General features: G+C 65.1%; 52 protein-coding genes, 1 tRNA gene and 1 pseudogene. 27 read left to right on the plus strand and 27 right to left on the minus strand.

Going from position 1 to position 56,764, the window contains the following annotated elements:
• Window positions 1–55 precede the first annotated feature (55 nt).
• Both AC5Y7E_RS14335 and AC5Y7E_RS14340 read right to left on the minus strand, forming a co-directional pair.
• Complete coding sequence (locus AC5Y7E_RS14335; protein ID WP_499949522.1) at window positions 56–1,423, minus strand: cell division protein PerM; 1,368 nt, start codon at window positions 1,421–1,423, stop codon at window positions 56–58.
• Window positions 1,424–1,470: 47 nt separating this feature from the next.
• The gene (locus tag AC5Y7E_RS14340) at window positions 1,471–2,382 is read right to left on the minus strand and encodes a DUF5336 domain-containing protein (protein ID WP_499949523.1); all 912 of its coding nucleotides are present in this window, start codon (window positions 2,380–2,382) and stop codon (window positions 1,471–1,473) included.
• Window positions 2,383–2,637: 255 nt separating this feature from the next.
• Here AC5Y7E_RS14340 and AC5Y7E_RS14345 point away from each other — a divergent pair, with 255 nt between their 5' ends.
• Window positions 2,638–3,486, plus strand: coding sequence for an LLM class F420-dependent oxidoreductase (locus tag AC5Y7E_RS14345; RefSeq protein ID WP_499949525.1), 849 nt, complete (start codon window positions 2,638–2,640; stop codon window positions 3,484–3,486).
• Between the two features lie 96 nt (window positions 3,487–3,582).
• Here the strand turns inward: AC5Y7E_RS14345 and AC5Y7E_RS14350 are convergent, their stop codons facing one another.
• The 3 genes from AC5Y7E_RS14350 to sucC form a co-directional block, all read right to left on the minus strand.
• A complete protein-coding gene (locus AC5Y7E_RS14350; protein ID WP_499949526.1) occupies window positions 3,583–5,118 on the minus strand; it encodes an acetyl-CoA acetyltransferase in 1,536 nt (511 codons plus the stop codon).
• A 151-nt stretch (window positions 5,119–5,269) separates the two neighbouring features.
• Window positions 5,270–6,172 (minus strand): succinate--CoA ligase subunit alpha, encoded by a 903-nt coding sequence (gene sucD / locus AC5Y7E_RS14355; protein WP_499918483.1) that lies wholly within the window; start codon window positions 6,170–6,172, stop codon window positions 5,270–5,272.
• 12 nt (window positions 6,173–6,184) lie between these two features.
• Complete coding sequence (gene sucC / locus AC5Y7E_RS14360) at window positions 6,185–7,348, minus strand: ADP-forming succinate--CoA ligase subunit beta (protein WP_499918484.1); 1,164 nt, start codon at window positions 7,346–7,348, stop codon at window positions 6,185–6,187.
• Window positions 7,349–7,677: 329 nt separating this feature from the next.
• Here sucC and AC5Y7E_RS14365 point away from each other — a divergent pair, with 329 nt between their 5' ends.
• Together AC5Y7E_RS14365 and AC5Y7E_RS14370 are read left to right on the plus strand one after the other, a co-directional pair.
• Window positions 7,678–8,721 carry a M23 family metallopeptidase gene (locus tag AC5Y7E_RS14365; RefSeq protein ID WP_499949527.1) on the plus strand — a complete coding sequence of 348 codons (1,044 nt, stop codon included), beginning with the start codon at window positions 7,678–7,680 and terminating at the stop codon, window positions 8,719–8,721.
• Between the two features lies 1 nt (window position 8,722).
• Window positions 8,723–9,325, plus strand: coding sequence for a hypothetical protein (locus AC5Y7E_RS14370; RefSeq protein WP_499949529.1), 603 nt, complete (start codon window positions 8,723–8,725; stop codon window positions 9,323–9,325).
• A gap of 85 nt (window positions 9,326–9,410) precedes the next feature.
• On the opposite strand, the gene pcrA is transcribed toward AC5Y7E_RS14370, so the two are convergent.
• Complete coding sequence (gene pcrA / locus AC5Y7E_RS14375; RefSeq protein WP_499918488.1) at window positions 9,411–11,735, minus strand: DNA helicase PcrA; 2,325 nt, start codon at window positions 11,733–11,735, stop codon at window positions 9,411–9,413.
• Window positions 11,736–12,126: 391 nt separating this feature from the next.
• Between pcrA and AC5Y7E_RS14380 the strand changes: the two genes are divergently transcribed.
• Window positions 12,127–12,447: a chorismate mutase gene (locus AC5Y7E_RS14380; RefSeq protein WP_499949530.1), complete on the plus strand. Its 321-nt coding sequence runs from the start codon at window positions 12,127–12,129 to the stop codon at window positions 12,445–12,447.
• Between the two features lie 65 nt (window positions 12,448–12,512).
• Window positions 12,513–14,177 carry a glucose-6-phosphate isomerase gene (gene pgi / locus AC5Y7E_RS14385; protein WP_499949531.1) on the plus strand — a complete coding sequence of 555 codons (1,665 nt, stop codon included), beginning with the start codon at window positions 12,513–12,515 and terminating at the stop codon, window positions 14,175–14,177.
• A 3-nt stretch (window positions 14,178–14,180) separates the two neighbouring features.
• Here the strand turns inward: pgi and AC5Y7E_RS14390 are convergent, their stop codons facing one another.
• The 4 genes and pseudogenes from AC5Y7E_RS14390 to cobF all read right to left on the minus strand — a co-directional run bounded on the left by AC5Y7E_RS14390 (window position 14,181) and on the right by cobF (window position 16,586).
• On the minus strand, window positions 14,181–14,930 hold the full coding sequence (locus AC5Y7E_RS14390) for an SDR family oxidoreductase (RefSeq protein WP_499918491.1): 750 nt from the start codon (window positions 14,928–14,930) through the stop codon (window positions 14,181–14,183).
• 41 nt (window positions 14,931–14,971) lie between these two features.
• Entirely contained in the window at window positions 14,972–15,439 is a 468-nt protein-coding gene (locus tag AC5Y7E_RS14395; RefSeq protein ID WP_499949754.1) for a zinc finger domain-containing protein, read from the minus strand.
• Window positions 15,440–15,592: 153 nt separating this feature from the next.
• Window positions 15,593–15,835, minus strand: a pseudogene (locus AC5Y7E_RS14400) (DNA-formamidopyrimidine glycosylase family protein); the annotation flags it as partial.
• Window positions 15,836–15,839: 4 nt separating this feature from the next.
• Window positions 15,840–16,586, minus strand: a complete 747-nt coding sequence (gene cobF, locus AC5Y7E_RS14405) for a precorrin-6A synthase (deacetylating) (protein WP_499949532.1) — start codon at window positions 16,584–16,586, stop codon at window positions 15,840–15,842.
• Between the two features lie 124 nt (window positions 16,587–16,710).
• On the opposite strand from cobF, the gene AC5Y7E_RS14410 reads away from it, so the two are divergent.
• The 4 genes from AC5Y7E_RS14410 to AC5Y7E_RS14425 all read left to right on the plus strand — a co-directional run bounded on the left by AC5Y7E_RS14410 (window position 16,711) and on the right by AC5Y7E_RS14425 (window position 20,938).
• Window positions 16,711–17,616: an AurF N-oxygenase family protein gene (locus AC5Y7E_RS14410; protein WP_499949534.1), complete on the plus strand. Its 906-nt coding sequence runs from the start codon at window positions 16,711–16,713 to the stop codon at window positions 17,614–17,616.
• A gap of 245 nt (window positions 17,617–17,861) precedes the next feature.
• Window positions 17,862–18,845 (plus strand): DUF4873 domain-containing protein, encoded by a 984-nt coding sequence (locus AC5Y7E_RS14415; RefSeq protein ID WP_499949755.1) that lies wholly within the window; start codon window positions 17,862–17,864, stop codon window positions 18,843–18,845.
• Between the two features lie 370 nt (window positions 18,846–19,215).
• A complete protein-coding gene (locus AC5Y7E_RS14420) occupies window positions 19,216–19,959 on the plus strand; it encodes an STAS domain-containing protein (protein WP_499949535.1) in 744 nt (247 codons plus the stop codon).
• A gap of 112 nt (window positions 19,960–20,071) precedes the next feature.
• Window positions 20,072–20,938 carry an LLM class flavin-dependent oxidoreductase gene (locus tag AC5Y7E_RS14425; RefSeq protein ID WP_499949536.1) on the plus strand — a complete coding sequence of 289 codons (867 nt, stop codon included), beginning with the start codon at window positions 20,072–20,074 and terminating at the stop codon, window positions 20,936–20,938.
• Between the two features lie 3 nt (window positions 20,939–20,941).
• On the opposite strand, the gene AC5Y7E_RS14430 is transcribed toward AC5Y7E_RS14425, so the two are convergent.
• Window positions 20,942–21,748 carry an enoyl-CoA hydratase/isomerase family protein gene (locus AC5Y7E_RS14430; protein WP_499949537.1) on the minus strand — a complete coding sequence of 269 codons (807 nt, stop codon included), beginning with the start codon at window positions 21,746–21,748 and terminating at the stop codon, window positions 20,942–20,944.
• A gap of 73 nt (window positions 21,749–21,821) precedes the next feature.
• Between AC5Y7E_RS14430 and AC5Y7E_RS14435 the strand changes: the two genes are divergently transcribed.
• Entirely contained in the window at window positions 21,822–22,739 is a 918-nt protein-coding gene (locus AC5Y7E_RS14435; protein ID WP_499949539.1) for an SAM-dependent methyltransferase, read from the plus strand.
• A gap of 11 nt (window positions 22,740–22,750) precedes the next feature.
• Here AC5Y7E_RS14435 and AC5Y7E_RS14440 read toward each other — a convergent pair whose 3' ends face one another.
• Together AC5Y7E_RS14440 and AC5Y7E_RS14445 are read right to left on the minus strand one after the other, a co-directional pair.
• Window positions 22,751–24,691, minus strand: a complete 1,941-nt coding sequence (locus tag AC5Y7E_RS14440) for a fumarylacetoacetate hydrolase family protein (RefSeq protein ID WP_499949540.1) — start codon at window positions 24,689–24,691, stop codon at window positions 22,751–22,753.
• On the minus strand, window positions 24,688–26,943 hold the full coding sequence (locus AC5Y7E_RS14445; RefSeq protein ID WP_499949541.1) for an ATP-dependent DNA ligase: 2,256 nt from the start codon (window positions 26,941–26,943) through the stop codon (window positions 24,688–24,690). The genes AC5Y7E_RS14440 and AC5Y7E_RS14445 overlap by 4 nt, the downstream gene beginning before the upstream one ends.
• Before the next feature lie 128 nt (window positions 26,944–27,071).
• On the opposite strand from AC5Y7E_RS14445, the gene AC5Y7E_RS14450 reads away from it, so the two are divergent.
• From AC5Y7E_RS14450 to ku, 5 genes are all read left to right on the plus strand, one after another.
• The gene (locus AC5Y7E_RS14450; RefSeq protein ID WP_499949543.1) at window positions 27,072–28,598 is read left to right on the plus strand and encodes a mannitol dehydrogenase family protein; all 1,527 of its coding nucleotides are present in this window, start codon (window positions 27,072–27,074) and stop codon (window positions 28,596–28,598) included.
• Window positions 28,595–29,443, plus strand: a complete 849-nt coding sequence (locus AC5Y7E_RS14455; RefSeq protein ID WP_499949544.1) for an HAD family hydrolase — start codon at window positions 28,595–28,597, stop codon at window positions 29,441–29,443. The genes AC5Y7E_RS14450 and AC5Y7E_RS14455 overlap by 4 nt, the downstream gene beginning before the upstream one ends.
• 34 nt (window positions 29,444–29,477) lie before the next feature.
• Window positions 29,478–30,890: a mannitol dehydrogenase family protein gene (locus AC5Y7E_RS14460; protein ID WP_499949545.1), complete on the plus strand. Its 1,413-nt coding sequence runs from the start codon at window positions 29,478–29,480 to the stop codon at window positions 30,888–30,890.
• On the plus strand, window positions 30,887–31,795 hold the full coding sequence (locus AC5Y7E_RS14465) for a carbohydrate kinase family protein (protein WP_499949546.1): 909 nt from the start codon (window positions 30,887–30,889) through the stop codon (window positions 31,793–31,795). The genes AC5Y7E_RS14460 and AC5Y7E_RS14465 overlap by 4 nt, the downstream gene beginning before the upstream one ends.
• Before the next feature lie 96 nt (window positions 31,796–31,891).
• Window positions 31,892–32,797: a non-homologous end joining protein Ku gene (gene ku, locus AC5Y7E_RS14470; protein ID WP_499949548.1), complete on the plus strand. Its 906-nt coding sequence runs from the start codon at window positions 31,892–31,894 to the stop codon at window positions 32,795–32,797.
• Window positions 32,798–32,802: 5 nt separating this feature from the next.
• On the opposite strand, the gene pstA is transcribed toward ku, so the two are convergent.
• The 3 genes from pstA to pstS are packed head-to-tail and all read right to left on the minus strand — an operon-like array spanning window position 32,803 to window position 35,845.
• Complete coding sequence (gene pstA, locus AC5Y7E_RS14475; protein WP_499918508.1) at window positions 32,803–33,705, minus strand: phosphate ABC transporter permease PstA; 903 nt, start codon at window positions 33,703–33,705, stop codon at window positions 32,803–32,805.
• Window positions 33,706–33,727: 22 nt separating this feature from the next.
• A complete protein-coding gene (pstC, locus tag AC5Y7E_RS14480) occupies window positions 33,728–34,702 on the minus strand; it encodes a phosphate ABC transporter permease subunit PstC (protein ID WP_499919013.1) in 975 nt (324 codons plus the stop codon).
• A 30-nt stretch (window positions 34,703–34,732) separates the two neighbouring features.
• Complete coding sequence (pstS, locus tag AC5Y7E_RS14485; RefSeq protein WP_499949549.1) at window positions 34,733–35,845, minus strand: phosphate ABC transporter substrate-binding protein PstS; 1,113 nt, start codon at window positions 35,843–35,845, stop codon at window positions 34,733–34,735.
• Window positions 35,846–36,238: 393 nt separating this feature from the next.
• Between pstS and AC5Y7E_RS14490 the strand changes: the two genes are divergently transcribed.
• The 6 genes from AC5Y7E_RS14490 to AC5Y7E_RS14515 all read left to right on the plus strand — a co-directional run bounded on the left by AC5Y7E_RS14490 (window position 36,239) and on the right by AC5Y7E_RS14515 (window position 41,479).
• A complete protein-coding gene (locus AC5Y7E_RS14490) occupies window positions 36,239–37,030 on the plus strand; it encodes an SDR family oxidoreductase (protein WP_499918510.1) in 792 nt (263 codons plus the stop codon).
• Between the two features lie 15 nt (window positions 37,031–37,045).
• The gene (locus tag AC5Y7E_RS14495; RefSeq protein WP_499949550.1) at window positions 37,046–38,122 is read left to right on the plus strand and encodes an NAD(P)H-dependent amine dehydrogenase family protein; all 1,077 of its coding nucleotides are present in this window, start codon (window positions 37,046–37,048) and stop codon (window positions 38,120–38,122) included.
• A 74-nt stretch (window positions 38,123–38,196) separates the two neighbouring features.
• Window positions 38,197–39,447 carry an Nramp family divalent metal transporter gene (locus tag AC5Y7E_RS14500; protein WP_499918512.1) on the plus strand — a complete coding sequence of 417 codons (1,251 nt, stop codon included), beginning with the start codon at window positions 38,197–38,199 and terminating at the stop codon, window positions 39,445–39,447.
• A complete protein-coding gene (locus AC5Y7E_RS14505) occupies window positions 39,448–40,524 on the plus strand; it encodes a poly-gamma-glutamate hydrolase family protein (protein WP_499949551.1) in 1,077 nt (358 codons plus the stop codon).
• Between the two features lie 7 nt (window positions 40,525–40,531).
• Complete coding sequence (locus tag AC5Y7E_RS14510; protein ID WP_499949552.1) at window positions 40,532–41,356, plus strand: LLM class F420-dependent oxidoreductase; 825 nt, start codon at window positions 40,532–40,534, stop codon at window positions 41,354–41,356.
• 47 nt (window positions 41,357–41,403) lie between these two features.
• Window positions 41,404–41,479, plus strand: a tRNA-Arg gene (locus AC5Y7E_RS14515).
• A gap of 259 nt (window positions 41,480–41,738) precedes the next feature.
• Here AC5Y7E_RS14515 and AC5Y7E_RS14520 read toward each other — a convergent pair.
• Window positions 41,739–43,571: a hypothetical protein gene (locus tag AC5Y7E_RS14520; protein ID WP_499949553.1), complete on the minus strand. Its 1,833-nt coding sequence runs from the start codon at window positions 43,569–43,571 to the stop codon at window positions 41,739–41,741.
• A 256-nt stretch (window positions 43,572–43,827) separates the two neighbouring features.
• On the opposite strand from AC5Y7E_RS14520, the gene AC5Y7E_RS14525 reads away from it, so the two are divergent.
• The 5 genes from AC5Y7E_RS14525 (at window position 43,828) to AC5Y7E_RS14545 (ending at window position 47,247) form a co-directional block, all read left to right on the plus strand.
• Window positions 43,828–44,733: a restriction endonuclease gene (locus AC5Y7E_RS14525; protein ID WP_499949555.1), complete on the plus strand. Its 906-nt coding sequence runs from the start codon at window positions 43,828–43,830 to the stop codon at window positions 44,731–44,733.
• Window positions 44,734–45,059: 326 nt separating this feature from the next.
• Window positions 45,060–45,572, plus strand: coding sequence for a hypothetical protein (locus AC5Y7E_RS14530; protein ID WP_499949557.1), 513 nt, complete (start codon window positions 45,060–45,062; stop codon window positions 45,570–45,572).
• A gap of 17 nt (window positions 45,573–45,589) precedes the next feature.
• Window positions 45,590–46,621: an HNH endonuclease family protein gene (locus AC5Y7E_RS14535; RefSeq protein WP_499949558.1), complete on the plus strand. Its 1,032-nt coding sequence runs from the start codon at window positions 45,590–45,592 to the stop codon at window positions 46,619–46,621.
• Window positions 46,622–46,795: 174 nt separating this feature from the next.
• Window positions 46,796–47,071: a hypothetical protein gene (locus AC5Y7E_RS14540; protein ID WP_499949559.1), complete on the plus strand. Its 276-nt coding sequence runs from the start codon at window positions 46,796–46,798 to the stop codon at window positions 47,069–47,071.
• Window positions 47,068–47,247 (plus strand): hypothetical protein, encoded by a 180-nt coding sequence (locus tag AC5Y7E_RS14545; protein ID WP_499949561.1) that lies wholly within the window; start codon window positions 47,068–47,070, stop codon window positions 47,245–47,247. The genes AC5Y7E_RS14540 and AC5Y7E_RS14545 overlap by 4 nt, the downstream gene beginning before the upstream one ends.
• Before the next feature lie 176 nt (window positions 47,248–47,423).
• Here AC5Y7E_RS14545 and AC5Y7E_RS14550 read toward each other — a convergent pair whose 3' ends face one another.
• The 5 genes from AC5Y7E_RS14550 to AC5Y7E_RS14570 form a co-directional block, all read right to left on the minus strand.
• Window positions 47,424–47,981: a hypothetical protein gene (locus AC5Y7E_RS14550; RefSeq protein WP_499949562.1), complete on the minus strand. Its 558-nt coding sequence runs from the start codon at window positions 47,979–47,981 to the stop codon at window positions 47,424–47,426.
• A gap of 3 nt (window positions 47,982–47,984) precedes the next feature.
• Window positions 47,985–48,350: a hypothetical protein gene (locus AC5Y7E_RS14555; RefSeq protein WP_499949563.1), complete on the minus strand. Its 366-nt coding sequence runs from the start codon at window positions 48,348–48,350 to the stop codon at window positions 47,985–47,987.
• Between the two features lie 289 nt (window positions 48,351–48,639).
• Complete coding sequence (locus tag AC5Y7E_RS14560; RefSeq protein ID WP_499949565.1) at window positions 48,640–49,806, minus strand: permease; 1,167 nt, start codon at window positions 49,804–49,806, stop codon at window positions 48,640–48,642.
• A gap of 65 nt (window positions 49,807–49,871) precedes the next feature.
• A complete protein-coding gene (locus AC5Y7E_RS14565) occupies window positions 49,872–50,213 on the minus strand; it encodes a metal-sensitive transcriptional regulator (RefSeq protein ID WP_499949566.1) in 342 nt (113 codons plus the stop codon).
• Between the two features lie 502 nt (window positions 50,214–50,715).
• Entirely contained in the window at window positions 50,716–50,859 is a 144-nt protein-coding gene (locus AC5Y7E_RS14570) for a hypothetical protein (protein WP_499949567.1), read from the minus strand.
• A gap of 226 nt (window positions 50,860–51,085) precedes the next feature.
• Here AC5Y7E_RS14570 and AC5Y7E_RS14575 point away from each other — a divergent pair, with 226 nt between their 5' ends.
• Window positions 51,086–51,661: a hypothetical protein gene (locus AC5Y7E_RS14575; protein WP_499949569.1), complete on the plus strand. Its 576-nt coding sequence runs from the start codon at window positions 51,086–51,088 to the stop codon at window positions 51,659–51,661.
• A gap of 348 nt (window positions 51,662–52,009) precedes the next feature.
• Here AC5Y7E_RS14575 and AC5Y7E_RS14580 read toward each other — a convergent pair whose 3' ends face one another.
• The 5 genes from AC5Y7E_RS14580 to AC5Y7E_RS14600 all read right to left on the minus strand — a co-directional run bounded on the left by AC5Y7E_RS14580 (window position 52,010) and on the right by AC5Y7E_RS14600 (window position 56,341).
• A complete protein-coding gene (locus tag AC5Y7E_RS14580; RefSeq protein ID WP_499949570.1) occupies window positions 52,010–52,690 on the minus strand; it encodes a hypothetical protein in 681 nt (226 codons plus the stop codon).
• Window positions 52,691–53,670: 980 nt separating this feature from the next.
• Window positions 53,671–54,177, minus strand: a complete 507-nt coding sequence (locus AC5Y7E_RS14585; RefSeq protein WP_499949571.1) for a hypothetical protein — start codon at window positions 54,175–54,177, stop codon at window positions 53,671–53,673.
• A complete protein-coding gene (locus tag AC5Y7E_RS14590) occupies window positions 54,174–54,620 on the minus strand; it encodes a DUF2742 domain-containing protein (protein WP_499949573.1) in 447 nt (148 codons plus the stop codon). The genes AC5Y7E_RS14585 and AC5Y7E_RS14590 overlap by 4 nt, the downstream gene beginning before the upstream one ends.
• Before the next feature lie 134 nt (window positions 54,621–54,754).
• Entirely contained in the window at window positions 54,755–54,949 is a 195-nt protein-coding gene (locus AC5Y7E_RS14595; RefSeq protein ID WP_499949574.1) for a helix-turn-helix transcriptional regulator, read from the minus strand.
• A gap of 285 nt (window positions 54,950–55,234) precedes the next feature.
• Window positions 55,235–56,341, minus strand: coding sequence for a tyrosine-type recombinase/integrase (locus tag AC5Y7E_RS14600; RefSeq protein WP_499949576.1), 1,107 nt, complete (start codon window positions 56,339–56,341; stop codon window positions 55,235–55,237).
• Window positions 56,342–56,764 lie beyond the last annotated feature (423 nt).

Consider the following 56,764-nt stretch of genomic DNA (forward strand, 5'->3'; position numbering starts at 1 on the left):
TCGCCGGTGTCGCACCCGCCCGCGCAACGGTGTCGCTACGAGGCGGGCAAAAGACCTAGTCCGTCGAATCTCGCTCGGTCGCCCCCGACTCGGGTTCGGCCAGGGGCGGCTCGTCGACGCCGCCCGGCGCGTCGGCTGCGGCGGAGTCGCCCGGCGCGTCAGGTTGGACCCGGGCGCCGGGATCGCCCGAGTCCACTGCGTCGGTGGGCGCCTCGTCGGCCGGGTCCACCGGCGTCGTGTCCTCGGCCGTCGCTTCCTCGGCCGGCGCCGGTCTGGCCTTGGGTTGCCGGGGACGACGCCGGACCCCACCGCTCATCACCACCGTGACCCCGCCGACGACCGCGAACCAGAAGAAGACTCCGATCAACAACGCGCTCTGGTCCACGCCGACGTGGCCGAAGTTGCCCAGCTGGCCGCTGCCGGCATACGCGAGCACGGACATCACCAGCGCCCCGGCGACCGCGGCGACCAGCAGCTTGGCCGCGGCCGCCAGCGGCGGCAGCGCGCGCCGGGCGCATTGCTGACCGACCGCCACCCCGGACGACGCGCCGATGATCAGCAGCGCCACCCAGACCGGCCCCAACGGAGGCCTGGGGACGGCGGCCAGCACCGGCAGGGCCGGGATATCACCACCGAACACGGTGAACGAACTGAATGTCGCGAACCCGATGTGCGCGCTGGACCCGACGGCCATCGCCGCGGTGCCCACAATCACGTTGGGCGCGTACAACATTGACAACAGGGTGAGACTGAATTCGCCGAAGATCGAATCGGTGATGCCGTAGAGCTCCTGCATGGTCGACCAGTGCACGACCAGCGATCCCGCCGTCACCAGCCCGGAAAGTCCGAGCAGTGCGAGCAGACCGGCGGTGGCCGCACGCAAGGAATCGCCCAGCCAGAACGGCAGCGGCGACGCAGCCAGCGCGCGTGGTCTCACCCGGGACCACACACCGATCCCGGCGCCGGCGGCATGAACCGCGAGCACGCTGAGGAACGCCCGCAGCGCGCTCGGCGTCTGCAGCTCGGTGATCACCGACGACGCGTCGTGGATGACCGCCAGGGCGATCGCGGTCAAGAACAGCGGACCGCCCAGCGCCGACGCGATGACCCAGCGGACGACCAGCCACGACGAGTGGGGCGTGGTGGCCCGCGCGGTGTTGCGCGCGGTCGCCCAGATCATCAGCAGGACCGGCAACAGCGGCATCACGCCGAGTTCGCGGCCGCCGATCGACACCGGTACCTGGTGCGCCCCCAGCCACATGCTGGCAATGGCGCCCAGCGCGCCGGTCATGTCGCTGTTGGCGATCAACAACTGGGTCAGCGTGACCGCGGCGATGATGACCAACGCCACCACCGCCGGGGCGAACGCGACCCTGGCGAGGTCACGCGCCTGGCGAGCGCCCGCTGCCCGGTTGTCCTCCACCCGTGTCACTCTGGGGCACGTCCCCGACTAGGCGCGACAGCGCACCGTTAGGAGGGCGCTGGCCCAGACGGTGAAGACGGGGACTGCTGCTCGTGGCCGAACTGCTGGCCCCCACCCTGCTCGGAGAAGTTGGCGGTCGCCGAACCGGCATCCGATCCACCGGTGTTCGGCGGTGGGCTGAAGCTGGGGAAGCCGGTGGGCGGAGTGGACGAGCCATGCTGCTGCGCGGACGGCTGGGGTCCCGACTGCGGCGCGGGCTGAGCGCCGAAACCGCCGGTCGGGACGCCGCTCTGGGTGGGTGCCGCACTCGGCGAGTAACCGCCGTACTGCGACCCATACCCCTGCGGCGACTGCTGCTGGCCGCCGTGCTGCTGAGCGCCCGGCTGCTGGCCGTAGTAAGGCTGTTGACCGTACTGGCCGTACTGCCCGTACTGGCCGTATTGCGCGTAAGGGTCGTACTTGGGTCGCGGCGCCGGCGCGGTGATGACGCCGGATTCGAGCAGAACAACGACGACCGCGGCGATGGCCTGGAGCACTACGGCCGCCACCAGCGGCCACATCGCCCAGCCGATCGAAAACCCGGCGGGCAGGTTGATCGTCTCGGTGATGGCCAGCAAGGCGCCCAGAACCGCGATCACCGCAACGATTCCCGGATAGTTCTTGGTCTTCGGCAGCAGGCCGAGTCCGGCGAGCAGCGCGGCCAGCACCGCAACCACGACCGCGGTGCCCGCGTCGCCGGCGCGCCCACCGATGCCCGGACCGAGGTCGGCGCCGATGGTGAAGGTGGGACCGAAGTTCAGCAGGTACGCGGCAAGACCGAGGACCACCACCGCGACGTTGAGGTAAAACGGCAGCTTGCTCGTTCCGTCGTCATCCTTCGCGAAAGACGGTGTGCCGCCCGCATAGGCGCCACCGGATTGCGACGGTGGATAGCCCGGGCTTCCGGGAGAGTAGGTCATGGCTCCTCCTGTTGCTTCCAGTGCCTTGAACTGCCTAGCGGTCGCCACGGTTGCAGTTGCAACGCTGTGCTTGCAGGCGCCTCGCTGCGTTAGCGACGCGGTCGATCACCCACGCTAGCGCACGTGCGGTAACCCGTGCCGCTGCCACTGACTTGCGCGGCGGGGCCCGCACCGGCGGCGCCGCGCGCCGCTCGCGAGACGGTCCGTGCCACCGCGGCTTGCCCAGCACAGGTAGAACACGTTCTAATTCTCTGCATGGATTACGGGCTTGTGCTTTTCACCAGCGATCGTGGCATCTCCCCGGCGAAGGCCGCGAAGCTCGCCGACGACCACGGCTTTGCGACCTTCTACGTGCCAGAACACACTCACATTCCGGTGAAACGCGAGGCAGCTCATCCCACGACGGGGGACGAATCGCTGCCCGACGATCGCTACATGCGGACACTAGACCCATGGGTAAGTCTGGGCGCGGCGTGCGCGGTCACCTCGCGGGTGCGGCTGTCCACCGCGGTGGCCCTTCCGGTCGAACACGACCCGATCACGCTGGCCAAAAGTATTGCCACCCTTGATCACTTGTCGGGCGGACGCGTCAGCCTGGGCGTCGGGTTCGGCTGGAACACCGACGAACTCGCCGACCACAACGTGCCGGCCGGCCGGCGCCGCACCATGCTGCGCGAATACCTCGAAGCGATGCGGGCGCTGTGGACCGAAGAAGAGGCTCAGTACGACGGTGAATTCGTGAAGTTCGGCCCGAGCTGGGCCTGGCCAAAGCCGGTGCAATCGCACATCCCGGTGCTGGTGGGTGCCGCGGGCACCGAGAAGAACTTCAAGTGGATCGCGCGCAGCGCCGACGGCTGGATCACCACCCCGCGCGATTTCGACATCGACGAGCCGGTGAAGCTGCTGCAGGACACCTGGGCTGCGGCCGGCCGCGACGGCGCTCCCCAGATCGTGGCGCTGGACTTCAAGCCGGTGCCCGAGAAGCTGGCCAGGTGGGCCGAGCTGGGGGTGACCGAGGTGTTGTTCGGTCTGCCGGATAAGTCGGAGGACGAGGTGGCCGCCTACGTCGAGCGTTTGGCGGGCAAGCTGGCGGCCCTGGTCTGACTGCCTTTCATCTCCGCGAGACTTAAACCACGGCGACCGTTCGCGGCGTGTCGTGTGCGTGGTTTAAGTGTCGCGCGCTCAGACGCGGTGGTACATCTAGCCGAGCGAAGCCCGGTTGCCGTTGCCGGTCGACCACACCGAGATCTCGGCACCGAGCGGATCGCCATCGCACATCAACGCGACGAGTTCGTCGTCGTCGGTGGTGGCCATGAACCGAGTGTTGTCCGCTTCGAGCCTGCCGACGATGACGCCGGTGCGGACCGGCCAATCGTAGTGCACGGAGTATGTCTCGATCGTCGCCGCGCCGTCGGGTGTCTTGGTGACGTCGACCTTCGGCAGCGCGTCGATCTCCTTCTTCAGCTCCGCACAGTTGTCCGTACGCCAGTTCACGGGTGTGGTCGAGTAGATTCCGACCGAGTACTTGCTCATGATGCCGCCGTTGGCGCCGACGAAGCCGAATCGCCCTGGACTGTCCCGCATCTGCGCGACGGTCTCGGCGATACCGTGCAGCGAGTAGCTGTTTCCGGGACCACCGAAGTACGGCAATCCCCCGGTCAGGGTCAGGCCGCGCGGGTCGTCGCCGCCGATGCCCAGGGCCTCGCAGATCACGAACACCGGGAACGGAAAGCAGCTGTACAAGTCGAAGGTATCGATGTCGTCGACGCCGATTCCGGCTACCCGCAAAGCTTCTCGCGCAGCATGGACCGCCGCGGGGCTGGCACCGAGGTCGACGCGATCGAGCATCGCCTGCTCGATCATGTCCGAGTGGCCGTGCACAAAGACCCACTTCTCCTCCGGCACGCCCAAGCGGGTCGCCGCCTCCACTGACGTCAGCACCGCCGCCGCGCCCTGGTTGACTTGATCGCGGGCGACGAGCAGACGGGGGTAGGGGTCACAGATCATTCGGTTGTCGTCGGTGATCGTGCTGATCTCGTCGACCGACCGCTCCACCGGTGATGACGAAAGCGGGTTCTTGGCAGCCACTTTGGACATCGGGGCGAACAGTTCGGCCATCTCGCGCCGATAGTCGGCCACGCTGCGCCCCAGCCGCGCGCGGCGGGCGTTCTCCAGGAGCCCGTACTGCACGGGCGCCCCGGTCAGACCGTGCTGAATCGTGTATTCGTCGATGTAGCTGGAGATCTGGTGGCCGCGATCTTCCAGTTGGCCCTCGACATGTTCGGTGAAGTCGGGTTTGTCCTCGCGATCGGCGAAGTAGCGAGCCGTCGATCCCGGCTCCGAGCCCATGATCATGACGACGTCCGCTGCACCCGCCGCGATCGCGTTGCCCGCCTCGGTGACAAGCTTCTGCGGCCCCTGCCCGCCGACCGGTTCGAGTACTACGCGGGCGGGATCGCCGCCGAGCCGGTTCATCACCGAACGCGGGTAGTTGTTCGACTTGCCCAGCCTCGCGGGCATCGGTCCAGAGATCTCGAACTGCCGTAGCCCGAAGACCGTGTCGATGGCCTGCGCGACGCCTTTGGCGCCGGTGTCGTCAAGTGCTGCCCGCGCGGCCGCCGTCGCGAGGTCGACCGCCGACATTCCCCGATAGGCGGGGTCGTCGATGCGCTCGGTGAACTGGCCGACCCCGACGAGCACCGGGGTTCGCGGATCGATGGCGCCGCTCCTCCTCATCGCATCGCTCTGCATCGTCGCTGGCGCGGATCGACCGCCATCACAAACCTCCTGGCAACTGTTAGTTCGACAGGCTAACCGATGGCTGGAGCCGAAACGAAACCGTGGTCAGTTCGCGGATTCGCGAACTGACCACGGTCTCGGTGAAGAACTACAGGCTCTGCAGGATCTTGCGGGCCAGCTCCGCCGTCTCCGACGGCGTCTTGCCGACCTTCACGCCGGCGGCCTCCAGGGCCTCCTTCTTGGCGGCCGCGGTGCCCGACGAGCCGGACACGATGGCGCCCGCGTGTCCCATCGTCTTGCCCTCCGGCGCGGTGAATCCCGCGACATAGCCGACGACCGGCTTGGAGACGTTGGCCTTGATGTAGTCCGCCGCGCGCTCCTCGGCGTCACCGCCGATCTCCCCGATCATCACGATGACCTTGGTGTCGGGGTCCTTCTCGAAGGCCTCGATGGCGTCGATGTGGGTGGTGCCGATCACCGGGTCACCACCGATGCCGATCGAGGTGGAGAAGCCGAAATCGCGCAGCTCGTACATCATCTGGTAAGTCAGGGTGCCCGACTTGGACACCAGCCCGACCGGACCGGGTCCGCTGATGTTCGCCGGGGTGATGCCGGCCAGCGCCTCACCCGGGGTGATGATGCCCGGGCAGTTCGGCCCGATGATGCGCGTCTTCTGCCCCTTGTCCACGTTGTAGGCCCAAGCAAAGGCGCTGTCCTGCACCGGAATTCCCTCGGTGATGACCACCAGCAACGGGATCTCGGCGTCGATCGCCTCGATGATCGCGTCCTTGGCGAATTTCGGCGGGACGAAGACGACCGACACGTTCGCGCCGGTCTCCTTCATCGCTTCGGCGACGGTGCCGAACACCGGGAGCTCGACGTCCTTACCGACCGGGTCCACGTGCGACACGGTGGTGCCTGCCTTGCGCGCGTTGACGCCGCCCACCACCTGCGTACCGGCTTTGAGCATGAGCGCGGTGTGCTTGGTGCCCTCACCGCCGGTGATGCCCTGGACGATGACCTTGGAGTCCTTGTTCAAGAAGATCGACATGGCTTGACTCCCCTACTTGTTCGCCAGCTCGGCGGCTTTGTCGGCACCGGCGTCCATGGTCTCGGCCTGGATCACCAGCGGGTGGTTGGCTTGGGCAAGGATGCGGCGGCCTTCGTCGACGTTGTTGCCGTCGAGCCGGACCACGAGCGGCTTGTTGGCCTCGTCGCCGAGCATGTTCAGCGCCGTCACGATCCCGTTGGCGACGGCGTCGCACGAGGTGATACCCCCGAACACGTTCACGAACACGCTCTTGACCTGCTTGTCGTTCAAGATGACGTCCAGGCCCGCGGCCATCACCTCGGCCGACGCGCCACCACCGATGTCGAGGAAGTTGGCCGGCTTCACGCCGCCGTGCTTCTCGCCCGCGTAGGCGACGACATCGAGCGTCGACATCACCAGGCCCGCGCCGTTACCGATGATGCCGACCGAGCCGTCCAGCTTGACGTAGTTGAGGTCGTGCTCCTTGGCCTTGAGCTCCAGCGGGTCGGTGGCGTCGCGGTCCTCGAACTCCGCGTGGCCGGGCTGACGGAAGTCGGCGTTGGCGTCCAATGTGACCTTGCCGTCCAGCGCCAGAATCTGGTCTTGCGGGTCGCGCACCAGCGGGTTGACCTCAACCAGGGTGGCGTCCTCGGCGACGAAGACCTCCCACAGCTTGTTGATGGTGATCGCGGCGGCGTCGAGCACCTCGGCGGGCAGGTGGCCCTGCTCGGCGATGGAGCGCGCGGTAGCAAGGTCGACACCCTTGACGGCGTCCACCGGAACCTTGGCCAGCCGCTCGGGCTTGGTCGCCGCGACCTCCTCGATCTCCATGCCGCCCTCGACCGAGCACATGGCCAGGTAGGTGCGGTTGGCGCGGTCGAGCAGGAAGGAGATGTAGTACTCCTCGGCTATGTCGCTGGCCTCGGCCACCAGCAGCTTCTTCACGACGTGTCCCTTGATGTCGAGACCGAGGATGTTCTTGGCGTGCTCGTAGGCGTCTTCGGGCGTGGCCGCGTACTTGACGCCGCCCGCCTTGCCGCGTCCGCCGACCTTCACCTGCGCTTTGACCATCACCGGACGGCCGATTTCGGTCGCGATCTCGCGCGCGCCCTCGGCGGTGTCGGTCACGCGTCCCGGCGTAGTCGGTACGTTGTGCTTGGCGAACAACTCTTTAGCTTGATACTCGAAAAGGTCCATGGACTCTCTGTCTTCGCTCGACTCAACTACTAGGCCTCTTGGTGGGCGTTGCCGCACCCGGCAACTCGCACGGACGAACTGTATCCACCCCTCGAACGGCGACTACCGCCGCGTCCGCCGATGTGGCACAGCTCACGAGGCGTGGGTTGACCATCCGCGTGATCCAAATCACAATTCCGCCCTGATTTTCCGACGAGGTTGCCAGCCCCGCGCGTTAGCGGATACCTTCCTAGGGTCCAGATAACGTTATGGTCACGATACGAGGACATTTCAGGTTGTCCCAGCACCGTTTTGCCCGGTCTTCTGCCGTAACCGAAGGCGTCGTGAGGGTGGGTCGCGCGGCAGGCGCCCGATGGGCCGAAGCACCGCATCGCACCGAGGTCACGGAAATCCTTCCGCTCGACGGCTTTGACTTCGACGACTTCGAGTTCAGAGACGACGCCGGCGATCTTGGCGACCTGGACTTCAACGGCGACTCACCGTTCGACAACGAAGCGCAGGTGCTGCTGGCGCCCGAGCTCGACGACCTGCACGAGGCCGACGACGTACGTCCGGTCTGGCTGGCCGCACCCGTCACCGAGGTGCTGCCGCGGGTGATCGTCGAGCCGCGCACCGAACGACGCCCGGATCGCTCGCACACCGTCGACGTCGTAGGCGTCCGCCGCGCAGGACAGCACCGCAAGCAACCGACCAGCGCGGCCCGGGGCCGCCTGCTGATCTCGGCGATGGCGGCGGGAGCGGCCGCCGCGGCCGCCCACACGGCCACCAGCCACGCCGACACCCCCAAAACCGACGCGGTGCTGACCGCCAACGCGTCGGCGCTGGGCGGCGGGGCGGGCAGCAACACCGTCCGCGGCCCGCAGGTGATCGCCGCGGCGCCGTCGGCCACCGCCGCACTGCACAACCAGGAGCTCGCCAAGGGCGTCGCCTTCGCCAACGACCGCGCCGAACGCGAGGCGCGGTTGTCGCAGCCGCTCTACGTGATGCCGACCAAGGGCATCTTCACCTCCAACTTCGGCTACCGCTGGGGGGTGCTGCACGCCGGTATCGACCTGGCCAACTCGATCGGCACACCGATCTACGCGGTGTCCGACGGCGTGGTCATCGACTCCGGGCCGGCCAGCGGCTACGGGATGCTGGTCAAGTTGCGCCACGCCGACGGGACGGTCACGCTCTACGGCCACGTCAACACCACGCTCGTCAGCGTCGGTGAGCGCGTGATGGCCGGCGACCAGATCGCCACGATGGGCAACCGGGGCAATTCCACCGGCCCCCACCTGCATTTCGAGGTGCTACAGGGCGGCACCGAACGGATCGATCCCGTGCCGTGGCTCGCTAAGCGTGGTCTTACAGTCGGCAACTACGCTGGCTGAGGTGACCGAGCCGAACGAAGAACCTTCCGGTCCGCGTCCGCCCGAGCCCACGCCCGAGCCCACGCCCGAGCACGATCCGCCCTCCGACTCGCGGACACGGATCATCCGCCGCGCGCCTACCGGCCCCATCCCGACCACGCCGGACGCCCCGACAACGCACTTCGCTCCGCAATCGGCGCCCTACCGGGCCGGTCCCCATGCGGGTCGGACCGGCTATGCCGGGGTCCCGGCCCTCGAACCCTCCGATCGGACGGCCGTTGCCGCGTGCGCGGTGAGCATCATCAGCGGCTGGGCCACGTCGGTGGTGGCCACCGATCTGATCGCCGGTTGGTGGCGAACCGATCGTCTGTTCTGCATCGCGGTCGCGTTCCTGGCCCTGGTGTTCGCGGGGACCACGGTGTCCGGCGTGATCATGCTGCTGCAGCGCCGATCGATCAGCCGCTACCTGTTGATGGCCGGCGCCCTCGTCGCCTTCCTCACCTACATCGGGGTGTTCATCGCCGGCGCGCGGGTCGCATGGGTGGTGCACCTGCTGCCGATATTGCCGATCGCCACGGTGGTGCTGGTGCTGCTTCCGCAGACCAAACGGTGGCTGGGCGCCTGACCTTCACCGAACGCGCACTGCGGGCGAATATTTCGCCGAATTTCCGCCGTGAGTGCACGTTCGACGCGGTCGATCGCCGCCGGGGCTAGAGCTTGCTGAGCGGGGCGTGGTTGTGCATCAGCTTCACCCGGCCCGAGCTGCCGAAGTCGATCAGCGACATCGCCGATTCGCCGACGCCGGACACCTCCTCGACCCGGCCCAGCCCGTATTTGTCGTGCGTCACCCGGTCGCCGGGGGCGAGCACCAGTAGCGGGCGTTTGCTCATTCCCGAGCGGGTGGGGGCGGCCCGCGGCGTGCCGAACCGGCCGGCACCGCTCACGGGCGCGCTGAACGAGGGGGCCGGCGCGGTGCGTCGCCAATCGATGAGTTCCTGTGGAATCTCTTGCAGGAAGCGCGATTCCGGGTTGAGCATGGGCTGTCCCCAGGAGGACCGGACGATCGCCCTGCTCAGGTAGAGCCGTTGGCGGGCCCGGGTGATCCCGACGTAGGCCAGCCGCCGCTCCTCGGAGAGTTCGACCGGATCGTCCAATGACCGCATGTGAGGGAACATCCCGTCCTCCCATCCGGTCACGAACACCACCGGAAACTCCAGGCCCTTGGCGGTGTGCAGCGTCATCAGGGTGACCATGCCGGCGCCGTCTTCGGGAATCTCGTCGCTGTCAGAGACCAGCGAAACCCGCTCCAGAAACTCGGCCAGCACGCCGGTATCCGGCACGTCTTCGTCTTCGGGGGCTTGCAAGGACTCGCCCAGTGCCGCGGCGTTGGCCCGATCGGTACTGAATTCGTGTGCCACGCTGACGAGTTCGTTGAGGTTGTCCAGACGCGCGAGTTCCTGGGGATCGGTCGAGGATTCGAGTTCCCGGCGGTATCCGGTGCGTTCGAGCACCGACTCGACCAGATCGCCGAGATCGTCGTCCAGGCGTCCGCGCAGCTCGTCGAGCAGTTCGACGAAACCGGCGATCGACTTCTCGGCACGCGAATTCAGCATCGGCACTTTGCCTTCGGCCGCGGCCACGAGCGCGTCGGCGAAACTGGCGCCGGTGTTCTCGGCATACACCGCCACGCACGCCTCGGCGCGATCGCCGATGCCCCGGCGAGGGGTGTTGAGGATGCGCCGCATGCTGACCGTGTCGCCGGGGTTGTCCAGCACCCGCAGATAGGCGACGATGTCGCGAATCTCCTTACGCTCGTAGAAGCGCACTCCGCCAACGACTTTGTAGGGTATCCCGGCGCGGATGAACACCTCTTCGAACGACCGGGACGAGTTGTTGGTGCGGTAGAAGATGGCGACGTCGTTGTAGGTGATCTCGCCGTTGGCGGCCAGCGCGTCGATCTCCTCGGCGACGAATCGGGCTTCGTCGTGTTCGTTGTCGGCGACGTAGCCGACGATCAACTCACCGGCGCCTTCGGCGGTCCACAGCCGCTTGTCGCGGCGTCCGGAGTTGCGGGCGATCACGGAGTTGGCCGCGGACAGGATGTTCTGCGTCGAGCGGTAATTCTGTTCCAGCAGAATGGTTGTCGCGTCCGGGTAATCGCGTTCGAAGTCCTCGATGTTGCGGATGGTGGCGCCGCGGAACGCATAGATCGACTGGTCGGCGTCGCCGACCACGCACAGCTCGGCGGGCGGCACGCCGTCCGCGGTGTCCGTGCCCACCAACTCGCGCACCAGGACGTACTGCGCGTGGTTGGTGTCCTGGTACTCATCGACGAGAACATGACGGAACCGACGCCGGTAGTGCGCGGCGATCTGCGGGAAGGCCCGCAGCACCGCCACGGTCTCCCCGATCAGGTCGTCGAAGTCCAGCGCGTTGGCCGCCCGCAGCCGCCGCTGGTATTCGCCGTAAACGCCGGCCACGGTGCGGGACAGCTCGTCGGAATCGTCGGTCAGGTTGCCCACCGCCGCGGCCGGGTCGATCAGCTCGTTCTTCAGGTTGGAGATGGCGTTGGCCAGCAGCCGCGGCGAGTAGCGCTTGATGTCGAGCCCCATGTCGCGCCCGATCATCTGCAGCAGGCGCCGCGAGTCGTCGGCGTCATAGATGGAGAAGTTGGAGTTGAGGCCCTCGATCAGGGACGCCTGGTTGCGCAGGATCCGCACGCAGGTCGAGTGGAAGGTCGACACCCACATGGCGCGAGCCCGGTTGCCCACCAGCCGCACCACCCGTTCGCGCATCTCGGCGGCCGCTTTGTTGGTAAAGGTGATGGCCAGCACCTGACCGACCCCGACGCCACGCTCGGCAATCAGGTACGCGATGCGGCGGGTCAGCACCGCGGTCTTTCCCGAACCCGCACCCGCGACGATCAGCAGTGGGGAGCCCTCATGCACCACCGCCTGGCGCTGTTGGGGATTGAGGCCCTCGAGCAGTTGATCTGCCTCGGAGGCCGGCTTGGCATCTGTTGCGTGCACACTCATGTCAGTCCAAACTTACCGCCGCCCACTGACGCTGAAGCGCCCCGGCATCAGACCAGGTTAGTGGCCGGGGCGACCGGGACGCCGTCACGCCGACTCGCGGGAATTCGGCGTGTCGGACCGCGATTTCCGGACCGGGTTCGATCGCCGGCGCAATTGCACCCAAGTTCAAAAACCGCAGCTTAAATCCCATTCTTTGTACGTCTAGCATTTTTGATGGCAAACTCGATTCGTGCTCAACGCGCAGTGTCGGCGACACTCCACGACTCAGGAGTGGCGCCGTTGACTCCCCTACGGGTGCCGGTTCGCGGTGCCCGTGGGTTAACTGCTTCCGCAGAGCCCCGTGGTCCGCTTTCGGCGCCCGGGGCTCGTCTTTTGTGAGGCCCGATACTGCATGAGACCAAAACCCCCCAATCACGACGAAGACGCGGAGTCAGCAGAGATGAACACCGAGATGGCGGAGACCCGAGAGGTCACCGACATAGACGACTTGCGCCAGGAGATCGACCGGCTCGACGCCGCGATTCTCGATGCAGTGAAACGACGCACCCAGGTATCGCAGGCGATCGGTAAGGCCCGGATGGCGTCCGGCGGCACGCGACTGGTCCATAGCCGCGAGATGAAGGTGATCGAGCGCTACAGCGAACTCGGCCCCGAGGGCAAGGACCTGGCGATACTGCTGCTGCGCTTGGGCAGGGGCCGGCTCGGTCACTGACGCGGCGGAGCACGGGCTCGCCCCGACACCTGGCTCCGTCACGTCACAGCCCATAGTGTCGAAGGATGACCTCCGTGCACATCCTCCCCGACATCACCGCCACCCCGGCATGGGACGCCCTGCGCAGGCATCACGACCAGATCGGCGACACCCATCTTCGGCAGTTCTTCGACGACGATCCCGATCGCGGCCGCGAGCTGACCGTCTCCGTCGGCGACCTCTACATCGATTACAGCAAGCACCGCATCACACGAGAAACGCTGCGGCTCTTGATCGATCTCGCGCGCACGGCCAACCTCGAGGAGCGCCGCGACCAGATGTTCGCCGGGGTGCACATCAACACCTCGGAGGACCGCGCGGTCCTGCACACCGCCCTGCGACTGCCCCGGGACGCCGAACTGGTCGTCGACGGCGAAAACGTCGTCCAAGACGTGCACTCGGTGCTCGACGCCATGGGCGACTTCACCGATCGGTTGCGCACCGGCGACTGGACCGGGGCCAGCGGGAAACGGATCAGCACCGTGGTCAACATCGGGATCGGCGGATCGGACCTCGGCCCGGTGATGGTCTACCAGGCACTGCGTCACTATGCGGATGCGGGGATCTCGGCGCGTTTCGTCTCCAACGTCGACCCCGCCGACCTGATCGCCACCCTGGCCGACTTGGACCCCGCCACAACGCTTTTCATCGTCGCGTCCAAGACGTTCTCGACGCTGGAAACCTTGACCAACGCGACGGCCGCGCGTCGCTGGATCACCGACGCCCTCGGCGACGCCGCCGTGGCGCAGCACTTCGTCGCCGTCTCCACCAACAAACGCCTCGTCGACGATTTCGGCATCAACACCGACAACATGTTCGGGTTCTGGGACTGGGTCGGCGGCCGCTACTCGGTGGACTCGGCGATCGGTCTGTCGTTGATGGCCGTCATCGGCCGACAAGCCTTCGCGGACTTCTTATCCGGATTCCACATCGTCGACCGGCACTTCAAGACGACGCCACTGGAATCGAACGCGCCTGTGCTGCTTGGCCTTATCGGCCTGTGGTATTCGAACTTCATGGACGCGCAATCGCGCGCCGTGTTGCCGTATTCCAATGACCTGGCGCGTTTCGCGGCGTATCTGCAACAGCTGACCATGGAATCCAACGGCAAGTCGACCCGCGCGGACGGCAGCCCGGTTACCACGGACACCGGTGAAATCTTCTGGGGCGAACCGGGAACCAACGGGCAGCACGCGTTCTACCAGTTGCTGCATCAGGGCACCCGACTGGTGCCCGCCGATTTCATCGGGTTCAGCCAACCCCTCGACGATCTGCCCACCGCCGAGGGCAGCGGCAGCATGCATGACCTGTTGATGAGCAACTTCTTCGCCCAGACCCAGGTGCTGGCCTTCGGCAAGACCGCCGAAGAGATCGCCGCCGACGGCACGCCTTCGGACGTCGTGCCGCACAAGGTGATGCCCGGTAACCGGCCGTCGACCTCGATCCTGGCCAACCGGCTCACCCCGTCCGTCTTGGGCCAGCTGATCGCGCTGTACGAACATCAGGTATTCACCGACGGCGTGATCTGGGGAATCGACTCGTTCGACCAATGGGGAGTGGAGCTCGGCAAAACCCAGGCCAAGGCGTTGCTTCCGGTGATCACCGCCGACGGCTCGCCGGCGCCGCAGTCCGACAGCTCCACCGACGCACTGGTGCGCCGCTACCGCACCGAACGCGGGCGAACCAGCTGAATCTCAGGCGAACATCTTGGTCAGCTGAGGCGGTAGCACCCGCATCAACTGCACCAGCGGCGCCCACGGCCACCACGGCACCGCGGCCCGGCCGGGCTCGCGTTCCATGGCGGCGACGAGCGCGTTGACGCCGGTTTCGTTGTCCACCATCAACATTGTGCTGTTCGACTTCGCCGTCATCTCCGACTCGATGTAGCCGGGCTCGATGACCGAAACCTTGACGGGCCCCTTGGCGTATTCGGCGCGCAGCGATTCGCCCAGTGAGCTCACCCCGGCCTTGCTCGCCGCGTAGGCCGCCTTGACGCCGGGCACGCCCTTGTTGCCGAGCACCGAGGAGATCAGCACCAGGTGGCCCGAACCGGTTTTGTTGAACATCTCCAGGGCGGTCTCGATCTGCACCAGAGCTGCCACCAGGTTGGTCTCGATGGTGGCCTTGTTGGCCCACAGCTTGCCGGACCCCAGTTTCGCGCCCTTGCCGATGCCGGCGTTGACGACGATGCGGTCGATGCCGCCCAGTTCGTCGCTGAGTTCGGCGAACACTTTGGGGACGGCCTCGTGGTCGTTGACGTCGAGCGCGGCGACCGCGATCGTGATGCCCGGATGTTTCTGCGACAGCTCGGCTTTCAGCTCATCGAGCCGGTCGGTGCGCCGCGCGCACAGCGCAAGGTCGCGGCCTTTGGCGGCGAACGCGCGCGCCATCCCGGCGCCCAGGCCGGAGCTGGCACCGGTGATGAGGATCTTCTGGCGAGTCATCGGGGCAGCATATCGACAGGTGTCAACTCGCGGTCGCGCGACTACTTCAGCAAACGCGACATGCGCCGGTCGGCGAGGACCTTGCCACCCGTCTGGCACGTTGGGCAGTATTGAAAAGACTTGTCGGCGAACGACACTTCGCGAACGGTGTCCCCGCATACCGGACAGGGCAATCCGGTGCGGGCGTGCACCCGCAATCCGGAACGCTTCTCGCCCTTGAGCGTGGCCGCCCCCTGCCCGACGGACCGGCTCACCGCATCGGTGAGCACCGAGACCATCGCATCGTGCAGCGTGGCGAGCTGGGCGCCGGTCAGCTTGTTCGCGGTGGCGAATGGCGAAATGCGGGCGACGTGCAGGATCTCGTCGCTGTAGGCGTTGCCGATCCCGGCGATCACCTTCTGGTCGGTGATGACCGTTTTGATCCGGCCGGTGTGACCGGCCAACCGATCGCCCAGCGCACCCATGTCCAGGTCCAGCGCGTCCGGCCCGAGGCCGGCGATCTGTGGGATCTGCTGCGGATCGGCCACCAGCCACACGGCCAGCCGCTTCTGGGTGCCTGCCTCGGTGAGGTCGAAGCCGGGCGCCGCACCGGGCGTACCCAGGTGCACCCGAAGCGCGATCGGGCCCTTGCCGGGCCGCAGCGGCGCCGCGGCCAGGTTGTCCGACCACCGCAGCCAGCCAGCCCGCGACAGGTGCGCGATCAAATAGAGATTGTCCGTCCGCAACCCGAGGTATTTGCCCCACCGCTCGGCCCCCACCACGGTCTGGCCGTGCAGCGCGCTGATCGGCGGGTCGAACGTCTTCAACACGGACAGGGCGGCGATGTCGACCCGGCCGATGGTCAGGCCGACGGCACGGCGCCGCAGGTGGTCGACCAGCGCTTCGATCTCGGGTAGTTCGGGCACGGTTTCAGTGTGCCGGTCTAAGCAAATAGGTGTCCATGATCCAGCCGTGCCGGGCGCGGGCTTCGGCTCGCAGCGAAACGATGCGGGACCCCACCTCGCCGACGGTGCCCGCGACGAGCAGTTCGTCCTCGGTGCCCAGATAGGCGCCCCACCAGATCCGCGTGTCGGGCGGACAGAGACGGAACGAGCAGTCGGCGTCGAGCATCACGACGGCGGATCCGGGAGCCGGCCCGCGGCTGCGCAGTTGCCTTCCGGTGGTGATCAGAACGGGTTCGCCGACCTCGTTGAGCGGGATGCGGTGTCGCGCGGTCAGCGCCTGCACGGCGGTGATGCCCGGGATGACGTCGAACGTGAAGTCGACCCGCGCGGCCACGGCGTCGAGGATGCGCAAGGTGCTGTCATACAGCGACGGATCGCCCCACGCCAGAAACGCCCCGACGCCATGCGGTCCCAGCTCGGTGGAGATGGCGTCGGCCCAGATGGCCGCGCGGGCGGCGTGCCAATCCGCGACCGCGTCCCGGTAGTCGGCATCGACTGTCCGCTTCGGGTCCGACAGCTCGACGAAGCGGTAGCCCGGCTCGCGGATGAAGCGGCCGCAGATCTCGCGGCGCAGCGCCACCAGGTCGCTCTTCTGCTCGCCCTTGTCCATCGCGAAGAACACCTGGGTGTCGTTCAGCGCCTCGATCGCCTGCACGGTCAAATAGGCGGGATCGCCGGCACCGATGCCGATGACGTGAATGTGCCGACCCACTCGTCGCCTCCCGCCGCCCGTTGCCCGACAGATTGCCGAATCGCAACGTTCAGCATCTAGCCGGGACCGCAAGTACCCAGTACCATGGGTACCGTCTGAAGCACCCAATGGAGGGAGCGGCGCAATGACCTCAGCGGTCAAGCCGGTAGGGCCCAGTCGTGAAGAATTCTCCGACCGCCTGCTGAAGGGCTCGGTCAAAAAGTCTTATGAGCCCGTCGTCGACATCGACTGGGACGCCCCGCTCGACCCGGACAAGTTCTACCTGCCGCCGCGGCTGGTGTCGCTCTACGGCACGCCGATGTGGGACGAGATGACCCGCGAGCAGCAAATCGAGCTGTCCCGCCACGAACTGGTCAACACCTTGTCGGCCGGGATCTGGTTCGAGAACATGCTCAACCAATCGTTGCTGCGCACGATCTTGCACGAGGACCCGACAAGCAAGTCGACGCATTACAAGCTCACCGAACTGGGCGACGAGACCCGGCACATGGTGATGTTCGGCAAGGCCATCGAACGCGTCGGCGCCAAGCCGGTACGCCCGCGGCGGTCGCACCGGATGATCATCAACCTGCTGCCATTGGCCTTTCAGCGCGGCTCGATGCTCTGGGTGGCCGCCCTGATCGGTGAGGAGATCTTCGATTCGCTGCAGCGGCAGATGATGGACGACCCGGAATTGCAGCCAATCATCCAGCGGCTCATGCGTATTCACGTCACCGAAGAGGCGCGTCACATCCAGTTCGCGCGCGACGGCGCCCGCAAGCGCGTGGTCGAAATGCCCCGGATCAACCGCTGGTTCATGGCCAACATCAACGGCCTGGGCGGCTACTTCTTCAACTACCTGTTCAGCAACCCCGTTCCTTACGCGCGAGCGGGTCTGGACCCCAGGCGGGCCCGAAAGGTCGCGCGCTCCAGTCCGCACCGGCGCGAGGTGCAGGTCGCCGGCTTCGCGCCACTGGCGGCGTTTTTGACCGAAGTCGGCTTGATGGGCTCGATCGCCCGCCGCGGCTGGAAGCGCAGCAGATTTCTGTGACGCAGCCGCATGACCGCGCCGAGCACCGCCGTCATATCGTCGTCGTCGGCGCGGGCGCCCGCGGTGAGAACGCCCAAACCGCCTTGTTGGCAGCCGGTTTCACCGATCTCGTCGCCCTCGACGACCATGTCGAGAGGTCACGCTTCGACGACGTCACCGACACCTGGTTGTTGACCACGGCCGGTGGGGAGGTCTTGCGGGCCGACATCGTCGTCGCCGCTGACCGTCCGGTCCAGCGACCGTGGCTGCCGCGCATATCCGGGCGGTTCGGCGGGGAGTCGTTTCACGCCGCGGCGTGGGATCCCGGATTCGATCCGTCCGGCAAGCACATCGCGGTGGTCGGGACCGACGCCAGCGCCGGGCATCACATCGACCGGCTGGCCCGCACAGCCGCATCGGTCACCGTGTTCCCCCACGCGCCGCGCCGCGTCGTCAGCGAGGTGCCGGCGTGGTCCACGCGGGCCCAGCGCTGGCTGCGCCGCCACATTCGGACGGCCGGCCGGCCCTCTGTCGCGATCGCCTCGTCGGCCATCGAGGCGCTGATCGAGACGGGGGTGCGCACCAGCGATGGCGCCGACCACCGGGTCGACGCCATCATCTACGGGACCGGATTCTGCATTCCGCAGGACGTCGCCGATGAGACGCTGGTCGGCGCGGCCGGGCTGCCGATCCGCCGCGCCTGGCACGACGGCATGGAGCCTTTCTACGGGGTGGCCGTTCGCGGGTTTCCCAACTACTTCTTCATCACCGGACCCGACCCGGACGCGCAGGCGCGCTACATCGCCGAATGCCTGAAAGCCATGCGGCGCAACGTCAGTGGCCGCATCGAGGTACGCGCCAGTAGCCAGCAGGTGTTCAATGAGCGGGCTCAGTTGCATGCCGCCGAGCCGCCCCCGGTGGCGTCGGCCTTCGAACTCTCGGCCAGCGTGCCCGCCGGCGAAGAAACCTACGACGGCGCCGCCACGCTGGAAATCGCCGGCACCCGTCACCCGGTGCGGGTCCGGCTGACCGGTCATCTGGACCCGATCGACGGCCGCTACCACTGGCAGGGAACGGTGTTTGGTTCCGAGTCGGAACCGCTGTCCCGCGAGATCCTCAAGCAGGCGAGAACCGGCACGCTGACCGTCGGAGAGTGCAGCGCGGCGGCCCGCATCGTCGAAAGAACACCGTGGGGGACGCACTCGGTTGCCGGAGTGGGCGTTCCCCCCTACGCCCTGAGCAACCACTGAGCCGATCTGCGCGTCCGCACGCCGGCCGAGCCAGTGCCTTTGCACTGGTTAACGCACCGGCCACCGGACGTACCTAAAAGTTTGGCGGCAATCGCGGCGTGGTAACCCCGAACAAAGCGCGTGCCGGGCGTTGGGCCCCATGGCGCGTGGAGTGATGGTCGACTTCCCACGGTGGAGGGCCACATGGTGGTTTCGTTGCGAGCTTGTGGGTACGGATTTGCCGGGTCCCAATCGCCGCGTGCGGTTTCGGGCGGTATTTGGCCGCCGGCGCCCCGATTAGACTTTTGCCGCTGAGAGCGGATACTCAAGCAATCGTCCCGGCGGAATGCGAGGAGCGGGAAATGAAAACGGACACCAGGACCGAGCTGGAATGACCCCGGTGGCCGTGGCAATGCGGACGGATAACTCGGTTGCCGTTCTGACCGTCGACGGCGAACTTGATGCCGCCCACGAAACCCCGCTTCGCGACCGCATCCTCAAGGCCACACTGGACGACGCGGCGGCCGTGATCGTCAACGTTTCCGGGCTCAAGGTTCACACCGAATCCGCATGGTCCGCCTTCATGGGCGCGTATTGGCAGCTCGGCGACGCGCCCCACATCCCGATTCTGCTGGTCTGCACCGACCGCGCGGCCCGCGACGCGATCACCCGTAGCGGTGTCAGCCACTTCATGCCCATCTACTCGAGCGAGAAGGCCGCGCTCAAAGCGCTCGGCCAGAACAGACGTCGCCCGGTGCGCCGCGCCGACATTCAGCTGCCCGCCGACCTGACCAGCCTGCGCGAATCGCGGCGCCTGGTTCGTGAATGGCTTACCGCCTGGTCGCAGTCCAAGCTCATTCCGGTGGCGCTGGTGGTGGTCAACGTATTCGTGGAGAACGTGCTGGAACACACCGCGAGCGTCCCGGCGGTGCGAATCGAGGCGCAAGGCGACGCCGCGACCATCGCGGTGTCGGATGCGAGCAACACGCCCGCGGTGCGACTGCCCTCGCCGAAAAAAGGCATCGACGTGTCCGGGCTGGCGATCGTCGAGGCGTTGTCCCGAGCCTGGGGCAGCACACCCACCTCGTTCGGCAAGACGGTGTGGGCTGTCATCGGTCCCGAGAACCAGCTCTAGCGCAAACCTGCTCGAGCCGGCGGCCCGGCGTCGTCGCGCCCATTTCGCGGTTGTGCTGAAACTAGAACACGTTCTAATGTCGGAAGACGACCCCTTCAGGAAGGCAGATGACGTGCGGTTTACCTACGCAGAGGCGATGACGGACTTTAAGTACTACATCCCGCTGGCTCAGGCGGCCGAGGCGGCCGGCTACGACGCCATGACGATCGCCGACAGCATCGCCTACCCCTTCGAATCCGACTCGAAGTACCCCTATACCCCGGACGGCAACCGCGAGTTCCTGGACGGCAAGGAGTTCATCGAAACCTTCGTGCTGACTTCGGCGTTGGGCGCGGTGACCACCAAGCTGCGCTTCAACTTCTTCGTGCTCAAGCTGCCCATCCGGCCACCGGCGTTGGTGGCCAAGCAAATCGGCTCGCTGGCCGCGATGACCGACAACCGGGTGGGTTTCGGAGTCGGCACCAGCCCGTGGCCCGAGGATTACGAGCTGCTGGGTGTGCCGTTCGCCAGGCGCGGCAAGCGGATGGACGAATGCATCGAAATCATTCAGGGGCTCACCACTGGTGAGTACTTCGAATTCCATGGCGAGTTTTACGACATCCCCAAGACCAAGATGACCCCGGCCCCCACCAAACCCGTCCCGATTCTGATCGGCGGGCACGCCGACGCGGCACTGCGGCGTGCGGCACGCCTGGATGGCTGGATGCACGGCGGCGGCGACCCCGAGGAACTCGACCACCTGCTGGCCAAGCTCACCAAGTTCCGCGAAGAAGCAGGCAAGACCGGGCCGTTCGAGATCCACGTCATCTCGGCCGACGCCTACACCGCGGACGGCATCAAACGGCTCGAGGACAAGGGCGTCACCGACGTCATCGTCGGATTCCGCATCCCCTACGTCAAGGGCAACGACACCGAGCCGCTGGACAGCAAGATCCGCAATCTGGAGATGTTCGCCGAGAACGTCATCGCGAAACTGTAACTCTCACAGCACATCCCATTTCGGTGCGCGTTTTTCCCGGTGCGCCATGGCCGCCTCCACCGGGTTGTTCGTGAAGCCGCTCAGGATCTGGGTGCGGTTCTCGATCTCGATGGCGTGGCGCAGGCTGGGGGCGTCCAGGGCGGCGTTGAGGCCAATCTTGGTCTGCCACACGCCATATGCGTTGTTCTCGGCGATCGAGCGCGCCAGCTTGACCGCGGCCGGCATCAGATCATCGGGGGCGACGACCTCGTGCACCAGCTTGATCCGATAGGCCTCGGCCGCGTCGATGATGCGACCGGTGAGCATGAGTTCGCGCGCCACCCCGGCGCCGACGATCTTGGGCAGCAGGTAGCTGGTGCCCATGTCCATCGACGAGAAGCCCGCCTTGATGAACACCGAACCGAATCGGGCCTGCTCGGAGGCGACGCGGATATCGCAGACCAACGCGAACGCCAGGCCACCCCCTACGGCGACACCGTTGACCGCGCCGATCACCGGAACGTCCATCTCGTAGATCCGGGTGTACAGGTTGGCCAACCGAACCTGGGCGTCGTAATTGACCTTGAACGCCGGGGTGGTCGGCTTGTTCTTCGTCCACGCCTGACCGGTGCCGCTCAAATCCGCGCCGGCGCAGAACCCGCGCCCGGCCCCGGTCAGGATCGCCACCCGGTACTCGCCTTGGTCCAGCACATCCAGGGCCTCGTGGACGCCGTCGATCAACGACCCATCGATGGCGTTGAGGCGCTCCGGCCGGTTGAAGGTGATGCAGGCGATCTCGTCTTCGAGAGGTTCCAGTGTCACTGCGGGCATAGGGGAACCGTAGGGGACGACGCAATTCACCCAGGAGGCATACCGTGGTTGCGACCGCATCGAAGGAGAAGCCATGGCACGAACCGAAGGCGATACCTGGGACCTGGCCAACAGCGTGGGCGCCACCGCCACCATGGTGGCCGCGGCCCGCGCGGCGGCCACCAGACGCCCACAACCGGTGATCACCGACGAGTTCGCCGAGCCGCTGGTGCGCGCCGTCGGGCTGGACGTGTTCACCAAGCTGGCGACCGGCGAACTCGATTCAGACGAGCTCGAGAACGGCGTCAAATTTTCGCGGATGGTAGACACATTCGCCGCCCGGGCCCGGTTTTACGACGACTACTTCGCCGCAGCCGGTCAGGCCGGCCTGCGCCAGGTGGTGATCGTGGCATCGGGTCTGGATTCGCGGGCCTACCGGCTGCGTTGGCCGGCCGGCACGACGGTGTACGAGATCGACCAGCCGGAGGTGATCGCGTTCAAGACGGCGACGCTGGCCGAGATCGGCGCCGCCCCGACCGCCGAACTCCGCACGGTGGGTATCGATCTGCGTGAGGACTGGCCGGCGGCTTTGCAGGCGGCGGGCTTTGACCCGGCGCAGGCGACGGCGTGGCTGGCCGAAGGAGTGTTGATCGGGTTCCTTCCGCCCGAGGCCGAAGTTCGGTTGCTGGACTCCATCATTCCGCTGTCCAGTGAGGGCAGCCGGTTCGCCGCCGACTTCGGGACCGTCGCCCCGGCGACCCCGGAGGGGCGCGAACAGTCCCGGCTCGCGACCGAGGGGTGGCGACGGCAGGGGCTCGATCTGGACATCGCCGGTTTGGCCTACCCGGGCGAGCACACCGACGTCGCCGCGCACCTGGCGGCAAACGGATGGGATGCCAGCACATTTCGGCTCGCCGACCTGTTTTCCGCCGCGGGGCTACCGCAACTGGGGCCCGTCGAGCACCAGGTTCCCGCCGCCACGATCAGCTTCGTCAGGGCGGTGCGGCCCTAGCCGCCGAGTGATCACGCGGATCGTTTGGCCAGCCATTCGGCCTGCATCACCAGCAGGGCCATGACCTCCAATTGCGGTGTCTGCGGGTCTAGTTCGCGGTATCGCTGGTAGACGTTGACGACCACCCGCTCGGCGTCCAGCCAGGTCGCGTACTCGCCGAGGTCGATGGTGTCGGCGGCCTCGGCCCACGACAGCCCCCGGCGGTATGCCGCCTCGGCCTGTTCGGCCACGTGCACGAGGTAGCCACGCACCGCGCGGATTCCGTCGGGATCGGTTACCGGGCCGTGTCCGGGGACCACGGTCGGCGCGTCCAGCGCGATCATCGCGTCGCACGCCGCGACCCAGTTGCCGATGGGTCCCGCCCACACGATGGGCGTGCAGCCGATGAACAGCAGGTCGCCGCCGAACAGGACGCCCGCATCGGGCACGTGCACCACCGAATCGGCGGCGGTGTGCGCGGGACCCAGGTTCAGCACGTCGACCCGTCGCCCGCCGACGTCGACGCGCAGGCTGCGCTCGAAGGTCTGGTCGGCGTTGCGCAACGTGATGTTGCTGAAGTCGAAGTGCCCGAAGCGCTCTCGCGTGTACGGGGTGGCCACCGGCCCGAGGTTGGCGGTTTGCGCCATGGCCAGCATCTCGGGCGCCATCCCGTGCTCGATCTCCTCGGCGGTGCCCTGCGCCGCGATGATGCGCACCGAGGCGTCCAGCAGTTGGTTGCCGTGGGTGTGGTCGCCGTTGGAATGGGTGATCACAGCGTCGGTGATGGGCGCCGACCCGGTGATGGACCGCATCGCGGTGAGCATTTCGCGCGTCAATGCCAAATCGAAGAGGGTGTCCACCAACAAGGATGCGCCCTCGCCGGCGATCAGTCCGGCGTTGCTCCACCCGTAGCCACCATCCGGCAACGTCCACGCCCACACGCGGTCGGCGACCCGATGCAGCCCGCGGGTGTACGGCACCTTCGCCGGCGCGCGGTTGACCCGCCGCGCGGCGGGTGCGGCGTCCGGATTGGGTCGGGCGGCCAACGCGTGTGGCGCGCTGCTGGCGCGGACGGTTTGCCGGGTCTCCCCCAGCCCCTCGACGCGCAGCGTGACGATGTCGCCGTCGTGCAGCCAGCCGGGAAACGATTCCAGCGCAGCGGGATTGAGGTGTTCGACCAGTGTGCAGGTGGGCACCGTCCCTGAGCCGATGACGTCGCCGGGATTGAGGGTGACGCCGCGCGAGGCGTAGGAGATGACTTCGCCGAAGGTCCAGTCCATCTGGGCGGTGGACCCCGAGCCGATGACGTTGTCGTTGACCAATGCGGTGACCTGGAGGTCGAGTTTGGCGCCGTGGCGGTACGGCTCGAGCTCGTCGGGGGTCACGAGGTAGGGGCCCAACGTCACCCCGCTGTCCTTGCCCTTGCCCTGTCCGATGCCCAGCTGGCTTTCCATCTGCTGCAGGTCGCGCGCGGACCAGTCGTTGAAGATGGTGTAGCCGATGATCGCCTGTTCGGCCTGCTCGACGGTGAGATCCTTGCCGCCCGTTCCGATCACCGCGGCGATCTCCAACTCGAAGTCCTGCCAAGCGCTTCCGGGTGCCGTCGGCGCGTCGTCGTACGGCCCCAAAACTGTTGTCGGACAGGCGAAGTAGAACGCGGGGATGCGATACCAGGTGTCGGCGAGCAGGCGCCCGGCACCCAGCGCGGCTTGGCAGTTGCGCATGTGGTCGAGGAAGCACAGGGAATCCCGGATCGTAGGCGGACGCGGAATGGGCGCCCGCAGTCGAGCATCGGCGAGACGCACCGTGGCCGACGGGGAGCGCCGCGCCTCCTCCCCGGCCTCTCGCAATCCCTCGGAGCCGCGCGCGATCAGGTCGAGCAGCGTCGTTCCCGGCGGCATCGCATAGATGGTGTCGCCGGAGACGACCCCGACGCGCTCGCCGTCATCACCTTGGTAGGTAACCCATTTCACTCCCGCACCACCTCACTCGCTTCCTTGTCCGGCCGCAGCCCCCGCCAACTCGATTGACGCAGCCGGTTGTCCGGGGTCCACTCGCTGTAGCGCACCTCCCCGACCAGGATCGGCTCCACATACGTCACGCCCCGGGCTTCGCTGCGGGGCAGCGGTGGGTGAAACGGGGATTGACCGGTGTGCAGCGGCGCCAGCGTCTTTTTCAGGTTGGCCAGGTCGCGTTCGGTGAACCCGGTGCCGACGCGTCCCGCGAAATGCAGGCCGTCGGCGGTGGGGATGCCCAGCAGCAGTGAGCCGATGCCGCTGGTGCGTCCGCCCTCCCCCGCCTTCCAGCCGCCGATCACGACCTCCTGCGTGTTCCAGTGCTTGTCCTTGATCCACGACGACGAGCGCCGGCCGGGCTGGTAGGTGGAGTCGCGCCGCTTGGCGATCACCCCCTCCCAGCCGCGCTTGCCCGAGTCTTCCAGCGCTTGCGCGCCATCTCCGGGCAGCAACTCTGGAACGACGAGATTGGTTGCGGTGCTGAGCATTTCCAGCACCTTTCGCCGGTCCCGGTAGCTGGCCCGCAGCAGCGAGCGCCCGTCGAGGTACAACACGTCGAACGCCCAGAATTCGACGCGCGAGCCTCGGCCCCGGTTCTGCATCTCGTGGAAGTTGGGCACCCCCGAAGAATCCAGGACCACTGCCTCACCGTCGAGGATCACATGGTGCTCGGCGAGATCGTCTGCCAGCCAATGCAGTTCGCGATATTCACCAGTCACTTCGCGACCGCGCCGAGACCGCACCCGGATGGCGCCGTGGTCGGCCTCGATCAAAAGCCGGTAGCCATCCCATTTGCCCTCGAACGCCCATTGTCCTGCCTTGAGCGCCGTCACGGAACCGTGGGTGGCCAGCATGGGGGCGATCGTGTCGAACTCAAAGACGTTCTGGTCCTTCATCCGGTGCGCCAGCCATTGGTTCCCGTTGGTCTGAATCAGGGCATAGCGTCCGGAGATCTTGGTGCCGCGCAGATTGACGATGACTTCGTCGTCAAGGAACTTCTCGGCCTCATAGGTTCCGGAGTCCCAGATGATCACCTTCCCCGCGCCATACTCGCCCTTGGGGATGATGCCCTCGAACCCGCCGTATTCCAGCGGATGGTCCTCGGTGTGGACCGCCAGGTGGTTCACCGAGGTGGTTTCGGGCAGGTTCTTCGGTACCGCCCACGACAGCAGCACGCCGTCTCGTTCCAGCCGGAAGTCGTAGTGTAGCCGGCGGGCGTGGTGTTCCTGGATGACAAAGCTATTCCCCTGCCCTATAACGGGTTTCGACGCCGGCACCGGCTCGGGCGTTTTCGATGCGTCGCGCATGCTGCGGTACTTGCTCAGTCGGTCCGGCACCGGTGCGTCCTCGTCCAGCGGTGCCAGCAGATCGCCGTCGCGGGCGACCCGGTCCAGCACTTCGTCGTAACGCAATTGGCGCAGCGACGGGTCGTCGAGTTCCTCCCAGGTGCGCGGCGCCGCGACGGTGGGTTGCTCACGTCCCCGCAGCGAGTACGGCGCGATGGTCGTCTTGGCGCCGTTGTTCTGACTCCAGTCCAAAAAGATCTTGCCGGCCCGCAGGCTCTTGGTCATGGTCGACGTCACCAGCGTGGGCATCGTCTTTTCCAGTTGTTGCGCAACGCGTTTGGCCAACACCGTCGCGCCCTTGCTGCTCACCGGCTCCTGCAACGGCGTGTAGAGGTGCAGGCCCTTGCTGCCGCTGGTGAGCGGATAAGTGGTCAGCCCGATACCGGCGATCAGTTCGCGGACGGCGCGCGCCACCTCCGCCAACTGGGCCATCGTGACGCCTTCGCCGGGATCGAGGTCGAACACCAGCCGGGTCGCCGGGCCCGGTTTCAGTTCTTCGGCCCGGCTGCGGGTCCACTCGGCGACGAAGCGCCACTGCGGCACGTGGACCTCCAGCGCGGCTTGCTGGGCGATCCAGGCCAGGCCGTCGACGGTGTCGATGATCGGATACGTCGTCGTTCCGGATCGGTGGGTCACGCTGGCGCGCGGCATCCAGTCGGGCGCCGACGCCGCCAGTTGTTTCTCGAAGAACGATTCTTCGTCGACGCCGTTGGGCCAGCGCTTGCGCGTTGCCGGACGCCCGGCGACGTGCGGGATCATCACCTCGGCAATCCGCGTGTAGTAGTCGAAGATGTCGCTCTTGGTGGTTCCGGTGGCGGGATAGAGCACCTTGTCGGCGTTGGTCAGTTTCACCCGCGGTGCCATGTTGTCAACCTACGCGTTTCGCGCGTGTTAACCGCTTTGACCACCGCTAATCGCGCAACCGTCGGTTTGTTTTGTGACATGACCCACGAGCGGGTATACCTCCGGACGGTTCGGGGCACAGGAACACGATGTTCGATCTGATCCCCTCCCCTTGGCGTCCAAAAAACGGCGTCCCATTGAGCGACGCGACACTACGGCTGCACTCGCAACGAGTCGACGTTCCGACGTACGACCGGTCGGCCCTCGGTCGAGGAGTCGTCCACATCGGTGCGGGCAACTTTCACCGCGCCCACCAGGCCGTCTACTTCGACGACCTGGCCCGCAAGGGCATTTCGGGACGCTGGGGAGTCACCAGCGTCAGTCTCCACTCCCCCGACCTCAAACACCTGCTTTCGGCCCAGGACGGGCTGTACACCGTCGTACAGCGCGGCCACGACCGCCAAACCGCCCGCGTCGTCGGCTCGATCGGCTCCGTTCATTACGCGCCGAACGACGGCGCGGCGGTCCGTAGCGCCCTGGCCGATCCGCAAACCCGCATCGTCAGCCTGACCATCACCGACAACGGATACTTCCTGAATCCGGTCACCGACGAATTCGACGCCGACCACCCCGACGTGCGCGCCGACCTCGTCGCCTCCGGCAGCTACGCCACCGCGTGGGGATACCTGGCCGAAGCTCTCGACCGGCGCCGTCGCGCGGGCGTCGCGCCGTTCACCGTGCTCTGCTGCGACAACGTTCCCGGCGACACGCAGCCGGCGAGAACCGCGCTGGTGTCGTTCGCCGCCTTGAAGGATCCCGGGCTTGCCCGCTGGATCGAGACGCACGTCGCGTTTCCGTCGACCATGGTCGATCGCATCACCCCCCAAACCACCAGATCTGAGCGCACATTCGTCGAGCAGACATTCGGCGTCGCGGACAAATGGCCGGTGGTGACCGAGCCACACAGCCAATGGGTGATCGAGGATTCGTTCAGCAACGGACGGCCGCCGCTCGACGAGGTCGGTGCCGAATTCGTCGCCGATGTCAGCGACCACAAGTTGATCAAAACCCGTCTTCTCAACGGAACCCATATCGCGCTCGCGTGCCTGGCCATCCTGGCCGGCTACCAGCGCACCGACGAAGCGATGCGCGATCGCGTCATCTTCGACTACGTCGACAAGCTGCTGCGCGACGAGATTCAGCCGCTGCTGCCCGCGGTGCCCGGCATGAACACTCCCGAGTACCGGGGCACGTTGCTGGATCGGCTCAGCAATTCCCGGATGAGTGACCAGCTGACGCGGTTGGCCCGGCGCGGAACCAGCAAGATCGCGACGTTCGTGCTGCCCTCGCTGCGGGAGGCGATCGCGCAGGGCAGGCCGCACACATTGCTGATGGTGGCCGTCGCGGGATGGGCCCGTTACATGCGGGGCCACGACCTCGACGGGCGAAAGCTCCGCCTGGAAGACTCGCAGGCGATTCCGGTCGCTAGGTTGGCCAATATGGCCCGCAGCAATCCAGATCCGCTGCTCAGACACGAGATGTTCGCCGAGGTACGCGCGGTTCCCGGTTTTGCCGAGCGGCTGGGCGCGATGATTTCCGATATCGACGAGCGCGGCGTGGTGCCCACACTGCGGGATGCGATGCGCAACGACGAGTGGGAGTTGGTGTCGCGATGACTGGGCTGACCTTTGTGCGCACCTTCGACGCGGCGCCGATCACGACCTTGCTGTGCGATGCCGATGACAACCTGTTCGGGTCCGAGAGGCCGGCGTTCGACGCCTCGACCGAGGTGACCAACCGTTTTTTGGCCAGGTTCGGCGTGACCGCCCCGCTCAGCTGCGAGGAGCTCCGCAAGCGGGCCGTCGGGAAGAATTTCCGTAACACGGCGCTGGACCTGGCGGTGCAGTGCGAAGTGCCGCTCGACGAGACGTTGGCCCGGGGCCGTCCCGCAGCACGGGTCGCCTCGGCCGGCGACCTCGCCGGCGGCAACGCGTTGTCCGCCGACGAGCTCGAGCAGTGGGTGCGCGAGGAGCGTGAGCGGGTCACCGCCCATCTGGCTGGCACCCTGACCCCTGATCCGGAGGTGCTGGAGCCGTTGCGCAGCCTCGCGAACCGGTACGCGCTCGCGGCCGTGAGCTCGAGCGCCACCGGGCGGCTGCGGGCCTGCTTCGCCGCCACCGGCCTCGACTCGTTGATATCGGAGGCGGTGACTTTCAGCGCGGAGGATTCGCTTCCGGTGCCGACCAGCAAACCCGACCCGGCGGTGTACGTGCATGCCGGGCAGGTACTGGGCGTCGCACCGGAACAGGGGCTGGCCATCGAAGACTCCGTGGCCGGCGTGACATCCGCGGTGGCGGCCGGCTACCCCACCATCGGCAACCTGATGTTCGTGCCACCTGACGAACGGGATTGCCGCCGTGCGGAATTGGTCGATGCGGGTGCAGTCGCGATCACCGATTCATGGCGCGCGATCGCGGATGTGCTGCTGTTGTCTGCGGCTGAAGGTTCCCGGGCCGGGTGACGATCCGGGCGTTGAGGCGGGGAGGAGTGGGCCAATGGAGGCCAACGGAATCGACCTGAACAATGCGGCGCTCGCGACGATGCCGATCGATGCGCCCAACTACGACCGCAGCAGGGTGACCGTCGGGATCGCGCACATCGGGGCCGGTCATTTCCACCGCGCGCATCAGGCCGCCTACATCAACCTGTTGCTGCAGCAGGGCCTGGCGCACGAGTGGGGCATCTGCGGTGTGGGTGTCATGCCCGCCGACTGGACGATGCGCGACGTCCTTGACGGTCAGGACGGGCTCTACACGCTGATCCTGGAAAATCCCGACGGTAGCCGCGACGCCCAGGTGATCGGCTCGATCATCGACTATCGTTACGCGCCCGATGATCCCGAGTCGGCGCTGGACGTGCTGGCGGCACCGACCACCCGAATCATCTCGCTGACCATCACCGAGGGCGGCTATCGCGACCCGGACGGCCCCGCGTTCGCGTTGATCGTCGAGGCGTTGGACCGGCGTCGCCGGCGCGGGATCGCCGCGCCGACGATCGCCTCCTGTGACAACATCGAGAACAACGGTGAGGTCGCCAGGCGTGCCGTGCTCGCAGGCGCCGAACGCCGGGATCCCGAGTTGGCCGAGTGGGTGGCAGAGCACGCCCGGTTTCCGAGTTCGATGGTCGACCGCATCACGCCCGCAACGACTTTGGCGATGGCCGCGGAAGTGCGACGCGACTTCGGCGTCAACGACCGGTGGCCGGTCGTGGCCGAGCCGTTCACCGCCTGGGTGATCGAGGACTCCTTCGCCGACGGCCGCCCGCCGCTGGAGCAAGCGGGCGTTCTGCTGGTCGACGATGTGCGCCCGTACGAGCTGATGAAGCTGCGACTGCTCAACGCCGGGCATCAGTGCCTTGCCTACTTCGCCCACCTCTGCGGGTTCAAGTTCGTTCACGAGGCCGCAAGCGATCCGTTGTTCGCCGAATTCCTGCTTGCCTACTTCGAATCGGAGGCCATTCCGACGCTCCCGCAGGTGCCGGGAATCAACCTGCATGAGTACGGCCGCACGCTCGTCGAGCGGTTTGCCAACCCGGCCGTGCGGGACACCGTCGCGCGGCTGTGCGCCTACTCGTCGGACCGCATCCCGAAATTTCTGTATCCCGTCATCTGCGACAACCTGGCCCACGGCGGGCCGGTCCGGCTGGCGGCAGCGGTGGTGGCGAGCTGGGCCCGCTACGCCGAGGGTGTCGACGAGTGGGGCAACCCGTACGAGGTGCTGGATCAGCTGGCGGACTCGCTCATCCCGATCGCCAGGTCGCAGCACGAGAATCCCACCGCGTTCATTGAGATCACCGCGGTGTTCTGCGACCTGGCCCATCAGCCACGCTTCGTCGAGTCGTACCTGTGGGCGCTGGATTCGTTGCACAGCAAGGGGGCTCGCGCGACGCTGGATGCCTTGGTGCGATGACCCGCGGGCTGGTGATCGGCGAGTCGCTGATCGATATCGTCGACAGCGACGAGCATGTCGGCGGCAGCCCGCTCAATGTTGCCGTCGGGCTTGGCCGACTGGGTCGCGGAATCGACTTCCTGACGTCGATCGCCGACGATGCCTATGGCCGGCACATCAGCGAGTATGTCGAAGCCGCAGGGGTGCAACTCGTTTCGGAAAGCCGGGCGGCCCAGCGCACGGCGACCGCGCGGTCGACCATCGCCGAAGACGGGTCCGCCGAGTACGTGTTCGATCTGGACTGGCGACTCTCCGGAACGCCGCCGGTCGCACCGCCGCTATTCGTCCACACCGGATCGATTGCCGCCGTGCAGGATCCGGGCTGCCTCGCGGTCGCGGCGCTGATCGACGCCTATCGCGTCTCGGCCACGGTCACCTTCGATCCCAACGTGCGGCCGTCGCTGATCGCCGACCGGGGGCTGGCCGTCGCGCGCATCGAGCACCTCGTCGAACGCAGCGACGTGGTGAAGGTCAGCGAGGAAGACCTGCGCTGGATCGACCCCACGCGGCCCCCCGAGCAGATCGCGCAAACGTGGCTGCGGCTGGGCCCGGCCATCGTGGCGATCACGATGGCCGACCGGGGCGCGGTGGCATTCTGCGCGGCGGGCGCCGCCCGGGTACCGACGCGGGCGCAGCGCGTGGTCGACACCGTCGGCGCCGGCGACGCCTTCATGGCCGGTCTGCTCGACGCGCTCTGGGAATCGGGGTCGTTGGGCGGCGACCGGCGCACCGAATTGCGCGAAATCAGCGTGGACGCGCTGACGATCGCGGTGGAAGCGGCGAGCCTGTGCGCGGCGCTCACCGTCGCTCGCGCGGGAGCCGACCTGCCGGATCGGGCCGCGCTGGATGCGGCTTCGCGTCGTTAGCCACGCACCTCGATCGCCGGAGTCCGACGTGGACAATCCCCGGTCGTAGCCTCGTCGTGCTGTTTTGCCACCGGCCCTCCGGGCATACTGACTTGCATGCGCTCGATCTGGAAGGGTTCCATCGCGTTCGGGCTGGTGAACGTCCCCGTCAAGGTGTACAGCGCCACCCAGGACCACGACATCAAATTCCACCAGGTACACGCCAAGGACAACGGCCGTATCCGGTACCAACGCGTGTGCGAGGTGGACGGCGAAGTCGTCGAATACCGTGACATCGCGCGGGCCTACGAGTCCGACGACGGTCAGATGGTGATCATCACCGACGACGACATCGCCACCCTGCCCGAGGAACGCAGCCGCGAGATCGAAGTGCTGGAGTTCGTGCCGGCCAGCGAGGTGGATCCGATGCTGTTCGACCGCAGCTACTTCCTGGAGCCGGACTCCAAGTCGTCGAAATCCTATGTGCTGCTTGCCAAGACCCTGGCCGAGGCCGATCGGATGGCGATCGTCCACTTCACGCTGCGCAACAAGACCCGGCTGGCCGCGTTGCGCGTCAAGGACTTCGGCAAGCGCGACGTGATGGTGATCCACACCTTGTTGTGGCCCGACGAGATCCGCGACCCCGACTTCCCCATCCTGGACAAGAAGGTCGAGATCAAGCCGGCCGAGCTCAAGATGGCCGGCCAGGTGGTGGAGTCGATGGCCGAGGACTTCAATCCCGATCGCTATCACGACACCTATCAGGAGCAGCTGCAAGAGTTGGTCGACGCCAAACTCGAAGGCGGAGAAGCGTTTACCACCGAGGAGCAGCCGAAGGAGCTGGACGAGACCGAGGACGTATCAGACCTGCTCGCCAAGCTGGAGGCCAGCGTGAAGGCGCGTTCCGGCAACGGCAAGGCGCCCGCGAAGAAGGCCGCGGCGAAAAAGGCCCCCGCGAAAAAGACGGCCGCCAAGAAAGCGCCGGCCAAAAAAGCGGCCAAAAAGGCGGCGTCGAAGTCCTGACCGGGTCAGCGTCTGCGGGTTGCCACGAAACGGGTCAGCGCCGCAACGATGTTGATGACGGCGACCATGATGATCAGCGTCAGCGCCGCGCCCCAGATCCGCAGGAATCCGGCGTGTTCGGGATTGGTGAGCTCGGTGTAGATCAGCAGCGGCAGAGACGCCATGTTGCCGTGGAAGATGTCGAGATTGATCGATCGGCTGTAGCCGACCAGCACCAGCACCGGCGCGGTTTCACCGATCACCCGCGCGATGGACAACAAAATGCCGGACACGATGCCGGGCATCGCGATCGGAAAGACGATCCGCACGATGGTCTTCCATTTCGACACACCGAGCGCGTAGCTGGCCTCACGCAGTTCGTCGGGCACCAGCCGCAGCATCTCCTCGGCGGAGCGCACCACCACCGGCAACATCAGCAGGACCAGGGCCAGCGATACCGCGAACGAACTCTGCTGAAAGCCCAAGGTGGCGATCCACAGGCTGAAGATGAACAGCGCCGCCACGATCGAGGGCACTCCGGCGAGGACGTCGACCATGAACGTCGTCAGCCGCACCAAGCGGCCGGATCCGTATTCCACCAGGAAGACCGCGGTCATCAGGCCCAACGGCACGGCCATGGCCGCCGCCACCCCGGCTTGTACCAGCGTGCCGTAGAGCGCGTGGTAGACGCCACCGGCGAACTGCTCCGGCAGCACCCCGTGCAGCGAGTGGGTCCACCACCCCGACCGGGTGACGGCGTACCAGCCTCGTTCGACCACGATCCACAACACCCAGATCAGCGGCACCAGCGCAACGCAGAACGAAGCGAGGAAGAAGATCGTCGCCGTGCTGTTGGTGATCCGGCGCCGGAAGCTCAGCGGCCTGAACACCTCCACCTTGACCGGTCGGTCCAACGCTTCGACGGTCACGGGCGCCGCTCCACGTTGCGGTTCATCCGTTGACCTTGCCGCCGGCGATCGCACGGGCGAGCGCGTTGACCACGAACGTCAAGACGAACAGCGCGAATCCCGCCGAGATGTATGCCCCCGTGGGCAGCGGCGCGCTGAACTCCGCGGCCGCCGACGCGATCTTCGAGGCGAACGTGTAGCCGCCGTCGAACAGCGACCAACTACCCGCGCGGGCGGCCGAACGCAAGATGATCAGCACCGCCACGGTCTCGCCCAGCGCGCGGCCCAGCCCCAGCATCGAGGCCGCGATCACACCGCTGCGCCCGAACGGCAGCACGGTCATCCGCACCACCTCCCATTTGGTGGCGCCGAGTGCCTGCGCCGCCTCCATCTGGATGTGCGGGGTCTGCCGAAACACCTCCCGCGAGACGGACGTGATGATCGGCAGGATCATTACCGACAGCACGACGCCGGCGGTGAAGATGGTGCCGCCACCGGCCAACGAGACATTGCCCTGCTTGAACAGGAACAGCCAACCAAGGTGACGGTTGAGAAACGCGGCCACCGGCTCGATCTGGGGGGCGAGCACGAAGATCCCCCACAGCCCGAAGATGATCGACGGCACCGCGGCCAGCAGGTCCACCACCGCGCCGAAGGGCCGCGCCAGCCGCCGTGGCGCGTACTGGGTGAGGAACACCGCGATACCGACCGCGACGGGAACGGCCAGCACCAGCGCGCTGACCGAACTGAGCACCGTGACCATCAGCAGGTCACGGATGCCGAAGGCGAGCCTGTTCGGGTCGCTGGTGCTGAATTTGGCGCTGGTGAAGAAGTTCGCGTGGTTGACGCGCAACGATGGGACCGCACGCAGCAACAGGAATACCGCGATCAACAGGATGGCGACCACGATCGTCGAACCGGCAGCGGCGGCCGTCAACTTGAACAGTCGATCAGCCCGCCGCCCCACGTGTTCACTCAGCGTTGTCAGCGCCGGTTTCTCCGTGGTCGACGAGCTGATTGCGGTTCCTCGTGTCACGACCACTTCAGGTTATGTGATGGCGTTGATGGAAGCAGACAACCTCGACTTGAACGCGTCTGGGATGGGGATGTAGCCGTTGTCGGCCAGGCCGTTCTGCCCCGCGCCGATGGTGCTTTGCAGGAACGCCTTGACCGCCGTGCCGACCTGCGCGTCGGGATACTTCGAGCAGACGATCTCGTAGGTGGCCAGCACGATCGGGTAGGAACCGGCCTGGGTCGGCTTATAAAAGGACAGCGTGTCCAGCACAAGGTCGTTGCCCTGGCCGGCGATCTTGGCTCCAGCAATCGTCTTACCCACCGAGTCGGCGCTGATCGACACCGCGTCCGGCCCGGCCGGGGTGATGATCTTGGCCATGTTCAGTTTCTGCGCCTGAGCAAACGACCATTCGTTGTAGGTGATCGACCCCTCGGTCGCCTTGATCGCAGCCGAGGTGCCGTCGTTGCCCTTTGCTCCCTCGCCGACACCGCCCTTGAACGTCTTGCCAGCCCCCTTGCCCCACGCGCCGTTGGCGGCGGCATCGAGGTACTTCTGGAAATTGTCGGTGGTGCCGGATTCGTCGTTGCGGAAGACGACGTGAATCGGCTCGGCGGGCAGCGTGACACCCGGGTTGAGCGCTCCGATGGCGGGATCATTCCATGTACCGATCGCGCCGTTGAAGATCTTGGCGGCGGTGGCGCCGTCCAGGCTCAGCGAATTGAGGCCCGTGACGTTGTAGGTGATGGCGATCGGGCCGAACACCACCGGGAGATTCAACGCCGGCGACCCGCAACGTTGTTGGGCCGCGGCGTATTCACTGGCGGCCAGCGGTGAATCCGAACCACCGAAATCCGTTTGCTTGCCGTTGAATTCGCTGATTCCCGCGCCCGAACCGTTGGCGGTGTAGTTCAGCGTCTGGCCGGGACAGGCCTGCTCGAACGCGTTGACGAACCGGGTCATCGCGTTGGCCTGAGCCGTCGAGCCGCTGGCCTTGAGGGCCTTCGTCCCGCCGCAGCTCCCGCTGCCCGACGAGGAGCCGCTCGTTGCGTGCGCGCCGGTCCCGTTGTTATCGCTTCCGCATGCCGACAACGCCAGCGCGCCAGCGCTCAGCACACTCAGCACGGCGCCAAATCGGTTGAGTTTCAATTCGCTTCCTTACGGTTGGGATGAAACGGGACCGCCGCCGGTCGGTAGCCAGTGCGCCCGACCAGCCCGGCTCGCAGCCACGAAGCTAACAGTAACAAGGTGAACGTTGAGCAAATTGATCGGCGATCACCGCTTAACGCGATGGCACCGGGTGGCGCCGTGGGTGGACGCAAGCTGAACCCTGTTTCTCCGTCCGCCGACAGCAAAGCGCGTTGGCTGGCTTTGCGACGCCGCGAACCGGTCGTCCAGCACGGGATTCCCGCGCGCATGCCTGCGCTGCGGGCCGGCCCACCACGTCCTTATGGGAAAGTAGAACGTGTTCCAGAAATGCCCGATCCGAGACGGCGCGGCTTGCTACGGTGTCGGCTGACACCGAAAAAAGAGAGGCCGCCAATGATCCTTGACAGGTTCCGTCTCGACGACAAAGTCGCCGTCATCACCGGTGCAGGCCGCGGCCTCGGGGCGGCGATTGCGCTGGCCTTCGCCGAGGCCGGCGCGGATGTGCTGATCGCCTCGCGCACGGAGTCACAACTAGAAGCCGTCGCAGAACAGGTCGGAGCCGTCGGACGGCGGGCCCACGTCGTGGCGGCCGACCTGGCGCATCCCGAGTCCACCGCCGAGCTGGCCGGCAAGGCCGTCGAGGCATTCGGGAAACTAGACATCGTCGTCAACAACGTCGGCGGGACGATGCCCAACACGCTGCTGACCACCTCGACGAAGGACCTCAAAGAGGCTTTCACCTTCAACGTCGCCACGGCCCACGCGCTGACGCTGGCCGCGGTCCCGTTGATGCTGGAGCACTCCGACGGCGGCAGCATCATCAACATCACCTCGACCATGGGCAGGCTGGCCGGGCGCGGATTCGCCGCCTACGGCACCGCCAAAGCCGCGCTGTCGCATTACACTCGGCTGACCGCCCTGGACCTGTGCCCACGCATCCGTGTCAACGCGATCGCGCCGGGGTCGATCCTGACCTCCGCCCTGGACGTGGTTGCCTCCAACGACGAGCTGCGGGCGCCGATGGAGAAGGCCACTCCCATGCGGCGCCTCGGCGATCCCGTCGACATTGCCGCTGCCGCAGTCTATTTGGCGTCCCCCGCCGGCAGCTTCCTGACCGGCAAGACGCTCGAGGTCGACGGTGGTCTCACCTTCCCCAACCTCGACATACCCGTCCCGGACCTGTGACCTAAGGAGCCAGTCATGCCCATCCCCGTCGTCCAATTGGGCACCGGCAACGTCGGTATCCACGCTCTGCGGGCGCTCATCACCAATCCCGAGTTCGACTTGAAAGGCGTCTGGGTGTCCTCGGACGCCAAGGCCGGCAAGGACGCGGCCGAGCTTGCGGGGCTTAGCGATTCGACAGGAGTGCTCGCCAGCACCGACCTGGATGCCGTGCTGGCCACCGGGCCACAATGCGCCGTGTACAACGCCCTGGCCGACAACCGGCTGCCCGAGGCGCTCGAGGACTACCGGCGCGTCTTGGCGGCGGGGATCAACATCGTCGGCAGCGGCCCGGTGTTCTTGCAGTATCCGTGGCAGGTCATCCCCGAGGAACTCATCAAGCCCTTGGAAGAGGCAGCGCGCGAAGGGAATTCGAGCCTCTACGTCAACGGTATCGATCCCGGCTTCGCCAACGATCTGTTGCCACTTGCCCTGGCGGGCACCTGCCAGAGCATTCAGCAGATTCGATGCATGGAGATCGTCGACTACGCCACGTACGACAGCGCCGCGGTCATGTTCGACGTCATGGGGTTCGGCAAGCCGCTGGACGAGGTTCCCATGCTGCTGCAACCCGGCGTGCTCAGCCTGGCGTGGGGGTCGGTGATCCGCCAAATGGCTGCGGGCCTGGGCATTTCGCTCGACGCGGTCACCCAAGACCACGTTCGCATACCAGCCCCCGAGGACTTCGACATCGCCTCGGGTCATATCGCCAAGGGCACCGCCGCGGCGCTGCGCTTCGAGGTGTTCGGCATGGTCGACGGCAATCCCGTCGTCGTCCTGGAACACGTCACCCGGCTGCGCGAGGACCTGTGCCCCGACTGGCCCCAGCCGGCCCAAGAGGGCGGTTCCTACCGCATCGAGATCACCGGCGAACCGTCGTATGCCATGGATGTCTGCCTGAGCAGCCGTAAGGGCGATCACAATCACGCCGGCCTGGTGGCCACCGCGATGCGCGTAGTCAACGCGATCCCGGCAGTAGTCGCCGCGCGGCCGGGCATCGTGACGACCCTGGACCTGCCGCTGGTCACCGGGAAGGGGCTTTACCGCCCCAGCTGAGGCACGAGGGCCGGAAACGCCGGAGCCGCCGACGGTCGCGTTGCGATGTTCGGTTAACCTCACTTTATTATTTGGTGGAGGGAATCGAGGTCGGCACGTTGGGGCAGCGCACCCAGGGCTCGCTGAAGGGCAACTGGTATCTGCTCGGGCCCGCGTTCGTCGCCGCGATCGCCTACGTCGACCCGGGCAACGTCGCCGCCAACGTCAGCGCCGGCTCGCAGTATGGCTACCTGCTGCTGTGGGTCATCGTGGCAGCCAATGTGCTGGCGGGCCTTGTGCAGTACCTGTCGGCGAAGCTGGGGCTGGTCACCGGACGCTCGCTGCCCGGCACGATCGGTAAACGGATGGGCCGCCCGGCGCGGTTGATCTATTGGGCCCAGGCCGAACTCGTGGCCGTCGCTACCGATGCGGCCGAGGTGGTCGGCGGGGCCATCGCCCTGCACATCCTCTTCGATTTGCCGCTGTTGGCCGGCGGGCTGATCACCGGTCTCGTCGCCTTGCTGCTGCTGGGGATTCAGGACCGGCGCGGACAGATCATCTTCGAACGGGTCATCACCGGCCTGTTGCTCGTCATCGCGATCGGTTTCGCGGCGAGCTTCTTCGTCAAGACGGCGCCGCCGGAGGAGATGCTCGGCGGACTGGTACCCAGATTCCAGGGCACCGAAAGCGTGCTGCTGGCGGCGGCCATCCTGGGCGCCACCGTGATGCCGCACGCGGTCTACATGCATTCGGGCCTCGTGCTGGACCGGCACGGGCATCCCGGCGAGGGGTCGCATCGGCGCCTGCTGTTGCGCATCACCCGCTGGGATGTCGTGCTGGCGATGACGGTGGCCGGCACGGTGAACGCCGCGATGCTGCTGATCGCCGCGGTCAACCTGCAGCACCGCGACCTCAGCGCCTCCATCGAGGGCGCCTATGCGGCGATTCACCACACGCTTGGCCCGACCATCGCGGTGCTGTTCGCGGTCGGCTTGCTCGCGTCGGGTCTGGCGTCGTCGTCGGTGGGCGCCTATGCCGGCGCCATGATCATGCAGGGCTTGCTGCGCCGGTCGATTCCCATGATCGTGCGCCGGGTGATCACCCTGGTGCCAGCCCTGGTGATCCTGGCGGTCGGCTTCGACCCCACCCGCGCATTGGTGCTGTCGCAGGTGGTGTTGTCGTTCGGAATCCCTTTTGCGGTGCTGCCTTTGATCAAGCTGACCAGCGACCGCGAGTTGATGGGCGGCGACGTCAATCACCGCATCACGACGATTGTCGGCTGGGCCGTCGGCGTATTGATTAGTCTGCTCAACGTGGTGCTCATCTGGCTGACGGTGACGGGCTGAATGCCGGCGCTCGGGCACCTCTACTTCGCATACGGGTCGAACCTATGCGTCCGGCAGATGGCGCAACGGTGTCCCGACGCAGCGCGGCCGCGACCGGCAGTGCTTGCCGATCACGACTGGCTGATCAACCAGCGCGGCGTGGCCACCGTGGAACCGCTCGCCGGTAACGAGGTGCACGGGGTGGTTTGGCAGATCTCCGACGGTGACTTGGCGACGTTGGACAGCGCCGAGGGTGTGCCGGTGCGCTACCGGCGCGACGAGATGACCGTCCACACCGACGACGGGCCCGCGTCGGCCTGGGTCTACATCGATCACCGGGTGACGCCGGGCCCGCCCCGCCCGGGTTACCTGCCCAAAATCATCGATGGCGCCACCCAGCACGGGCTGCCGCAGCGTTGGGTCGACTTCTTGCGCCGCTGGGATCCCGCCGGATGGCCCGGTCCGAGATCGTCCTCTGCGTCCGGGCCTGGGCCACAGTCACTTTCGGCACTGCTGCGCGAACCTGGGGTGACCGAGATCAGCCGATTGCGTTCGCGTTTCGGCTTTTTCGCGATCCACGGCGGCGGGCTGGAGGAGATGACCGACGTCATCGCCGAGCGCGCCGCCGAAGCCGCCGGCGCATCGGTCTATGCGGTGCGCCATCCGGATCGCTACCCGCACCACCTGCCGTCGGCGCTGTTCGATCCGGCCGAGTCGCCACGGCTCGCCGAGTTCCTCGACCATGTCGACGTCGCGGTGTCGCTGCACGGGTATGGCCGCGACGGTCGGAGCACCCAACTGCTGGCCGGCGGTCGCAATCGGGCATTGGCCGCCCACCTGAACCGGCACATCCAGCTGACCGGTTACCAGGTGATCACCAACCTCGACGACATCCCGCCGGAGCTGCGGGGCTTGCACCCGCGCAACCCGGTGAACCGGGTGCGTGGCGGCGGAACGCAACTGGAGCTCTCGGCGCGGGTCAGGGGGATCAGCCCGCGCAGTCCGCTGCCGGGCGACGACGGTTTGTCGTCGGTCACCAGCGCCCTGACCCAGGGGCTGGCCGCGGCCGCCCGCAGTTGGTCGATGTCGGATCGTTGAACGGAGATTGTTGGTGGCCAAAGACTTTCGCTTCGGAATGAGCATGCGGTTCTTCAAGTCGCGCGAGGCGCTGCTCGACAAAGCCAAGCGCGCCGAGGATGCCGGCTTCGACATTCTTTGTGTGCCCGACCATTTGGGTGCCGCGGCACCGTTCCCGACGCTGACCGCGGTCGCGATGGTCACCACGACGCTACGGCTGAGCATGTACGTGCTGAACTCCGCGTTCTACAAGCCGGCCCTGCTCAGCCGCGACATGCAGGCCCTGGATCTGCTCAGCGATGGCCGCCTGGAGATCGGGCTGGGCACCGGTTATGTGCGAGAAGAGTTCGAGGCCGCGGAGATTCCCTATCCCAGCGCCGGCGCCCGGGTCGACTACCTCGAGCACATGACGAAGTACCTGAAAGAACACCACCCGTCGACCCCACTCATCATCGCCGGCAACGGTGATCGGGTGTTGACCATCGCCGCCCGCAACGCCGATATCATCGGGCTGACCGGCTCCAAGGTGCGCGACGTCGAGGATCCGTTCGCCGAACGCGTCGAGTTCGTCCGCAACGCCGCGAGAGAACGGTTCGACTCCCTGGAGCTGAACCTGGCGATCACGGCGATGCCACGCGACGGCGAGACCGAGCCCGACCTCAAGCTGACCCGCACTTACGCGCCCAACCTGTCCGACGAGGAGATCCTGTCCCAGCCCTCGGTGCTCAGCGGTTCGCCGCGGGAGATCGCCGACACGTTGCTCGCATACCGCGAAAAATACGGCGTGTCGTCCTTCACCGTGCAGGACAACAACATCGGCAACTTCTCCAAGGTGATCGCCGAACTGCGCTGACCGCCGGGGCGATTGCCGCCGGCCTGCCGGTAAGCTCAGGCCGGTCCGCCCCCGTAGCTCAGGGGATAGAGCACGGCTCTCCTAAAGCCGGTGTCGCAGGTTCGAATCCTGCCGGGGGCACCACCATAAATACCTGTTCAGAGGCTATTTTTCGCCGTCTGCTGGGATCGGCTCGTGCGATCTCCGTGTGATCTTCTGTAGCGCCTGCCAGCAGTTACCGGCGCATCCACTCAGGTAAGGACGGTCAGTCAGCATGTTTGCCGCCGCCCGTCAGCAGCGCCTGGCACGGCGCGAACAAAGCCGCAATCTTGTCGCGCTTGGGCCTCGGTCAGCGGTGGCCAGGCTCAGCCGGTAAAGCTGCCTCGGCTGCCTCGGCCAATAGTCAACCACGACGCCAAATAACGGCGTGACCACCATGATCTGTCTGAGCAGTACCAACGATAGTGCCCGCATTATTGATGGCTTTGGGATTTGTCTGGTGTCCCCTTACGAAAGGCAGCAAAAACTCCCCGCCCGTCGCCAATCTGAGCCACGGATAGAACAGGCCGTCTCGCATTACGATCCCGACAACATCCCGCGCATCATTAATGCCCGTAGGCGACCATCCATCGCCCGTTCCCAGTTCTTGCCACGCACCACCAGGCTCACAAATCACCGCAACGTGTGCCGCGCCGGATTTCGAAACACCTAGGACCAGTCCATCGCTAGTTACGGCAACGGGCTGCACGCTTACAGTATCGCCTCCGACGAAATACCAACTACCATTTTCGAAGTTCCAGAGAATCGACCGAACGTTCCCAGGTCCGAAATTGGCGTGCACTAGCACTTGTCCTTGGTTGTCGATGCCGACTGGACGAGTTCCCCATTGCTGTGGAGGTTCCAGAAACACCACGGGCGGGAACGACTCCCGAAATACCGCCGGGCGGCTATTTTGACCCTCTTGAGAGATAGAACCCGCAACTACCCCGTCGGCATTGATTGCGTTTGCAGTACTTCTAGTGCCTCCAATTTGTGCGACATCAGCGCCATAAAGCCGAAACTGGAGAATCAAATCATTCGCATAGAGAGCCGCTTGTTCGCCAATTATGCCGTGCGGCATGGCCGCTATCTGATCGTTTTCATTTATGGCCCAAGCGTCTCCAAAGAAATTGAGTCTTGAGAGTTGACCATCTCGCATTAGCCAGGGGATTACTCTCGCTGTGGCAACGGCCTCCTCACGGCCTGTTCCAGTCACGTGGCCAAGCTGGTTAATATCGTGGGCCCACTCCGGCTGGAAATCGATACCAGTGATCTCATGTATCTCGTAGCCACCCGATGAATCAGTGTTGACGACCGGGAAGCTACACGCTGTGCGCGGCAGACCAGCAGGGCCCGGCGCATTTGTGGAGACGAAAGTCGCGTTATCCATTCGCGCGTTCGACATATCTAACCCTATTTTAGCCATCGCCTCCGCAATAAATTTGTTTTGATATACGCCACAAAGGACAATGGGAATCTGCTTGGCCCCGGCGCCCCGCACTTCACTCAACGCCAATCGCCCGTAACCGTCAAAGCGAAATGATATGACTCCGCAATCTGGGCTTACCGGGTTGACTTCCGTTCTGCTCGCGAGCCAATTCGATGCTTCGGTATTCATTTCTTGCATTTGGCGTCGTATGCGCTCGCCATCTTCGGGGTTCATTATGGCCAGTTTCCGCAGAACTCGCTTTTGCATTACGGGTACAGCCTTCTTTTGTCCGGTCACGATGACAGCGGCGCCTGCCCAGGTCTGAAATTCGCGCGACGTTATAGTCAGATAGTCATCAACTGTTGCGCGTTCTTCGCCGTAGCAATTTTCGAAGTTAGATATCACAAATACGCGGATTGAGTTGTCCTCAAATCCAGCTAATGTAAAGGTGTGTTTGCCGGAATATTCATTCGCATTCCGCGCCTCACTGAGTAAACCTCCCCCCTCGCTTTGCAGGACGGCAGCCACTTCCCACATTGTTCGGTCTTGTCTATCATCCAGCCAGTTCGCGATGAGTTCTGAAACGTGGTCGCCTCGCCAAAAGCCAAGCCCTGTATACGTCACGAAGCCCGTCCAGGAAGGGTATTGAAGGACCACTATCTTCGCCGAGTCGTCTCGACTGAACGATTTGTCCTTCACTCCCCTAATAGCGAAATCGGCTGACTGGTAGATGGCGAAAGGCGTCACGAGAGTGATGTTGAGCGTCAAGGTGGGTTCCCATCGGTGCGGGCTGCGTTGCCGTCTCCAAGATGATGGCAGGCAGAGCGCACGGAAACGCCCTGGCTTTGGGCTCGTCAAGCGGAGCGCATCGGGCCTGCCCGCCCCTGGCGCCGCCTGCAATGTGCCGTCGTCAAAAGCCTGTGGTTGGTCGAGGTCACGGTATTGCCGACTTGGCTCTTTTGTATTTCGTCCTCCCTTGACGCTTGTCGGGCCGGTTCGTTAACGAGAGCTATCACCGCTTGGCATGCTTGTACCCATGACTGTGGAGGTACCTCCGTATCAGTTCTTCCTCTGGCCTGCTCTTCAGGCGGTGATCGCCCTCGGAGGTTCCGCGTCCATCGCGGAACTTGAGGCCGCCATCGTCGAACGCGAAAACATCTCGCCAGAGGTCCAAGGCGTGCTTCACGGGGACGGCCCGATGACCGAGGTGCAGTACCGGCTCGCGTGGGCGCGGACGTACCTCAAGGGCATGGGGCTGTTGACGAACAGCCAGCGCGGAGTTTGGTCGGTTACCGAGAATGGGCAGACGGTGACCGAGGCTGAAATCCCAACGTTGCGGTCCGAATACATCGCGTCCCGCGCAGCCATCCGCAGGTCGGGTCCGAAGAAGCAAGCGAAGAAGGGGTCACAATCCCTCCTAGACAACGAGATCGACCAGGCCGAGACTGAGGCCGAGCAAGCTTGGAAGGACGAACTTCTCGACACTTTGCTCGGCATGTCACCGCACGCGTTCGAGCGACTGGCACAACGGCTCCTCAGAGAAGCTGGCGTACGGAGTCCCGTTGTTACGGGCCGAAGCGGCGACGGCGGCATCGACGGGCGTGGCGTATATCAGATTTCGCTTCTCAGTTTCCCGGTCTTCTTCCAATGCAAGCGATACAAGGGAAGTGTCGGAGCGTCCGCGGTAAGGGACTTCCGAGGGGCGATGGCCGGTCGCGGTGAGAAGGGTCTTCTGATCACGACTGGATCATTCACAAGCGATGCCAACGCCGAATCCCGCCGAGATGGCGCACCACCGATAGACCTCATCGACGGCGACCGCCTGTGCGACCTACTCAAGGAGTACGCGATTGGTGTTACCACGACTCCGAGGACTGTCGAGGATGTTGCAATTCAAGCCGAGTACTTCAAATCGCTAGAGCCAAAGTGACTCGACGCGATGAGACGAAAGCAGGTCTACAAGATCACCTACCCTAACGGCAAGATTTACGTCGGTATGGATGTGACCGGCGCAATCTCCTACTTCGGAAGTCCCAGCGCCAAAGCACGGATTCTTGCCGACCTGGAGGACCATCGCCTAGACCTCACCGTCCGCAAAGAAATCCTCTGGGAATCTGAGACAGCCACTGACGCGGAGGTCCGAAAGATGGAGCGGCACTTCATCTGTCAAACTGGTGCGAACAACCCGGCTATCGGCTACAACCTGACTCCGAGGTGGTCGGAGTCGCAGTAGAGACATCTGGCAAGCTTCGAATGATGTCGCACGAAAGGCCAGTGATTAACAGCGACCAGCAGGAACTGTTGCATGTTCTCGAGAAGGGGCCGTGTCACCGATTCGCGGACTGGCCCAACCCGTCGGTGCCGAAAGTCGCCGCTGGCGTCTACACCGTCTGGGAGCAGGGTCGGCTGGTTTACGTCGGGATGTCGGGTCGGGGACTTGCGGCAGAAGATATTGCCGCACCGGACGAGCCAGCGAAAGCCAAGGGGCTGTGGACGCGGCTGGATTCGCATGCGTCTGGGCGCAGAAGCGGCGACCAATTTTGCGTGTACGTGTGCGACCGGTTCGTCGTGCCGCACCTTTCGCCTCAGCAACAGGTGCAGATAGGTGACGGTGTGTTGTCGCTTGACGCACTCACTCGCAAGTACATCCGTGATCGCTTCGAATACCGCTATGTGACTGTGGATAACGGCCGTGACGCGTTGGCGTTGGAACGCGATGTGCAGCGGGGTGCCATGAGTGTCGGCAAGCCGTTTCTGAACCCGCTTTAAAGTCAGGAGTCTTATAGATGGATCGCGGCGACGCAGTTGCGCGGTTCACTCACGAGGTGCCATCGCTGGATTCGTACTGGCGGGCCATCGTTCTCTTCGGGCAGAACGTGGCCTCGTACAAGTTCGCGTTGGCTGGGGCCTTGCTTGAGATTGGTGCTGGCTCCGAGGTTGTCAGCCTGGATGAACTCGCGCTGCCGTTTGCCAGTCGAGTTGCTGAGCATCTCCGCACACACGACAAGCAGGGAACCTTTCAAAAGAGCCGCTTCCTCGACGCCTGCCGCGCCTTTAACAGCGGCGAACTGGATGCCGACGGCTTGGGCGCCAAGACCGTGAAGTTGGGCTTCCAGAACGTGATCGACGCGTTCCACATCGTCGATCAATCCGAGGTTCCCGAACGGTTTTTCATTGATGAGCGCAAGACAGGCAAGGGCATTCGCATCACGGACCACGTTCGTGGGTTGCTGGATGACGGGCACGGGCCGAACTTGCGCGAAGAGGTTGAGGCGCGCTGGCGGCTGGTGGAAACGGCATGGGAACTCAACCTTCCCCGGCAATTGCTGACCGTGGAGTTCGAACCAGTCACCGAAACGCTCGTGGTGCCCAGGCGGCGCACCAGCATCACCAGGGCGCGAGCCGCCCTGAACGGCTACCAAAAGGGGCACTGCTTTTACTGTTATGCGCCCATCAACATTGCCGGCGGCTCGGCGATCACCGGTCAAGTCGATCACCTGTTTGCGTGGGCGGCCGGGCCGGTCATCGGTGGCGCACCGGTCGATGGAGTTTGGAACTTGGTGCTGGCGTGCGCCCGGTGCAACAGTTGGCATGAAAAGTCAAACCGCCCACCGCATGTGCGCTATGTGGAGCGACTCAGTGTGCGGAACGAATTCTTGATATCCAGCTATCACCCATTGCGACCGACATTGATCGCGCAGACAGGTGCAACGGCGTCGGATCGGGCTGCGACGCTTAAGCGCGCACTTGACCACGTTTCGGTCGGTGGAGCGCGTGAGCAATGGGTCGCGCCCGAGGAGCTACCTCCTGCTTTTTGAATAGTGCGGCCTAATCTTGGGCGACGTGCAGCACGTGCAACATGCCAAGCTGGTCCGCGACCGCATACCGGATTTGTCAGCTACGGGGTGCCCCACACGTCATAGCCGCACGTCAGGGATGATTGCGGTCGCTGCCAGCGTTGCACCTAGTGGCGTGACCGCGCCGGGAGGGGGATGACCAAGATGCTCTACTACGCCAACGCGTTGCCGCAATACGCCACCAAGCTGCTCCGGCTTCACGCGCCGGTCACGGGTGACAAGGTGGCCGACTGGGAAGCCTGGAAGAGGGCCAAGGCCGAGATGTGGCAGCCGGAGACCGGATGGTGGCCGTATTCGGGGGCGCAGGCCGAAATTCTGGGGACCGGCGACTGGGACCCGATAGACCCCGACGAGGTGGTGGTGGTCCAGGCCAACATGATCGTGACCGACGAATGGTACGCCGCGAAATGACCGAAGCCGCACAGCTTTTCGACGCGGAGTTCGAAGGCCAACCGCCGCAAAAGTTCATTACCCTTCAGAATGCGATGAACTGGGTTGAAGACCTCGACCGCCCCACCGGCACAGTCAGTTTCGAGGGCCAGCCAATCGTCCGGTACACCAACGGCGACGTGTCGCTCGCCAGATAGCCCAACCCGCCACCCGAATTCAGCCCCGGCACACACACGGCCGGGGCTTCGTGGAGTACGGGACAGGACCACCCCAAGGTGACCCAGATGGGTCACCTGATCCGTTTGGATCACCTCCCATGTGAGTCAAATGACTCTTGTCCGCAGAGCCGCTAGACCCGTTGGCCGGTGGACCTTTACTCTCGGGAGCCGCGTTTCATCCGCCTGCGTTGGTCTGGGGCCGATTCCGGCGGCTCTCCGAAGGCTTGCACCTCGTCCGGTGTGAGGTCCAGGGCCTCGGGCATCGACAGGCCGATCTCGCGGGCCTCAGTCAGCGTGCGACTTGCCTCGCGGTGCGGCCTGGCCTGCGGCGGCTGTAGGCGCTCCCCGACAACGCAATTAGGCTCATGCCTTGGCTTCAAGATGATTTGGTCGTCCGCTGTGACCGTGAAACCTCGCTGCCCGCCTACAGGGAACCTCTCAAACGGTGCATGCAGACCGGACGGCAGTTGATAGCTGCGGCAGTTCACCGGCTTGCCGTGCCTCTGCCTCATCAACTCAGCCGTCCGCTGCGCGCACTGCTCCTGCTGCTCATCCAGCGCCGTCTGTTCATCTAACAAAACAGCATTGCCCTGCTCGCCCTGGGCGATCTCGGCGCACACCTTCTGCAACACCGACGCATAAGCGCCAGGCTCGTGCGTTGCCATCTGACCGTCAGCATTCGACACCACCCGGCCGTTACGCGCAATCGGCATCGCTTATCCCCCAGCCTGCTTCATGCGCTCGCGGTTCCACCTAGAGTGCGCGGCCCTCTGTGCTTTTAAGGATGTGGCGGATAGCGGCGCGGCGACCTCGGTGGAAATGCTGCGGAAAAGCCTTGTCACCGCTTGTTCTGTGAGTCTGATTTCGGTTGCCAGCCGGACCTTCGCGGCTCCCTTTGCGTCAGCGTATTCGGCGGACAGTTCAACCTTGCGGTCGATAGCCTCCCCGATCATCGACAAGACCTGCTCCTCAGCGGCCGACCAAACCAAATCACGTCCGGCCCTTCTGGACGAGTCGGCCAACTCCGCGTCGAGGGACGCCAGAAGCCACTGTGCCTCAGTGCTTTTCGGGATGTGACGCATTCGTCCAGTCTAGCGCCCATTCCTGCGCTGATCCGTGCCCAGCCGGATCGCGTGTCTCGGCCATGTGACCCGGCGACCTACCAGGGCGCTCCCCCCCACCCCCCGCGTGGTTGCTGCGGCGCGTGCAGCGAAGATGGTCGATGGTCAGCGGGACGGGATGGTGACCGTGTGAGTGTGGCTGTGGCCGTTGGTGTCTGGATGGTGCATTGTGTGGCTGTCGCGAGTGTGGTTGTGTGCCATGGTCGCTATGTTTGCGCTGATGGAGGCACGGGGGTTGGCCCACCCACCCTCAATGGTCACAGTGAGGTTGACCGGATGGTGCGCTGGGCGAACCGCCCATCATGCGCAGCATAGGTGTCCCCCCGGTTCGCACGAAGCGGATCACCAGCACAGCGGCTAGTATCAGGAAAACGATGTTCAGCCACGTCGTGTAGTTCCACGAGATCCCAGCGTGCATCACCATCGCGCTGCGGTGGGTTGGAATCAAATCGGTGGCCCCGAAGAGCAACTCAACGAGGTACCCGGCAGCGACCATGGAAGCGTAAAAAGTACCGAGCAAGATAAACATCATGCGAATGCCGTAGTACTTCCGATAGATGTTGAGGATCGGCAGGATCAGCAGGTCCGCGAAGATGAAGGCGATCACTCCACCGAAGCTGATGCCGCCGTTCCACAGCACGGCAGCAAGAGGCACGTTGCCAATTGAGCATACGAACGCCGCTATTGCGACGGTCGGTCCCACGATGGGTCCCCACAACGCAGCAATCGTTGGATGGTCGATTATAAAGAAGTTCTCCCAGAATCGATTTGGCACCCATGCAGCGACTGCCCCGGCGATCAACAGACCGATGACGAGATCGCGCAGAATCGCAGCCCACTCCATGATGAACACATGTGAGACAGACGTGAAGGCGTCTCTAGAAAACAGACGCTGCCCAAACGACCCTTCGCCTTGCACCGACATGTCCATCGCGGCATGGCCTTCCATCGACCCCGCGATTCCCAAGTTGGCTTGCTCACGGGCAGCTTCAATGAGACGGGATCGCACGAACAGCCGGAACAACACCGCCAGCACGACAATCATGATGGGACCGCCGATGAACTCCGCAGCGGTGAACTGCCAACCCATCAACAGCGCGAGGATAATTCCCAACTCCACAACCAGATTTGTGGAAGCGATCTCAAAGGCCATGGCCGCCGTGAAATTCGCACCCTTGCGAAACAAAGAGCGGGCCAACGCAACCGCCGCGTACGAGCATGACGACGATGCCGCGCCCAATCCCGCCGCCACTGCCAAGGTGCGTGGGCGATCATCACCAAGCAACTGGACAATTGTCGATTTGCGCACCACTGCCTGGACGATGGCCGACAGTGCGAATCCCAGGATCAATGCCCACAGGATTTCCCACGTCATTGATCCGGCTAGCGCGAGAGCATGCCCGATTGAACCCGTCAATGGACTTCACCGCGACCCGAACTGCTGCCGCCAGCGGCTGGCCGGGGCCAGGTTTGCGTTGCCACTCACGACGCGCCAGCTTTCACGGCCTTGTCGGTGGTGGTGCCGTTCAAGCAGGCATCCGGGCCGGTTAAGGCGGGACTGAACTTAAGGGCGTCAACGAGTTCCTCTATGGCCGATGCGCCCCGTCCATCCAGCACGGCCTCTGAGAAGCAGGTCTCTAGGTGGTTGTGCAGCATCACCCTGTTCGTGCGCTCCAGTGCCGACTGCACTGCAGAAATCTGTTTCATCAGATCCACGCAATAGGCGTCGTTTTCGAGCATCTGGATGATCCCATCGAGATGGCCCCGCACCGTCTTTAGCCGGTTGAGCGCCGCACGCTGTTTGGCCGTGAGTTCCTGTGCCATCTTCGTCTCCTCGCGCTTTCGTCGGGGGCAAACGCAGCCGACTCACCTGCCCAGCAACCGCAGTCTATCCCACCCCACCCAGGGTGGGGTAGCATGACGACAAATCGACCCAACAGGACAGGGGGCTTACGCCATGACAGGTCCGACCGCCGCAGATGAGACCAGCAGCGCGACCGAACAGCCCAAGAACTCTCGACGCCAGCCAAGCCGCCTAAATCAGGCATTGGCGTGGGTGGGCATCGTGGCTGGCGGCTTGTTTATCGTCGCGGCGATTTTCTTCTCGGGGTTTTTCCTGAGTTGGTGGAGCTTGAATGGTCCGGGGCATGACCATAGAACACCGATGGCTTGCTGTCCGGACATGAAACCGGGCGAGATGATGAAACCAGGCGAGATGATGCCTGGCGGGAGGATGGGGCCAACTCCACAGTCGCCCACCACCACTCCCACGACCAACCCTCGGCCATAGCGCCGAGGGTCGAGCAAGCACGCGGGCGCTCCATGTTCACCCTGACAGGTAACAAAGCAGCCGGTGCCGAAGTTTGGGAGGCAACACGATGACGACGTGGTGCAGCGGAAATAGCTGGGGCTGGTGCAGCATGGCCGGAAATATTCCGGCGACGGTGCTGCTGTGGGTCGCCGTCGTCACAGCGATTATCCTTGCGGTCCGCTTAGCCAGCAGGCGCCCAAGCGATCCGCCGGTTCCGACGGGTGCCGATTCCATCCAGGCCGAAGGTGTGGTGGCCGCGCGCCATGTCCGGGGCGAAAGAGACAACGACGAATTTTTCCGCCGATTGATGTAGTCGCGTGGGAAAGGTTGATCGCGAAACTCATTCACCACGGCCACATGATCGAGGCGCCCAGGAGGTCGTTTCATGACTACATTCAGTCGGCGGGCAGCGCTCGCTGCGCTCGGTGCTAGCGCGGTTATGGGTATCGCGTATGCGCTTCGCGGAATCCTTGGTTCACCGGTCCTAGGCATCCGCCTGACCGACGGCGGCATGATGGGTGCCAGCCCGGCGGACATGGGCCTCTACATGGACATGTTCAACCGACACAACGAAATAACCCGCACGGTCGAAGAAATCCCCGGCGGCATACGCACCACCACCCAGTCCGACGCTCCCGATCTCGCTGCGAAACTGCACGCACACGTGTCAAGCATGTACTCCCACGTTGACCACGGTTCCGAGGTCATGTGCATGAGCGGCAGCCTGCCGACACTGTTCCGTAACGCTGGCGGCTACCGCCGCCAATTGACCCTCACCCCCACCGGGGTTATCGCCGAAGAAACCTCCGATGATCCGGCCCTCACGCAAGCCATTCGGGCGCACGCCCAGGAGGTCACGGGCTTCGTGCGCGATGGAATGCCGCCGATGATGCGAGGCATGATGGGCGGAATGATGGGGCCGGGGATGATGGGGCCTGGCGGGATGATGGGGCCTCACTGACGTTCATCACCGCCGGTCCATCGGTGTGGTCTGTTGCGGCGGCGGGCCCGCGCCCAGGGTCGTGAGGCGACCTTCGCGCCGTGCCCGCATTCGCTCAGCCGTGAAAGCTGGGCCAGTTGCTCGCTGCTGGTGACTTGACCGGCCGTCATTGTGATCCTGTCGGCGCCGGTGACTGTCGATGCCGGGACAGCAGCAGTCGGCGGTTGCGGCGGCGCGGCCGGTGCGGTGCTGGTCTTCCAGTCCACTGCGCGCTGCGCGTTATCCCATATGCAGCAGCAGGCAAATCGCCGGACAAGGGGAATTCCGGCACGCCTGTGTGTGCGCTCACTGCTGCAATGAACTCAGGTGTCACTGGCTGGACGGGTCGAAAGACTCCCCGTTCGTGTACGGCTTAGCCGTGATCGCGGCCGAGTACGGGTTGTACAGCGGCGGCGGCGGATTGTCGTTGGCGATGGCCTTGGTCAGGGACGCGTGGTTCCGCGCCAGGACGGCGTGCTGCTTGGCCTTGAGCGTGGCCTCGGCCTGCGCTTCATCGAGGCCAGGAACTCTGGACGCCAATGCATTCGACAGCCACTCGGATGGGACGCCACGAGACGCCAGGTAGTCCGGCAGTTCCTCGGCTAGGTTCGCAATCTGGTCATCAGGGGCTGAGCGAATCAATTCCTGCACGGCCGCAACCAGTTTCGCCTTGTCTGTGACGCTATCCAGCACGCGCTCCTTGCGGTGCCAGAAAGACTGTGCCGCAAGTCGGGCCTCGAGATCGTTGCCGACCTTCTGTGCCCTGAACAGATCGTCCACGCGGCCTTGCGCGGCGTCGGCGTCGGCCTTGGCGGCATCGAGGGCGGGCTGCAAAGCGAGCGCAGCATCGGACATCTGGAAGGCACCAGCATTGTCCTTAAGGATTTCTGGTGCGATGTTGGGCGAGTGGGCTGCGCGCCAGTCCGAATACTGTTGCGCCACCTCCTGTTGCGTCCGCAGGGCATGCTCTACCGTCGTGGTGCCGCCGGGGTCGGTGAAGCCGAGCGGCACGGGCGGCGGGTATGCAGGACGTGACGGCCTGGTGCCCGGTAGGTGGCTGAATGCCGACTGGGCGGGGCTAGCAAGTGCTGCCATGGCGTTTCCTCCTTTGGATCGGAATGCGCTGTTGCGCATCAGTTTAGACGACAACCACGCAGTTGCGCGGTCACCGCGCCGTTGTCCTACAATGCATCTCGCGCATACGGTGCCCGACCTTGGTAACGCTCTGGCTCACGACGCAGCCACTGCAACGCAGGACAGGTGCGCACCCTGTTGCCCGCAGAGCATCGGCTGCCCGCACTCGCAGCAGCGGGGGGCGCGCTGGGCGGCGCGGCGAAAGTGGCTGTGCGCGGTGCGGATTCGGTAGTCCATTGCAAAGTGGTGGCGCCTGCATAGCTGGACATAATCTGCAGGGTCGATGCTGTACCAGCAGTTTCGCTTTGGGTCGAGACGCAGATTTTCCGGTGGCACTGAGGGTTTGAGCGCCGCCTGCAACTTCGATGCCTTCCCGCAGCGGGCGCACGTTTTCCCCACCAGTCTCTTTCGGGCCTGGCGATGCACCGACTCGTAGGTTGTCGTCATATGCGAAGGATCGCATGGATAGGGTCGGCGGTGCAATCGCTGCCCGGCCCGATACGGCTGTGCGCCTTGCTAATTCGCCTGGCGGGGCGTGATCCGTTTGGATCACGTGTCGCGCCCTCACGGTGCCGCGCCTCGGGCTATCGTCGCGGCCTAATAGGTTTGGCGGCACTCATCGCACCGGGACCTGCCCGCTGAATGCTTGCGTGCTCGCTCAGGCGCGCAGGACACACAACCTCAGAGGCCACACGCCGGGGCTGAGTCGCACGCTCGCAGACTTTTACGGCTTCCGGATGTCCCAATGCCGGAGAGCCGGTTTCGGTGCGTCTGCTGGCATTACTCATTTTGTTCGGTTCCTTCGCTCCTCTTCTTACCTGCGTCGGAATGCCTAGATGAGAAGCCGGGGCGTGCTGTCACGGCTCGTCCTCGCACCACTGCTTGAGGTCTGCCGCATAGTCGGCATCGCGGTCGGCGTCGCTGGTTTTGCGCTGCCCGTTGCTTAGTTCCGTACCCCTGTTCCGTTGTCCAGGCCCGTCCCGTCCCGTCCCGTCCCTTTCGCTTTTCGAATCGCTAAACGAATCGGTTTTAGTAGTGGCTTTCGGCTTCCGTGGGCGACCGCCCTTGCGCCCGTTTGCAGAGTTGACCGAGGACTGGTGCAGCCATTGCGCAGCGGTCATCTGCCAACCCTGATGGGCGTATATCTGGTAGTGCCCACCGTGGTCCTCCCAGAAGCCGAGATTTACCAGTTCCTCGGCAGCCTCCGGGTCGTGTGACCATCGGTGCATCTCGTCCTTGGCAAGCCGACCGTCAAGGTGCTTGGCGTTCGACCACACCAGTCCCTCGACATGGAGGCGGAACGCGGGGGCGGTCAGCCTCCAACACTGATCGGCGAATTCGTCGCCCAGCTTCGTCCAGGTCATGCGACCACTCGCCGGAGATAGGGCCGCTCGGCGTAGAAATCGGCCCGCTGACGTATAGCCCGCGCAATGGCGGTCCAGTCGGCGCCTGCCGAGATAACGCGTGCCGCCGCAGCTTCCGCAACCTGGCCCGCGCTGATGCTGTACGCCATGGCCTCGGCCGCATTGAGTACCGCCGACAGCTTCGCCGGGTGATCGTCGGGCAGGCTGCACCATGCCGGCGTTCCCAATGGTGGCGCTGAAACCTCCTGTGCCACAAAGTGTCTGCGCTGCCGGTTGATGTAGTCGTGAACCGGCCACCATGCAACCTGTCTGCTAAGGTGGTCGTAGCTTGCTGCGATACGGTGATCGACTTGCTGCTGCTGTTGTGTGAGAGCCGGTGTCTGACCGCCCCGGCTTTCGCCATCATCAGCGCCTGGCGGTCCTGACTTCGATTTGTTTTGCATTGTGGGCCAATCGTTTTAGTTTTCGGAACATGTCAGTTGGTTTCCTCTCTCGGGTTTGTCATGCCGGTTGGTCAGCCGGGGTTGTCAGCAGGTCAGTTGTCGGCGTCGGCCCTCCTACAAAATCATTGGTGCGCTCAGTCTTCCCCGCCCACGCGAACGAACAGCGCCTCCAAGTCCTCAACGCGGACGAAGACCTGTCGGCCTCCCTTTGGGCGGTACGCGGGTAGGCGGCCCTCGTAAATCCACTGGCGAATAGTCGAATACGGGACGCCGTACGTCGGCTCTATCTGCCTCAGCCGGATCATCTTCTGCTTGGGTGGCGCGCCCATCGGTGCAATCTCCTTCTGGGAAAACAAAAGCCGAGAAGCGGAATCATCAAGCGGCGCTTGGTGTCCAGTCTTCCCGGCTGCTATCCCCAGTGGGATTGGCTAACACCAGTCGAACGGTCGAACTCGGCTCTTCAATTGGTTGATACCGGCACATGTTAGCACGGTCCAGCGGTAGGCGCTCGATGAAACCCGTTGTCCCCCTTGGCAAGTTCCCATGTGGCATGTAGAAAACCTCTGGTCAAATCGCCAGAGGGTTCCGTTAAGCGAGTCGGCGTGTCGGGGGGGCTACTGAGCGGCCAGAGCCGACAGCGCGGCGGCAATCTCAGCGTCACGGCCGGAAACCACGCTCTGGTAAATCAACGATGCCCGCACGGTGCTGTGACCCAGCCGCGCCATCGACTCCGCGAGGTTGCCCACCCTGGCGATCTGCGTCCCAGCGAAGTGGCGCAGGTCGTGGATGCGTAGGTCGCTGCGCCCAATGTCGTCGAGCGGCTTGGCAATTGCATCCCTAAACACCTTGTCGTTAAGGTGACAGCCACCTCGCTGCGGCGGGAACACCAGCCCCTTCGGACCCTTGTCCGCGAACACGTCGAGGTGGTGCTTGAGGTCGGCGCGAATATGCGGCGGGATCACCAAGGCACGCGGCTTGCCGCTCTTGGGGGTATCTATGCGGCACTCGCCCCGGTGGGTGGCTCCGCGCCCCACGTACAGCACCTCAGCGTCCACGTCGATGTCTCGACGGCGCAACTCGATCAGTTCGCCCCACCGCACGCCGCACCAGGCACTCACCAGGATGGCAGCTTTCAGCCTCTCCGGTACAGCATCGGCCAGGGCGGCGACCTCGGGCACGGACAGGATGACTGGCTCCCTCTTGCGTTGTGGGTTCATCACCCGCTCAATCTGGCAGGGGTTCGCGGGTAGCAGGCCGTCCTTGACGGCGGTTGCCATGACGGCATGGAGCAGCCCGTAGGCGTGGGAATTGCGCCGGGTGTGCAGGGTGCCCAGCCCTGAGTACCAGCTTCGTACCCGGTCGGCGGTCAGCTTGTCGATGGGCAGCGCGCCCAGCTTTGGCGTGATGTGATGTTCCAACAGGCTCTCGTACATCAGCCGTGTGCGTGCCTTCACCGGCCGGTCCTTGATCCACTGCGTGGCGTACTGCCCGACCGTGATTACGCGGGCTGTGCGGGCCGCCGCACGGCTGGCCGGGGAGGTCCAGGTGTCCAGCTCGATCAGCTTGCGTTCGTCGGCCAGCCAGCCCTCGGCCCGTGGCTTGGTGGTGAACGTCATCGGCGCGTTGTGCCGGACCAGTTCGTGGATGTAGGACGCCTGGAAGCGGCCGGACGGCAATTTGCGGATGTGACCCCAGCCTCGACTGCCCTTGGTGCATGCCATGTGATTCCCCCGTGCGATCTCCGTGCTATCTCCCACAGTACCTGCCAGCGATTGCCAGCGGGGCCAGCGAACGGCGACAAGCGCGAAGTGCCTGGTAGATGGTTATTTACGCAGGTGGCGGCACATGTCCCGGTTTTGGTGGCCGACTAATTCGAATCCTGCCGGGGGCACAGGTGGTTGTATGACGTCGGGTGATGCGTGACAGTCTGTCTTCGGCTGATGTGTGACAGTGTTTCGGCTGATGCTTGACAGTTAGTTCGGCTGATCCGCGACACTCCTTCGACTGAGGGAGTTGAGCGTGGCAGAGCAGTGCCGAGAAGGTTGGCAGGGGCACCATCTGAGCACCGAGTGAGCGGCCAGATGCACTGTTGCTGGCCCGCCCAAGGCGCGTCCGATATCTGCCCGCGTTTCGACCAGGTGCGT

The sequence above is a fragment of the Mycobacterium sp. NGS17 genome (genome assembly GCF_059813205.1).

Coding starts and splice junctions, on each gene's coding strand:
- AC5Y7E_RS14340 (WP_499949523.1), bottom strand. CDS start 2,382: ATGACCTACTCTCCCGGAAGCCCGGGCTATCCACCGTCGCAATCCGGT.
- AC5Y7E_RS14345 (WP_499949525.1), top strand. CDS start 2,638: ATGGATTACGGGCTTGTGCTTTTCACCAGCGATCGTGGCATCTCCCCG.
- AC5Y7E_RS14350 (WP_499949526.1), bottom strand. CDS start 5,118: ATGAGGAGGAGCGGCGCCATCGATCCGCGAACCCCGGTGCTCGTCGGG.
- sucD (WP_499918483.1), bottom strand. CDS start 6,172: ATGTCGATCTTCTTGAACAAGGACTCCAAGGTCATCGTCCAGGGCATC.
- sucC (WP_499918484.1), bottom strand. CDS start 7,348: ATGGACCTTTTCGAGTATCAAGCTAAAGAGTTGTTCGCCAAGCACAAC.
- pcrA (WP_499918488.1), bottom strand. CDS start 11,735: ATGAGTGTGCACGCAACAGATGCCAAGCCGGCCTCCGAGGCAGATCAA.
- AC5Y7E_RS14380 (WP_499949530.1), top strand. CDS start 12,127: ATGAGACCAAAACCCCCCAATCACGACGAAGACGCGGAGTCAGCAGAG.
- pgi (WP_499949531.1), top strand. CDS start 12,513: ATGACCTCCGTGCACATCCTCCCCGACATCACCGCCACCCCGGCATGG.
- AC5Y7E_RS14390 (WP_499918491.1), bottom strand. CDS start 14,930: ATGACTCGCCAGAAGATCCTCATCACCGGTGCCAGCTCCGGCCTGGGC.
- AC5Y7E_RS14410 (WP_499949534.1), top strand. CDS start 16,711: ATGACCTCAGCGGTCAAGCCGGTAGGGCCCAGTCGTGAAGAATTCTCC.
- AC5Y7E_RS14420 (WP_499949535.1), top strand. CDS start 19,216: ATGACCCCGGTGGCCGTGGCAATGCGGACGGATAACTCGGTTGCCGTT.
- AC5Y7E_RS14430 (WP_499949537.1), bottom strand. CDS start 21,748: ATGCCCGCAGTGACACTGGAACCTCTCGAAGACGAGATCGCCTGCATC.
- AC5Y7E_RS14435 (WP_499949539.1), top strand. CDS start 21,822: ATGGCACGAACCGAAGGCGATACCTGGGACCTGGCCAACAGCGTGGGC.
- AC5Y7E_RS14445 (WP_499949541.1), bottom strand. CDS start 26,943: ATGGCACCGCGGGTGAAACTGACCAACGCCGACAAGGTGCTCTATCCC.
- AC5Y7E_RS14450 (WP_499949543.1), top strand. CDS start 27,072: ATGTTCGATCTGATCCCCTCCCCTTGGCGTCCAAAAAACGGCGTCCCA.
- AC5Y7E_RS14455 (WP_499949544.1), top strand. CDS start 28,595: ATGACTGGGCTGACCTTTGTGCGCACCTTCGACGCGGCGCCGATCACG.
- AC5Y7E_RS14460 (WP_499949545.1), top strand. CDS start 29,478: ATGGAGGCCAACGGAATCGACCTGAACAATGCGGCGCTCGCGACGATG.
- AC5Y7E_RS14465 (WP_499949546.1), top strand. CDS start 30,887: ATGACCCGCGGGCTGGTGATCGGCGAGTCGCTGATCGATATCGTCGAC.
- ku (WP_499949548.1), top strand. CDS start 31,892: ATGCGCTCGATCTGGAAGGGTTCCATCGCGTTCGGGCTGGTGAACGTC.
- AC5Y7E_RS14490 (WP_499918510.1), top strand. CDS start 36,239: ATGATCCTTGACAGGTTCCGTCTCGACGACAAAGTCGCCGTCATCACC.
- AC5Y7E_RS14495 (WP_499949550.1), top strand. CDS start 37,046: ATGCCCATCCCCGTCGTCCAATTGGGCACCGGCAACGTCGGTATCCAC.
- AC5Y7E_RS14505 (WP_499949551.1), top strand. CDS start 39,448: ATGCCGGCGCTCGGGCACCTCTACTTCGCATACGGGTCGAACCTATGC.
- AC5Y7E_RS14525 (WP_499949555.1), top strand. CDS start 43,828: ATGCTTGTACCCATGACTGTGGAGGTACCTCCGTATCAGTTCTTCCTC.
- AC5Y7E_RS14530 (WP_499949557.1), top strand. CDS start 45,060: ATGTCGCACGAAAGGCCAGTGATTAACAGCGACCAGCAGGAACTGTTG.
- AC5Y7E_RS14535 (WP_499949558.1), top strand. CDS start 45,590: ATGGATCGCGGCGACGCAGTTGCGCGGTTCACTCACGAGGTGCCATCG.
- AC5Y7E_RS14540 (WP_499949559.1), top strand. CDS start 46,796: ATGACCAAGATGCTCTACTACGCCAACGCGTTGCCGCAATACGCCACC.
- AC5Y7E_RS14545 (WP_499949561.1), top strand. CDS start 47,068: ATGACCGAAGCCGCACAGCTTTTCGACGCGGAGTTCGAAGGCCAACCG.
- AC5Y7E_RS14550 (WP_499949562.1), bottom strand. CDS start 47,981: ATGCCGATTGCGCGTAACGGCCGGGTGGTGTCGAATGCTGACGGTCAG.
- AC5Y7E_RS14555 (WP_499949563.1), bottom strand. CDS start 48,350: ATGCGTCACATCCCGAAAAGCACTGAGGCACAGTGGCTTCTGGCGTCC.
- AC5Y7E_RS14565 (WP_499949566.1), bottom strand. CDS start 50,213: ATGGCACAGGAACTCACGGCCAAACAGCGTGCGGCGCTCAACCGGCTA.
- AC5Y7E_RS14575 (WP_499949569.1), top strand. CDS start 51,086: ATGACTACATTCAGTCGGCGGGCAGCGCTCGCTGCGCTCGGTGCTAGC.
- AC5Y7E_RS14585 (WP_499949571.1), bottom strand. CDS start 54,177: ATGACCTGGACGAAGCTGGGCGACGAATTCGCCGATCAGTGTTGGAGG.
- AC5Y7E_RS14590 (WP_499949573.1), bottom strand. CDS start 54,620: ATGCAAAACAAATCGAAGTCAGGACCGCCAGGCGCTGATGATGGCGAA.
- AC5Y7E_RS14595 (WP_499949574.1), bottom strand. CDS start 54,949: ATGGGCGCGCCACCCAAGCAGAAGATGATCCGGCTGAGGCAGATAGAG.
- AC5Y7E_RS14600 (WP_499949576.1), bottom strand. CDS start 56,341: ATGGCATGCACCAAGGGCAGTCGAGGCTGGGGTCACATCCGCAAATTG.